Raw genomic sequence first — 57,115 nt, forward strand, 5'->3', positions numbered from 1 at the left:
CGGATACGTTGGAAACGATATGCATAACGTGTGAGTAGCGCTCAACATCCATGAACGTATCACACTTCACCGTTCCAAACTCCGATACGCGACCAATGTCATTACGGCCTAAATCAACTAACATCAAGTGCTCCGCACGCTCTTTCTCATCCGCTAGCAGTTCCTTTTCAAGGGCTAAATCTTCTTCCGGCGTCTTACCTCGAGGCCTTGTTCCAGCGATTGGGCGCGTTTCGACTTTTTCCTCCTCAACCCTTACAAGCAATTCCGGTGATGTGCCAACGACGACTTCATCATCCATTTTGAGCACATACATGTAGGGGGATGGATTCATTGTACGAAGAACCCGATACACCTGTAACGGTGAGACGGTTGTTTCCATCTCAAAGCGCTGTGAAAGCACAACCTGGAAAATATCTCCGGCACGAATGTATTCCTTCGCTTTATTCACGTTGGCAATGTACTTTTCCTTCGTGATATTCGAGCGAATGTCACCTAAATCCGGTTCCATGACAATCGGATTATGAGTCATCGTTTCCGTACCGAGCGGTCGCTTAATCTTCTCGATCGTTGCATCGATTTTCTCGCAGGTGGCTTGATACGCCTTAGCGATATCTGCATCGGTTGCAAAAGGCTGCACATGCACGTTAGCAATCACTTTAATCTGCTGTTTAAAATGGTCGAAAACGATAACTTGATCACAGAACATGAATTGAATGTCGTTCATTTGCAGATCATCAATTTGATGAGCAGGCAGCTTCTCATAGTATTGCAGAAGATCGTATCCAAAGAATCCGACAGCTCCACCCGTGAACCGCGGAAGATCCGCAAGCTGAGGACTGGAGTAGGATCTTAGGTAAGCCTTCAACACATCGATTGGTTTCTCATCTGTAACCTTGTGATCGGTTTGTGTTTCAACGGCCGTCTTCCCATGCTTCGCCTTAATCATCAGGAAAGGATCGCTTCCAATGAAGGAATATCGAGCCCATTTCACGCCGCCCTCCACGCTTTCTAACAGGAACGCACGCTTCTCTTGGTACAAGTGCTGAAAAACACGAATCGGGGTTTCTGTATCGGCTAATAGATGACGTACCACAGGAATGAGGTTATAGTCTTTGGATAGTCGAATCACTTCTTGAATTTCAGGTGTATACATGGTAACATCCCCTCTCAGCTTGTGAGCCTTCCGTCGTCATGCGAGGTGCTCCAAACTCTAATTGAATAACAAAAAAGCCTCTACCGAAGTAGAGGCTGGCTTTTAGTTAAATGTAGAAGATTAAGAAGAATATGAAAAATAAACGTTGAATGTATGACGAAACAGACGCCTCCGAATGAGTCGTGTCCATCTTCATACAATCCTAAGTTATCTCTCTCATCTCATCTGGGCTCTGCTCTACTCAACTAAACTCTGCTCTACTTACCTAATCTCATCTAACTACACTATACTACCGTGCAGCTTCATTTGTCAATTTAACAATATCAGGGCGAAGTGCTTTTGCTTCTTTCAAATAAATATGATTGATTTCCGATTGGCTCTTCGTTGTGTTCACTTGAACCATAAGTCGGATACATTTAGGCAATGAATTTTCAACCGGAACTTCTAATGAGCACATTAGCGGCACCAGTTCCCAACCAACCATTGTACGAATGGCCCTTGCAGGGAACGTAGCTGTAATGTCTTCTGTCACTGTAATAAAAACCGAACAAATATCCTCTGGGCGAAAATCATTCGCCTCTACGATGTCGCGAAGCAGCTCTCCAGTAGCGGTTAGAATTTCTTCCGCTTCATTGTGTTGAACTGTCGTTGCGCCACGAATTCCCCTACAGAACATCGGCTATCCTCTCCCCTTTTAGAAGCTCGACAATTTGTCTGACTTGTTCCACTGTAACATCCTTGCGGATTTCAACTTTACCAATCTCCATAGGAATAATGTAGACCATTGTGCCTTCTTTGAATTTCTTATCGTGCATCATCGCACTCATAATGCTATCCGTGTCCAAATGAGGCGGAATGTTGACAGGCAGTCCGTATTTCAGGAACAAGCCCTTGGTTACTTCATGGATCTCCTCGGAGTATCCAAACTGCTCTGCAAGCTTAGCTGCCCCTACCATGCCGATGGAGATCGCTTCCCCATGCAGCAGCTCGCCATAACCAGCCACAGCTTCCAAAGCATGACCAATCGTATGCCCCAAATTTAAAATTGCACGCAAATCGTTCTCACGTTCATCTTGAGAGACAACGATAGATTTCACTTTACAGCCAATATAGAGCGCATAACTGAGCGCTTCTGGATCAAGAGACAATAGCTTCTCCGCATTGTCGTCACACCACTGCGTGAACGCAGCATCCCAGATCAAGCCATGCTTGATCACTTCAGAGAGGCCCGCCTTCACCTGGCGCGGCGGCAAGGTCAGAAGCAAGTCGATGTCGAAGAGAACGAGCTCGGGCTGGTGGAACGCCCCGATGATGTTCTTCGCCATCGGATGGTTTACGGCTACCTTGCCGCCGACAGAGCTGTCGTGGGCAAGGATCGTCGTCGGGATCTGCACGAAGCGGATCCCGCGCATGAAGCTCGCCGCCGCGAAGCCGGCGAGATCGCCAACGACGCCTCCTCCAAGGGCAACGATCGCAGAACTGCGATCAAGGCCCGCCTGGAGGGCGGAGGTCACAATTCCCTCGAGCTGCGCGAGGGATTTGGATGTTTCGCCTGCGGGAACGACGCAGGCCGTTGCGGCGAAGCCGCCTTCGCGGAGCAGCGCCATGACGCGCTCCAGGTGCAGCGGAGCCACCTCGCTGTCTGTGACAACGAGCAGAGGTGACTTGTGGCTGAGTTTCGCGCGGTCGAACAAAGCTGTGATATCGTTCAGGACGCCTTGGCCAATGTAGATCGGATAAGAACGTTCGCCAAGCTCTACCGTGAGCTCTCTCATATCAGTAGCTCTCCACTTGCTTCAAGAAGTTGTTTAAATTCGCACGAATCTCCTCAATGGAGTCCCCGCCGAATTTATCCAAGAAGGCATTCGCAACTTCCCATGCAATGACATTCTCCATAATGACGCCTGCAGCTGGAACTGCGCAAGTATCGGAACGCTCAACCTGCGCTGTGAATACTTCCTTCGTATCAATATCAACGCTTTGCAGCGGTTTGTAGAGTGTCGAGATTGGTTTCATGACACCGCGAACGATGATTTGCTCGCCAGTCGTCATCCCGCCTTCGAAACCGCCTGCGCGATTCGTTTTCCGTCTAAACCCATCTTCTTCGGTATATAAAATTTCATCATGAACATTCGAACCTCTGCGCTCTGCAGCCTCAAACCCAATTCCGAACTCCACGCCTTTGAATGCTTGAATGGAAAGAACTGCTTGCGCAATTTTACCATCCAATTTGCGATCCCATTGTACGTGGCTGCCAAGTCCTACCGGCACGCCTTCAATAATAACTTCTACGATACCGCCGAGTGTGTCGCCATCCTCTTTGGCAGCGTCGATAGCCGCGATCATTTTGGCTTCTGCATCTTTATCAACTACACGTACAGGTGATTCCTCTGTAATTGCAATCAGTTCATCAAGAGGAAGCTCTTGACGCTGTGCTTCCACATCCCCGATTCGAATCACTTGTCCGGCAACCTTGATTCCGAACTCTGCCAACAATTGGCGTGCTACGGCCCCAGTCGCTACGCGCATGGTCGTTTCGCGAGCACTTGAGCGCTCCAAAATGTTACGCAAATCTTTTTGATTATATTTGAGACCGCCGTTAAGATCGGCATGTCCAGGACGAGGACGGTTCACGCGGCGTTTGCCTTCGTTATCCGTTTCGACCGGTTCGATCCCCATTACGGTTGTCCAATGTTTCCAATCATTGTTGACAACAACTAGGGCAATTGGAGCTCCAGTTGTTTTGCCATGACGTACACCGCCAGCAATCGTAGCGGTATCTTTCTCAATTTGCATCCGACGACCACGGCCATAACCTTTCTGACGTCTATGTAATTGAAAATTCAAATCCTCAAAGTTAAGGGTTACATTACTTGGGAACCCTTCAATAATCGCAGTAAGCTGCGGTCCATGTGTTTCGCCAGCCGATAAATATCTCACAATCCGTTACCCCCTATAATTTGGTAAAGCATTCGCTTTATAAGTGCTGTCAAGGTGAAGTTTCTTCCGTTTCAACTTGAAATTGTTTCAAACGCTTTAGCGCTTTGACGCGCGATTATCTTTTAGTCATTATAGTATAGGTACTCAGGTTTGGCAACAGCACAAACGCAAAAACACGCTTCGCATGTAAGGGCTATTCCCTTAAACGCAAGCGTGTTAACATCTGCTCAGGAGCAAAGGTTACCCGTGCATAGGCTGCTTCTGGACAACTCTTGGAAGTTCTGCCAATTGCGGGTCATTCATCAAACCCATGATTTGCGACGAATCTACTCCCAAAATTTGTGCACATTCCTGAATGGAGATCATTCCCCTGCGATAAGCGGTTATCACTTTGCGTTTGTCCATAAGAGCCCCCTAAGAGTTGCATCAGTTTTATGTACTGTACTCATTAACGTTCACTGAGTTTTGCTACATCTTAGTATTGGAATATATGGAAGATCTTATACGCCCTTTTTTCGATAAAAGAAAGTATCTGCCGGCTCTAAGTCATATTGCCCTGGAGAAAAAATCTGCTCTGTCGACCCTACGAACAGTAGTCCCCCTGGCTTCAATGCTTTTGAAAATTTCTGATATAACACATGCTTCGCCTCTTCGGTAAAGTAGATGATCACATTTCGGCATACAATCAAATCAAATCCAGTATCAAACGTATCGACAAGCAGGTTCTGCTTCTGAAACTTAATCGGCTTTTTCAGCGCATCTGACACATGATACATCAGTTGTTCTTGCCGAAAATATTTCCCGACATACTTCTCAGGGACATCTCGCAAGGAACGGTCGAGGTAGACCGCTTTACGCGCCTTATCCAGGGCGCCTTCATCGATATCCGTTGCAAGTAAATGAACCTCGCTCAATGCCCCTTGCTCCGCCAGGATCATTGCTAAGGTGTAAGGCTCCTCTCCAGTAGAACAGGCCGCGCTCCAAACCTTCAACCGACGATTCTTTTTGAGCATCTCAGGAATGAACCTTTTTTCCACCAGTTCCCACCGATTCGGGTTCCGCCAAAACTCCGAAACATTAATAGTCATCCGATCCAGAAATTCATAAAAGAGCTCTTTATTTTTCATCATGGCATCAAAAAAGGAGGTAAACGTTTGATAACCACGTTTCATTCGAAGTGTTGTCAGACGTCTTTTCATTTGTGCCTCTTTATAAAGTGCAAGATCAATGGACGTATGTTCTTTTACTTTTTTTATAAATAACAAGAAATCCTGATCTTCTTCCATGCTGCCCACCCACCTTGGTCATTGTCTAAATAACATACATTCTTTCATTCCTCGCCAAAATCCTTCAAAGCGCGACAAAAAAGAACCTGCATCCGGTAAGATGACAGGTTCTTAGAGTTTCGAAAAGCTAAATCCACTGCTGAATGACTTTCGTATATTCATGGAGCTCGTCCGCTTTAAAGAAATTGCCGATCTCACGTTCAGCGCTTTCTGGTGAATCAGAGCCATGAATGAGATTAAAATTCGTATGTACCGCATAATCGCCACGGATCGTACCTGGCGCCGCATCCAGTGAATTCGTTTTTCCAATCAACGTACGTGATAAAGGAATAACTTGATCCCCCTGCCACACCATCGCGAAGACAGGCCCGGACGTGATGAAATTAACGAGTCTTTCATAGAAATCTTTACCTTCGTGCTCGGCATAATGAAACGCGGCTTGTTCTCTCGATACCATCGTCAATTTGCAGCCAATTAATTGAAAGCCTTTCTGTTCGAAGCGCTTTACAATTTCACCGATTAGGCCGCGCTGTACGCCATCTGGTTTCACCATCAAGAATGTTTTGTCCATGTAACGATATCCTCCTTAGCGTTTTCTTTAGAAAACTTGCTTCGTAAGCATCTACTGAGTTTTCGTTAGAAAACTGACTTCCATCGTAGGCCTATACGCCCAAAAGGGTTAAATCTTATGTATTCCTTCTTAGTTTACACTTTCTGGCAGCTTTTCTCAAATTACAAAGTGACCTTAGTACGATCGATTGCCGATGAAATGCGCAACCTCAATCAAATCTTTCTTAGCTTGCCCGTTCGGCAGCTTATCCAAGGAAGCAATCGCCTTATCAATATATTTCTGTGACAGCGTATCTGCCATGGCTATGCCATCACTTTGACGGATTATTTCCAAGAACCGGCTAACGTCCGTTTGTCCATCTAATTTATGTATGCGATCTAATTCAGCCATGATTAGAGGTTTAAGTGCAGGGTCCTGCATGGCAAACAGGACAGGAATGGTAATATTGCCTTGCTTCACATCGGAGCCTGGCGGCTTCCCGATCTGCTTCTCGGTCCCGATTAGATCTAGGATATCATCCCTAATTTGGAAAGTCATACCCACGTTATAACCAAATCCATATAATTTATTGCTAATCCAATCTGGTGCTCCCGCAGCCATTGCCCCTAATTGACAGGAAATAGCGATAAGAAGAGCCGTTTTACGTCTAATTCTCAATAAATAGTCCCGAATCGTTTGCTCAGAGTGAAAAAAGAACCGAATTTGTTCCATCTCACCAATAGACATTTCCACAATCGCCTTAGACAAGATCTGATGCACAGCTGGCTTGTGGATTTGAGTGATAACACCTAACGCCTTAGCAAAAATATAATCTCCTGTATACATAGCAATCCGATTATCCCACTTGGATCGGACCGTTAATTGCCCACGTCTTGTATTCGCATCATCAATGACATCATCGTGAACGAGCGAAGCCATATGAATGAGCTCGAGTGGCACCGCCACGCGCTTCATCGTTTCTAATTGGTAGTGCCCAAATTCACCGGAAAGCAGTACAAAAACGGGACGAATTCGTTTCCCGCCGGCTTTCAATAAATGACTCGAAGTTTCTCTCAGCATAGCGTGATCGGAATATACGCTTTCCTCGAGTGCTTTTTCAATAGCAGCTATATCTTTTTTCTTTCTTGAATAAATATCCATTAAATTTTTCATTCTGTCACCCGTGCCACTTTATTCTCAGACCATAAAGCGATATTTACCGGCTTCGGCAGGAAACCAAGCTCATAACAATACTTGTAATAGGAAGCAAGTCCTTCCCACTGTTCCGGACCAAAATCATAACATAACGTATGAAAATAATGATGCCAATAGGAAGCCGTACCGCCAACGGAAGCCTGCGCCTCGGTAATCATTTCTTCCGGATTACTGTGTGCTTTCGCTTTGCTTGCCATAAATGCATTAAAAACTTCTGACACAAGCTTCGGATACCGTTCTGCCGTCTCCTTGCGTATCGCCCATACGGCAAACGAAATCCATTGTCCTGTCCATTTCGCCCATTCTTGCCCAAGATCCGTAATCATATACGTTTTATTGCGCCAACTCTCTTTGATCGCATCATCTCCGATGAGCAATGCTCCATCCCCAAGCGCCATCATCTGCTCGACATTCGGAGTTGCATATTCATAAGTGGGTTTCCCCTCGTAGAATTTCTCCAGTATGATCTTGAGCAAATTTACCGATGTCGCCGAGGTTGTAGGCAGCAAAATATGCCCGTTCGCAATCTCGCGGAGCGGCTTCTCATGGAACAGCAGGATGGAATTGACTTCACCATACGCACTAACAGAAAGATCAGGATACAACAAATAATTCTCAAAAGACTCTCCATAAGCAAAGGAGGAAATTGGCCCCATATCAATGTCACCGGCAGCCATAGCTTTATTCAGCGAGGTCGGAACCTGCTCAATAATATCAACCTCTGACGTGTTCATAAGTTCAGGAAAATAGTAATAAATCGGCCAAACGTTTGTATAATTGATACGGCCAATACGAATTTTTGGATCAGAGCTACTCATGGTTATCACCCCATCTTCGGTACAAGGAATGCTCAATGTCCATGCTATCCAGCACTTTGCCTACCAAAAAATCCACCATCTCCTCTATGGAGCTTGGACGATTATAAAAGGCTGGCATTGCCGGGAGCATGCGTACGCCCATTCTAGACAAGGTCAGCATGTTTTCCAAGTGTATGGCATGCAATGGCGTTTCCCTTGGAACCAGAATTAATTTTCTTCCTTCTTTCAGCATGACATCTGCTGTCCGCTCTAACAAATTATCGGATGAGCCATGCGCGATGCCGGATAACGTGCCCATCGAGCAAGGGATGACAACCATCCCTTTTGTTCGAAAGGATCCGCTGGCAACGGTTGCTCCAATATCAGCAATCGGATGGTGCTCGAACGAGCCAGCACGGCCGCCAAAATGATCTTGCAGCATTTCTTTGCGCCTGCTCACTTGCCAGTCTAGCTCATCATGGAGAACTCTCCAGCCAGCCTCAGTGATGATCAAATGCACATGCAAGCCTTGATCCAGCATGACCTGACACAGCCGAACGCCATATATAGCACCGCTGGCACCAGTAATTCCTACCACCCAATTGCCGCTACTCATAGGTACTCTCTCACAAGCACATCAAGCAGTGTAAAAGCAAACATCACAAGACTAAGCACACCGTTCATTGTAAAAAAGGCCGTATTCAGTTTGGATAAATCCTGTGGTGAAACAAGTCTGTGTTCTTTGTACAGAATAAAATACGCGATGACAAGACCTACTAAATAAAACCAGCTTAAATGTGTGATGAAAAATAAAGTAACTAGACCAACCGCTGTCAGTACATGCAGGATGCGGGCTGTGTTCAGTGCTGCCTTGATGCCAAAGCGGCTCGGCAACGAATAAAGTCCTTCGTTACGGTCAAATTCGGCATCCTGACAGGCATAGATGAGATCAAATCCAGCGCTCCAGCAGACTACCGTTAAATAAAACACGAGGGATGCCCATGTGAATTGACCCGTTACTGCAATCCAGCCGCCAAGCGGTGCCAAGCCTAAAGTCAAACCAAGCACAAAGTGACATGTCCAAGTAAATCTTTTGGTATAAGAGTAAAAGACAAGAAAAAATACTGCGATAGGCAGCAGTTTCATCGATAGCGAACTTAGATTGGAAGTTGCCCAGAAAAGCAATGCAAAAGAAATAATAATATAAATAATGACTTGCGGAATGGAAATTAAGCCAGCGGGTATTGCGCGATTCTCGGTGCGCGGATTTTTCTTATCAATCGCTTTATCAATCACACGATTTAATGCCATCGCAGCGGTTCTTGCTCCAACCATCGCTAGTGTAATCCAGCCAATTTGAGCCCAGCTTGGCAAATGTCCAGTTAATACTACGGAACCCAGAATTGCTCCCATGAATGCAAAAGGCAGTGCAAATACACTGTGTTCAAATTTAATCATTTCCAGAAAGATTTTTAGTTTAGTAAACATATGCGCATTACTCTCCTGATTTCGTATTCCCCTTGGTGCCAATATGCAAGGCCGCAACCCCGCCTGTTAACGGGTAAGCCTGTACACTCTTTAATCCTAGGTTTGTAAATATGGCTGCTAGTTGTTTGTGGTCGGGAAAATGAATTAATGATTCCGGCAGCCATTTGTACTGCTCATACTTCTGAGCAATCATCTTACCTAAGAAAGGCAGGACGCGTTGGAAATAAAAATAATAGATGGACTTAAACGGCTGCCATGTCGGTTTAGACAATTCTAGAGACACAACTAGCCCTCCTGGCTTAACGACACGCTGCATTTCACGAATGACTTGCTCCAAATCGGGTACATTACGGAGGGCAAATCCGATCGTTGCATAATCAAACGTGTTATCGTCAAATGGAAGACTCATCGCATTGCCTTGAATTAACTCAATCTGCTTGTCCAAGTGAAGCTGTTTAATTTTCTCAGCCCCATAATCCAGCATATTTTGGCTGAAATCAAGCCCCACCATCTTACCGGTGCCGCTTGCCTTAGCAAGTGAGATGGTCCAGTCACAAGTACCGCAGCATAAATCAATCGCTGTCTCACCAGGCTGAACATTCATCTTCTTCATCGTAAATTTACGCCATGCTTTGTGCCGGTTGAAGCTTAAAATATTGTTCATTAAATCATACTTTGGCGCAATGCTCTCGAAGACGGAGTGTACGAATTCTTCTTTGGTTTTCGAGTTTTTAACGGGGGTTTTTGATTTTGTCATATTCATCTGTCAGGTCACCTCAAATTTCTTCCAGCACTTTGGGCTGCTTGGCTAAAAATCGCAGGAACGGCTCTCCTATGTGAAACAGTTCACTTATTAGTTTGTCCGATTCAAGCTGCTTTACTTTGGCTTGTAGCAGCTTAGTCTGAGAATCCAGCATTTGATACAGTTGCGAAGTTATATGATATTTGTGCATGAGCGTACGGACTTTGGCTTGATCCGATTCCTCGGTTTGAAGCTGCTTCCGCTCATCCTTAGTACCATGCTGCAAAATGTGCCAGAATCCCCAGCTGCCCTTGAAATCCGCAACAGATTCAAGTCGGAAAATTTCTTCAAAAAGCACTTCACACTTCGTATAGCTTCTCAAAATCTCCGGCCATGTTTGGTCATACACCTCAGACATGAATTCCGAGAATGACAAAAAAAGCTGAGATTTAATCTCCACCGTTTGGTGAATGTAATCTTCTGCCGATAATTTCAATTGCTTCATTTTCATGTACGTATTCATCTTTAACCTGTTGACATCACAAATGGCATTCGACAATTGCTTAATCATGTCAATTTGGCCGGCACCGGCAAGGAGATGATAGAAGCGAGAACTGAAATAATCCCCAGCAAGAACCTTTAGCTGTCTGGATCTTGCGGCTTTTTTCTCTTTGATGTCATTCGAAGCCGCAACCAATTCATGGGTGTCGAGAGCAAGCTGCACAAGCGATGTTGCTAGCGTATACAACTCACTAGAGGAACTCAATTTACTATTTCCGTTCAAGAATGCAAACAACAGACGCGTGCGCAGCTCCGGGAAATCGGGCAAGTCTGTGTGAATTTGGATCATATCATACTCCGTGTACTGCTTGGCGATCTCTGGGATCCGATAAGAATTCATGCAAAAGCCTCCGTAACCGTGTGCCAAATCTCATTAATGTTGGTCAAGTTTCAATTCAAATCATTATATCATAACACGTTAACAGAAGCACAATTAATTATAAGGGATATCTTTGCTGCCATTTCGAAGTGTACGTAATCCGAAACCGATTCTGTAATTCCTGTTCAAGTTGGATGAGGCTCAGCTCATTTGCGCTCTTCTCCATATCCTTCCCAGATTCACGCTCGGCAACCATGGCGAGGACAAGCTGCGTTGATGCATTATCAGACACATTGGAATAATCAATGACCCGAACCCAGACTTGATTCACATTTTTTGTTTTCATTAACATCGTCTGAGCGATCGTGTATAAATCCCGGTAGACAGCTGCTGAATCTGCATTTTTAGGCAAACTCAAATCAAGTGACATACGGGCGTTCGTCAACTCGACTTTGCGAATCCGCATTTGCAGGGGCACTTGAACGAGTAAATCCGGTAAATTGTTGTCCGTGACCTGCCCAACTCGGTTGCTTGGCCAGCGGTAAGGTGAGCTTAAACCCATCGAACTGTCCATTTTGGGAAGTAAAGACAAACAAACGACTATGACAATAGATACCGCTAACGTCATAACGATGCGCATCGACCATCTCATATCATATTGCACCCCCTAGCTATTCAGCAAGAGCAAATCGGACTAGAAAAGTTGCTTCTGTTACAAGCTCTATACACCATTGTACAAAGAAAAAAAGCAGGCTATGCCTGCTTTATCAATAATAAATTATTCTTCGGTATCCACGGTGCCGTACTTCGTAATAATGAGCGCTTTACCTCTGACTTTGACAGCGGAGGTGTGCTCTGTAAATTGGGCAATCATAACCTCACCCTTGTCCAGTTTCTCCGTATGATGAAAGCGTGTATCCTGACCGCGTGTTAATCCAATTACATGAACACCGTTGTCTTTAGCTTTAATAACAAAATATTCATTGCCGTTTGTATTCGGTTGATTGTTTTTGTTCGTGTCGTCCATTCCCATCCTCCGTTCTTACCTTCCCTTCATGTCCTTACCTAATGATGCCAAAAAAAGCATCATGAAGTCAACTAGCCTTGATTGAAACTTCCTTCGAAGTCGTTTGCAAGTCATTGCGGTAAAATTTCTTGAATCTGGCTGGCAGCACACGAGTAGAACCTAATCGAATTAAGAAATCCGATAATTTGACTGTTCCATATGCAAATAACATACCTGCAAATACATCAATTAACCAATGAATTTGCAAATACAGGGTTGAGAAAATGATTGAAGCGCAGTAAGTCACCATCATCGTTTTGAAAATACGATCCTTTTCTCGTAAGGCCAGAAGAAGCATGGCAAATGAAATCGATGTGTGCATACTCGGAAAACAGTTCATCACGGCTACAAGCAATGAGTTTTGATCTGCAAATACCCGACCTAGTAAATCCGGCTGCTTATTCACATACCACACCTCGTGCAGCAAAATAAGGTTGTAGAAGGGTAAAATTAGCGGAAATTGCAGCATGTGACCGGATAAGGCATACGAAAGCATTTTCTTAATACTGCGTGTCCAAAAGCTTCTCACAATACAAATCCATAAGGATAAAACGAAGCCGTAATTATAAATCCAAACCATGGCTTTATCCAGAAAAGGAGTGGCAATCCATCTCGCCCATCCTCCAGTGTTCAGGGGAATCGCATTCATATAATCATCCCAGTGCCAGGGATGGCGGTTGTTTTCAAACATCCAATTGGCGATTTTCCACCAAAATCCGTTACCGGATCCATAAAAATAATAAAATACGCCTAGCAACGGTATGCCGAAAAGAAAAAATCGCCTCCAATCCATATCGATTTGATCTTTACGAACGCCTAACAAGCAAACTAACAGCAAGATCCAACATTCTTTACTCCAGTTCCCAACCACGCCAATTCGCCAAACCAAATAAATCGAAGCAATAATACCGAACATTGTCCAATCTTGAGACTTGACAAGTTCGCTGAGTTTCACCTTATTCAAGACTGTTCCCCCTAAATCATCTAAGAAGTCCTTATAACCCGGAACAAGCCTCTTCAAGAGAAAAAGACATCGGACTTTCGATGTCTTTTTCATAATCGGAGTAACACGATTCGAACGTGCGACCTCACCCACCCCAAGGGTGCGCGCTACCAGGCTGCGCCATACCCCGTCTGTAGCCCAAAGCTTACTTATTCACTTTGTAATTATAGTAGTAGATTTTCGAATTGTAAAGGCATTTTCTGCCTATAAAAGTATAAAACCGTGACAGCAAAATGCGGTCACGGCCTTGTTGTTATATAACGTTCAATAGTATGTAATACGCAATTATTGAATGCCATCCTTAAGTGCTTTACCAGGTTTGAAAGCTGGAATTTTGCTTGCTGGGATTTCGATTTCATCACCAGTCTGTGGATTACGTCCTTTACGAGCGGAACGTTCACGAACTTCAAAGTTACCAAACCCAACTAATTGTACTTTATCCCCGCCTTGCAGCGCTTCGGAAATTGCTTCAAAAACAGCATCAACTGCTTTCGTTGCATCTTTCTTGGAAAGCTCAGAGGTTTCAGCAACCTTGTTAATCAATTCAGATTTATTCATGCCATTCACCTCCCCCCAAGATTTCTTACTTCCGTTACTTCCTGTTTTCACCGTTTCGTCAGAAAATATACATGATTCCTTGAAAAAACGTTGATTTTCTTAGTAAAAATGAACATCGAAAGCAGACGAATAAATTCATAGTAATATACTACGACATCAATTTCAAGTATCGTTTTCCATTTTATGTGGGTAATTTTGCTATAAAACGACAAAAAACACTCTTGCGAGTGTTTTTTTGTCTACTTTCTTACAAAATTATGGCAATTAAGCCGCCAGATCCTTCATTAATAATACGTCCAAGTGTTTCTTGCAGTTTGTACCGCGCGTTGTCCGGCATTTGAGCAAGCTTCCCTTGGATGCCTTCACGCACAATGGAATGCAGGGATCTTCCAAAAATATCGGACTCCCAGATTTTGAGCGGGTTATCTTCAAAATCCTGCATCAAGTAGCGGACGAGCTCTTCACTTTGCTTCTCGGTTCCAATAATCGGCGAGAATTCAGACTCGACATCCACCCGAATCATATGAATCGACGGAGCCGTTGCCCGTAAACGAACACCGAATCTAGAGCCTTGACGGATCAATTCCGGCTCATCGAGAGCCATCTCTGCGAGCGTAGGTGGTGCGATGCCATAACCTGTTGTTTTGACCATCTCCAGCGCCTCTGCGAATTGATCGTACTCTCTTTTGGCATGCGTGAAGTCCTGCATCAATTGCAGAAGGTGATCTTTGCCGCGAATTTCAACACCGACCACTTCCACCAAGATACGATCATAGAGCTCATCTGGCGCAAAGAGATCAATCTCGGCTACACCTTGCCCCATATTGAGTCCAGCGAGAGCCGCTTTGTCAATAAATTCGTATTCAGCAAACTGGCTGACGACACGATCCACGTCGCGCAAGCGTCTAATATCTTGAACCGTATCACGTACGGAATTTTCGAATTGAGTACGCAGCCAATGATTCTCGTCTAGAACCATGACCCAGCTTGGCAAATTCACGTTCACTTCATGAACAGGGAACTCGTAGAGCACTTCACGCAGGACAGAGACCATTTCTTCTTCGCCTGCACTAGCTACGCTCATCGTTACGACAGGTACATCATAACGGCTTTGCAGCTCGCTGCGCAGCTCAAGCGCTGGTTCGCTGTTCGGCTTCTGAGAGTTAATGATGACGATGAAAGGTTTGCCCACTTCTTTCAGCTCATTAATCACTCTTTCTTCTGCCAGCACATAGGATGACCGTGGGATATCCGAGATTGTGCCATCGGTTGTCACCACAACACCTAATGTTGAGTGCTCCTGAATCACCTTGCGAGTTCCGATTTCTGCCGCTTCCTGGAATGGAATCGGTTCATCGAACCAAGGTGTGTTGATCATTCGCGGTCCGTTTTCGTCTTCATAGCCTTTGGCGCCATCAACTGCATAACCTACACAATCAACAAGGCGCACATTCACATTCAGGCCTTCGGCCACGGAAATTTGGACAGCCGTATTCGGCACGAACTTTGGCTCCGTTGTCATAATCGTGCGGCCAGCAGCGCTCTGCGGGAGTTCATCGGTAGCCCGGATCCTATCCGCTTCGCTTTGAATGTTCGGCAGCACTACAGATTCCACAAAACGCTTAATAAAGGTTGATTTTCCTGTACGGACTGCTCCAACAACCCCCAGGTAAATGTCCCCTCCCGTTCGTTCTGCAATGTCCTTAAAGATATCCACTTTCTCCAAGAGAATCCCTCCTACAGTTTGGTCGTCAACTGACTTTCGAGACGTTAACAATTGACTACTCGTACATTCATTTGGACTAGTAAGAAATATATGTACTTTCGATAGAAATATGATAGATGTGCCATATCTTTTTTTACCGCTCATATTTTATGAAGCACATATAGGACTTTCCTCACCACATTGAAAAAATATATGATTGCAACGACGGCGATATTCTGAAAAATGAAAAAAACCTCTTACAGATTACTGTAAGAGGTACCTCTATTTATGACGTCACTTGAGGAAGTGGCTGATTATTCTGCCAGCGATATTCAAAACTGCGAATAGGCACGAAGTAAGATTTGTTCACGAGAATCTCTCGCAAATCCTGATCCGGTTTTAGGGAGTTGGCTAATCCCTGATCTTGAATAAACTTCATAAGATCCATGGCATAATCGATAGCCACCTCACCCGTTTGCTTATTCACCAAGTAGGTTACGAGGTTCTGGCGGTTGTACACCGACTTGATTTCTGGGGCTTTCATCCCCAAGTTATTGAAATCCACGTATTCGAACGCTTCATTGATAGCAATTCCAGCAGGTAATTTCCCATCATGACTTGCTTTATAATCATTTATCTTCTTTTGGACATCTTCCACGCTTTGGTAAGCCGATAGATCCATCAATTTCACAGTCGGTTTCGTCTCCGCATCTACAAGCACATAGATGAAAATTCCCCCGCTTTCAAAAGCGTTCGCCGGTACGGTGCTTAAATAGTTTGACTTTTTCAATTTCGCAAAATCAATGACATACTTCTCATAGAGCGGCGTCGTCATATCACTATTTTTTATAGGCAGAACACCGCTTTTCTCGTGGAAATGATCAACGGCTTGCTGAACGACGGTAATAAATTCCGCAGGGTTAATTTGATTCTCCTTACGTAGTTCCTTTGGATAAGCGCATCCACTTAACAACAGAACCAAACTCAGGATAATACCTATCCATCTGCTATATACAACGCCTTGAGCTTTTTTCACGCATCCATCATCCTATCTTCGTTCTCTAAAATAAATCATCCTCTTCAGCTTGTCTAGCAAGCTGAGCACGTATAGCGGCCTTTAGAGGGTCCTCTGGAATTGTCACCTGCACAGGGCCAATCACACGAGCCTGGCAGGCAAGGCGGTAGCCTTCCTCCGCTTGTGATCCAAGCTTCAACCGTTCATTCACATTCATAGGGGCAAGCCCCTTGCTGCTAGCGTCATTCACCTTCACTTTGCACATCAGACAAGCGGCTTTGGCTCCGCAGCGCGTGCGAATATGAACCTTAGCCTTCCGTCCGGCATCCAGTAAAGTTGTGCCTGCCCGAACACTTATTTTCTTGTCGTCTGGCCAAAAATGCACGTCAAACCCACTCATCAGGTCCACCTACTTATCTGTCAACTTCCCAAGCTTTAGCGCGAGTCTAGCATTTCCCCAAGCCTTTTCTCAAATGCTAGTCCCCAACTATTTCTTTGCAATAACGCATTTAATGTCGGCATGTGCAGTTCTGGAGCAGCAACCATCTCTTTATAGATAGCCTCATAGCGATCAGGCCGATTTCGCAATAGATTGAAGAGAAGTTCATGAGCTAAAGGCATAACCTTCACTTCCTGATTGCCAATCACAGCCGTATGACAATGGTCCTCCCATAAGTATGCCACCTCTACTTGATAGAAGGAATCAAGTGCTTGAACCTTGAAATCCCCTACCACTTCAACCGCATCTTCATGAATCTGATAGTGGCTGAGTATCGAGGCATATATGCCTGTTTGACTATAGACTGGTGTATCAACCGAAAACTCTTGAAGAGAAGTATGAATGGCGGATACATCGTTCATATCCACATAGATATCCAGATCTCTTGGATTTCTTCCAATGTCTACGTTTTGCATAAGCAGTCCACAGCTGCCACCGATGAGCCATCGTACGCTAGGTGCTTGCAATAATTGTGTATGAATGGTCGTAATCGTTGGTACTAACGGTTCCAGCAGGACCAAGATGCCCACACCTTTCAGGCAGAAATTTTAGAAATATGGTTTATGTGTAACGGAAATAGCGCCTGCTTGCTTAATCATGCATTGACAAGCAAGTCGATACCCCTGTTCGATTTCCTCGGGCTCCAGTCGACTCTCTTCGGCATCGGAAGGCAGTGAAAGCAGTTCACGCCCAACAGCGACATAACAGCGGCATCTGGCGCACGTACCTCGTGTACACGAGAAGCCCCATTCCACATCATTTTTGAGCGCATGATCCAAAATGCTTAAACCAATTTCCGGCTCCATCGTTTTTTGCGTTTTGCGCGTTTTTAATTCCAGCATGTATGTATCGCCTCCAAGTTAGAACAATGATAGCAGCATATAGAGTAAAATCGGAATAAATAAAATAAAAGCAACCGTCGAAAGAACGACACGAATCCATCCTTGTGTACGCGTTCTTGCGTACGAAATTAATAATGACGCCACCACCATTAGACCAATGGCTACAAAAGACGCCCACATTTTGTCCAAACTTGACATATTTTTAACTCCTTATGTATAATCTTTAAAATTATCACCAGTAAGTATAGCATAGGATGAGAAAAAAAGCATAAAGGGCAGCAAGCTCCCCTTCATGCTTTTTATTTTTTACCCATCATCATGTTCATAAGCTGCTGCATGTTGTTGCTATCGAGCTTAGAGCTTTTCACTGCTTGAATGATATCATTGATCGTCTCTTCGGATACTTTAACATTTACAAGACCAGAGACTTGTTTGATCAACTGACGCAGCTGTGTCTCACTTTGAAGTGTTGAAGGTTTCACACCGCTTGCAATTCTCTCGATATCTTTAGGTGAAACGGATTTCCCCGTTTTCTTCTTCACCACGTTCAATACGTCCTTAGACATATCTTTATTTGCCAAATGTGCCGCCTCCCTATACCTGATAAGAACTAAATACTTATACGGTATAGTATGAGTGCGAGATGTATGTGGTGTAGGCTACTTCCATACATTTGTAATGACGTCCGTAGCCACTTCTTCGATTTCATGCGTTCTAACACGTCCCATAAGGTCCTGAGCGGCTAACTGTGGCGATTTCCCTTCGAAAAGTACCTTATACAGCTCATCGGTAATAGGCATTGTCACATCATATCTGCGAGATAACTCGTATGCAGCTTTCGTTGTCTTCACGCCCTCGACGACCATTCCCATCTCTTGAAGCACCTCATCCAGAGGAGTCCCCTTCGCGAGTTTATTTCCGGCGCGCCAATTTCGGCTGTGTTGACTCGTACAAGTCACGATCAAATCTCCGATTCCAGCTAATCCGGCAAACGTTAGCGGGTTAGCCCCCATCGTGGTGCCTAAGCGAGCAATTTCGGCTAATCCTCTAGTCATAAGTGCAGCTTTGGCATTATCACCAAAACCTAAGCCATCTGTCAGCCCTGCACCCAGAGCGATGATGTTCTTGAGCGCCCCGCCAACTTCTACACCTGCAACATCAGGATTCGTATAGACGCGGAAATAGGCGTTAATCATTAAATCCTGCGCGGCTTCAGCCGCCTCTAGATCCTGTGCTGCAACAACGACAGTCGTCGGGCATTTCCGAACGACTTCTTCTGCATGACTGGGACCGGAAAGCACAACAAGCCGATTCGGATTGGTTTCAGGTAGTTCATCTGCCAATACCTCGGTCATGCGTTTGAGGGATCCTGTTTCAAATCCTTTGGTCGCGTGGATTAGCAAAGCATCTCTTTTCAAAAAGGGACGCATGTTGGATGCAACCTCACGCATTCCGGATGAAGGGACGACCATAATGATCGCATCTGCCCCTTCGACCGCTTCCTGCAACGAATTTGTCGCTACGATAAGCGGTGATAATTCCACATCTTGAAGAAAACGGCTATTCCGGTTGTGTTCGTTGATCTCTTGGACTTGCTCCGAGTTACGAGACCATAACAGCACCTGATGTCCATTATCCGCCAGTACCGTGGCAAGCGCCGTTCCCCAGCTGCCTGCTACCAGAACCGATACTTTGTTTGACATGGTTACCCCTCCTAAACGTTATGCATTGGAATACTTAAGTGATATACGCCTAGACTATGCTCTTCTCTGGCCCAACTTATTCTCTTTACCCTGAACAAGCTTCACAATATTGGTACGATGGCGCAAAAAGGCAAAAGCGCACAGCAGTATACTAATCCATAAAACTGGCGTTGGTCGATCCATTCCCCAAATAAGAAAAGGTAAAAGTGCGGTTAGAATCAGGGAACCTAGCGATACGAATCGGGTTATGGCAATAATAACGATAGCCGTTAATCCTGCAATTAACGTAGGAATGAAGCAAAGCGTTGCCATTACGCCGATTGTAGTGGCGATACCTTTGCCGCCGCGGAACCCATAATACACAGGCCAGTTGTGTCCAACGATGGCAGCAAGTCCACACAATACGCGAACCCACATCTCATCGGGTCCGGGAGCTGCCCAAATGCCAAGGCAAACGGCAGCAACTCCCTTCAAACCGTCCAAGATCAGTACCATGATCGCTGGGCCCTTGCCCAATACGCGAAGTGTATTGGTTGCGCCCGCATTGCCGCTACCATGTTTGCGGATATCGATGCCTTTAAACCATTTTCCAAATAAATAACTAAAGCTTATAGCCCCTAATAGATAACCTGCTACGATTGTTATTATGGAAATTAAAAGCAAGCTGCAACATCTCCTTATTCTTTGTCCGAAGTCTTTCTACGGCTTAGGATACGAATCGGTGTTCCTTCAAAACCAAAGGCTGCACGGATTTTGTTATCCAAATACCGTTCATATGAAAAGTGCATGAGCTCAGGCTCATTCACAAAGAGCACAAAGACAGGAGGCTTAACGGCAACCTGTGTGACATAATTAATCCGCAGACGCTTGCCTTTATCCGTCGGAGGAGGGTTATACGCTACAGCATCGGAAACAACATCATTCAACAAATGCGTCTGAACACGTAGGGCATGATTCTCCGCCACTTGAATAACAACCGGCAACAGCTTATGCAAGCGTTGTGTTGTTTTGGCTGATACAAAGACAATCGGAGCATAGCTCAAGAACAAGAAATGGTCACGAATCGTTTGTGTAAAATGCTGCATAGTTTTATCGTCTTTCTCAACGATATCCCATTTATTTACGACAATGATAATCGCTTTTCCTGCTTCATGCGCATATCCAGCAATGTGCTTGTCTTGATCAATGATGCCTTCTTGACCATCAATAACAACGAGCACAACGTCTGCGCGTTCGATCGCTTTCATTGCTCTCATAACGCTATATTTCTCTGTGTTCTCATAGACCTTGCCTCTTTTGCGCATACCAGCTGTATCAATAATAACAAATTTCTGGTCATCCCGCTCAAAAGGTGTATCAATGGCATCCCGCGTCGTGCCGGCAACGTCGCTGACAATAACCCGTTCCTCGCCGAGAATCGCATTTGTCATGGACGATTTTCCGACGTTCGGACGACCAATTAGAGCAAATTTAATAACTTCTTCGCCATACTCATCGTCCTTTTTGTCAGGGAAAAGCCCGCAGACAACTTCAAGTAAGTCGCCGATACCGATACCGTGTGAACCCGAAATCCCAACTGGATCGCCAAATCCCAGAGAATAGAACTCATAGATATCATCTTGGCGAGCAAGGTTATCGACTTTGTTCACGGCAAGTACGACCGGTTTTTTGGAACGGAATAGCAGTTGGGCTACTTCTTCATCCGATGGGGTTACACCCGCTTTAGCATCTACCATGAACACAATGACATCCGCTTCTTCAATCGCAAGCTCCGCCTGCACACGAACAGATTTGAGGATCGCATCCTCGCCATCAATTTCAATACCGCCTGTATCAATCACGCTGAATGACGTATTCAGCCATTCGCCCACACCATAGAGTCGATCACGTGTTACACCCGGTTTATCTTCCACAATCGCAAGACGATCGCCTACGATCCGATTGAAAATGGTGGATTTTCCGACATTCGGTCGGCCGACAATTGCAAGTACTGGTCTAGCCAATTCTCATTCACTCCTTCGAATTCCATGATCAGCCATGGAAAAATACGCAACTTACATCATAACAAAAAAGACACGAATTGGCTAATCTCTTTTGAGACTTCGCCAAATTGATTATGGCACAGCAGCATCTCAAGTATGCTTAACCAAAATCATCGTGCCATTTTTCAAATCATGCGCGTTCGCATCCAATATTTTTTCCAGTGAGAAAGAGACTTTCTGCAGGTCATCCTCTTGCTCCACCACAAAGATTGGCGCACCTCCGCCAACCCGATCCTTTGTTAATGTCACAACTGCAAGAATTTGCGACATGACAATTCATGCCCCCTTATTTTTGTTTACACCGGCTTCAGACGGCATACGCACGGCGCTCTCTAACACGGGAACCCGATGCAGAGCAATAAATGTCTTGTTAGCATCTTTCTCCTGTGGCAGCAGCAGCACTCCGACAGTTCCTGTATTCATATCCAGCTTGGCCATTGGCCGTAAAGAAGGTTCCCCCTCATCCCGGTAAACGCCAAACAAGGTAGAAATATCATGGAGAATCGCCTGTCTTTGGCCCAGATTCGCCAAGGTCACGCGAGAATTGCGATTTTTGGGTTTGATCAGAAAACCTATCCCATGCTCTTGAATCTTATTTCGGCTATCCTCCAGCCCCACGTTCATAATATAAATGGAGCCGACGAACAAATCGGGCCCATCAATCCGGATAGGAACGGCTTCGATATCCGCTATTTCCCCTAACTTTTTACCTGATTTAAAATAGTGCGCAAGCCAGATGGACAAAATACCGGCTAGAACTCCCCAGTACCAAGCAAACAAAATACTGAAGAGGGACGCCAGAAAAGCTGAGAAAATGACCAGATAATTTCTTCCCTCGAAAACCATGGCGATGCCTTCGATGTAAGCAGCCCCTCTCGGAACTAGCTCCAGTTCATCAACCTTCGTTAAGCTTTGTCTTTCCATATTGCGAACATCTCGGAACTGCTGCGCGGCTAAGGAAAGAAACGTAACTGCTGTATAGTTTTTGTCCAGCAAAGCCGGCACTGCAACAGCTCCTAAACCTGCCGCAATTACGCCAAGGGAAATATGTATGATTTTTCCGTGTGGATATGTTGGATATTGCCTGTAATCGGTCCTAAGCATATTAAGCCTAGCTATAATCCCAAAAATAACACCTACGACGATGCCTATCGTATACCGATGTGCATAAAACCAGTCCATTACTTTCTCCAGCCTCCTTTTCGCTCCAACCAGCTTCTTATCATACTTCGACAGCCCGTGTAGGCCGCTTGCAGAATAATCGTCATCGTTCGCGCCGTAAAGACAGAAAGCCACCATTGATCTTGAAATGTCGAATGGCCGACATGATGGTAGCCCCCTACGGGATGAATGCCTGCCTGGTACATATCACCAAGCAAATAGCCCATCGAGAGAGCGGCAATTTGCTCCAGAGGATTGCGCTGTAAAACAACCGCTATCACAGCGAGCAATAAGGCAATATCCCAATCTGAATTTCGCACAATGAGGATAGGATCCATCTCCAGCAGCTGCTGCAGCAAGAAATGAAGCGAACCCAGCAGAAGCCCGATAGAAAGCACATGAAGCTTATGAATGAAGCCTTGAATCACGAAAAGAACACCTATGCTAATGACCAAAACCAAGATATAGACGAGTTGAATATGCACTTGTTTGATCGTCACAGAAAAGCATGAACCTGCAATCCACAGGGCAAAAAAAAGAAGCATGCCCTTATGCGATATACTTCTGACGTACAGCTCCTTCCAGCCGCTGGCAAACAAAATCAACGTGATACAAAGGAGAATGAGAGACAAATAACCGGAGTTCATAATCTGACCACCCTACAAGGCATTGGCGAACCGATGATAACTATCACCGCTTGCCTGCGGATCTACAGGCTTCCACTCTCCATAGGTAGAGGGAAGCACATCTTGATCCTTAGTATGGCAATCTTTCGATTATTTACTCCGATTGGTTTTATCTGCATATGAAGTTAAATCAATCCCACGGGTACGGCACCATTCTGCCGTTTCTCCCATAATGACGACGGGGCATTGCCCCAAATCCTTTATCGTAGGAGCGCCTAGCGCTGTCATAATTAATATAAGTCCTTGATGAAGCTCATCTGCAAAATGATGCAGGCTTTGGGTGCCTTGCTCGCGCAGCACCTTCAGAAATGCCCCCGCCATACCGACGGCAGAAGCGCCAAGAGCAAGCGCTTTGGCCGCTTCCAAAGCGTTCGTGATACCCCCTGAGGCAATTACATTGCCTCTTGTGTAAACAGACAGCGCCTCCAATAGCGAGATGCTTGTCGGGGTGCCCCAGTCGTTCAGCCACTCTATGGCTGCTGGACGTCTGGCATTCTCGATGGCTGCGAAATTCGTGCCGCCGGAACCGCCAACATCCAAGATACGAACACCAATCTCTTGTAATTGTTTGGCGTTATCTTTCAAGATGCCGAAGCCGACTTCCTTGACAATGACCGGCACCTGCACGTGCCGAACGATTGCTTCAATCCGCTTGAGCATGCCTACAAAGCTGCGATCCCCTTCAGGCATGATCAGCTCTTGCATGACGTTCAAATGAATTTGCAACGCATTGGCCTCAATCATTTCAATTGCTCTAACTGCTTGGTCAACGGTGGCCTCGCTGCCCAAATTCGCAAACACGACCCCCCTCGGGTTTTCGCGTCGCACAACTTGGTAGCTGGATGCTACCTCGCTGTTTTTAAGCGCTGACATCTGGGAGCCGACGGCCATCGCCATGCCCTTCTCCCTTGCCAGAATGGCTAGTTCGCGGTTGATGCTCTCTGTCTCCTGGGCGCCTCCGGTCATCGCATTAATTAAAATCGGCGAACTCATAATGAGATCGCCGATTTCAGTCGTTAATGCAATGTGATCCGTTGAAGTCTCAGGTAGACAGTTATGCACAAGCTTGATATCCGACAGCCCTTGCTGTCTGGATTGACCAAGCTCCAGCGCGTAATGGACATGCTCCATTTTGCGTGAGATGCGCATTCCTTTGGTCCTCCTAAAATCCAAGTATCACTTATTTTTTAAATTTGGAAAGCTTGTCGCCGAAACGCTCGCCAAGCGTCATGGACAGACCTTGGTTGCTTAAAGATACGTTCTCGTTGCCAGCGATTTCTTTTTGATGACTAGCGCTGTTACCGCGGTCACGGTCGCCTCTAGGCTGTCTTTCTCTTTCTGGTTTAGCAGCGGATGGAGCAGCTGCCCCAGCAGGAGCTTCTGGAGCTTCTTCTGTTTCTTTGATGCTTAGGCTAACGCGTTTCTCAGATGCATTGATTTCCAAGATTTTCACTTGAACTTCTTGGCCTTCTTTCAATACTTCATGAGGTGTTCCGATGTGACGGTGAGCGATTTGAGAAATATGCACAAGGCCTTCAACACCAGGAGCCACTTCAACGAATGCGCCAAAAGCAGCAAGACGTTTTACAGTACCTGTTACGATATCGCCAGCTTTGAAATCATTCTCCACATTGGACCATGGGCCTGCTTGTGTAGCTTTGATGCTAAGGCTGATTTTGTCATTGGACGGATCAAGTTTAAGGATTTGCACTTTAACTTTATCGCCTTCTTTTACAACATCAGAAGCTTGATCTACATGGTGCCAAGCTAGCTCGGAAATGTGCACCAAACCATCGATGCCACCGATATCGATAAATGCACCGAATTGTGTCAAGCGTTGAACAGTACCGTCTAGGACTTGTCCTACTTGCAATCCTTCGATGATTTTCTTTTTGTTTGCTTCGAATTCTTCATCCAATACATCTTTTTGAGAAAGGATGACTTTGTTTTTCTCGCGGTCGATTTCTTTCACACGTAGACGCAATGTGCGGCCTTTGTAGGAGGAGAAATCTTCAACGAATTGACGCTCAACCATGGAAGCAGGTACGAAACCACGTACGCCGATATCCACAACCAAACCGCCTTTTACAACTTCAGCTACAGAAGCTTCGATAATTTCTTTGCTTTCTAGCTGACCTTGCAATGTTTCCCAAGCTTTTTCGCTGTCCACAACGCGTTTGGAAAGAACCAAAGTTTCTTTCGCATCGTTGATAGAAACAACTTTCAATTCTACTTCTTGTCCAAGCTGTACTGCTTGACCAGCATCTTCCAAGCTAACGGAAGATAGTTCGCGAACCGGAATAACACCATCGTATTTGTAACCGATATCCACGAAGGCTTGATCTGCGTCTACCTTAACGATTTTGCCCTTCACGGTAGCGCCTTTCTTCAGCACAGCAACATTGTTCATGGCATGCTCCGCTTCTGCTTGCGATACGGCTGTTTCTTGAGCTTCTTGCGTTTGATCTTGAACTTTTACTTCATCTGACATGAGATTAGCCTCCTCTAATTACAACCAACAAAAAATAATTTATAAGTCACAAAGCAGTATGTAAGCTTCTACTCTGTTTCAAACAAAACAATCATCATCATTCGCTTTTGAAGATAGTATAATTCCAAGCTTTCATTTCCATACATGTGGCTTATGCCTTGCTATATGTACTGTGTAAGCGGCGAATTTCTTTCATAATGGCTTCAGTCGCGAGCTCCAAATCTTCTGAGCTAGCTCCCGCATAAGCACTCAAATCAAGGGGTTTGCCGTATACGATGGTCATGCGGCGGAATAAAGAATAAGTACCAATAATTGCCACAGGAACGACCGCAGCGCCAGATTTCAAAGCAAGAGAAGCAGCGCCCTTCTTGCCCATTCCCCCAGCGTTATTTCGTGAACCTTCCGGGAAAACGCCTAACATGTTGCCGTCACGGAGCAGTTGCACCGCGAGACGGATCGATTCTCTGCTTACGCCACCGCGTTTAACTGGAAAAGCGCCTACTTTTGAAATGACCGGGCCCAGAACAGGAATATCGAATAGTTCAGCTTTCGCCATAAAATGTACCATACGTTTCAACGGTGTTCCTAATAATGGAGGATCCAATAAACTTGTATGATTGCCGCAAAGCACTACTGCACCATGTTTAGGGACATTATCCGTACCGATGGCTCGCAACTGGAAAAACAAGGTGAAAAAGCAGCGAAACAAGGCCCTGCCGATGCGGTATAGCATCTTATTTGCCACCTCCGACTTTGTTTTTACAAAGCCCAAGGATCTCATCCACAACTTCTTCAATCGTCATTGAGGTACTGTCCATCAACACAGCATCATGAGCACGTCTGAGCGGAGAAATCTCTCGATCTTGGTCCAATTGGTCCCTACGAGCAATGTCCTGTTCAAGTTCGGAGAGCGTCAGTGTACAAGTACCGCTGTTTTGCATCTCTTTGAAGCGTCGCTCTGCGCGTTCCTTTACGCTGGCTGTTAGAAATACCTTGATTTCGGCGTCAGGCATGACATGAGTGCCGATATCCCGGCCATCCATGACAACGCCCCTGGAAATCGCCATTTGTTTCTGCAAGGCGACCAGCAATTCGCGTATCGCGCCATAACTGGCAATTCGGGAAACATGGTTTGTAATGTCCGTCGTACGGATTGCTTTCGTCACATCGACGCCATCGACAAAAACTTGTTGACCTTCTTCTCCAGGTATGAGCTCAATCTTCATGCGATTGGCCAAAGCAGCCACTTCTGTCTCTTGCTCAGGTAGCAGCCCTTCTTGCTGTACTTTCCATGTTACTGCCCGATACATGGCTCCTGTATCCACGTAAACGAATCCAAGTGCTCCGGCAACTAGCCGAGCAATGGTACTTTTACCGGCTCCAGCAGGTCCATCAATGGCAATATTGAACTTATCCAAGCTGCTGTTCCTCCCAACGATACTTCACAATACCTTACGAACAAAAAAGCAGGCACTGCCTGCTAATTGATTCAAATTATATCACACTACCTAGTCATATGCAAAACTTGGACGGATAATAGATTGCACCCTGACGTGCTTAAGAGCGCTCTCCCTTCCCATTTTGAGGCAGCATATAAGGCTTTCCTTCTAACGGTTCAACCCGTGTAAAATGCTTACGAATATAAGGGATTTGGAGCAATAACTGTACGCAAATAAGTACGATAAAACAAACGAGTGTTGTCCGAATAATCACCTTTTCTACTTTCGCAGAAAAGAGGATAAACAACTGCTCGTAGGACTTCGTTTCCCGATCATTGGACATGAGCTTCTCACCTGCTCGAATAGGCATATTGTCTGGTAGTATACCCAAGCGAGTGAACTCTCATGCTTACAAGCAGAGAGACTTTTGACTAAGTCAAAAGATCCCTATATTATCTTTTCCGGAAATCCATCTGGCGTTCAAAACAAAAACGAATTAGTTTCTGGCGCTCCCTATCCAAAATTTCAACAAATCTGACCATGGCGAGTTGCTTGCCGGTATCCAATTGTTTGACCCGTACAACTTCGCCGCTAAAAGGAATATGCTCAATGTTGCCATTCTTGTAAGGCACTAGCAGCCAACAGGAAATAAACATGTTGATGCCTAGCGGGATTTGGCCATCATAAACGACCGAAACGCCGCCTCCGCCAACATCGTCGGTCACGCCAATAAATTGAACTTGGTCTGACACTTTGATCGCTATTTCCAGTTCCGCCGGCACCCTTAGAAAGCTTCGACGTTGGACTTGCGTGATTGCATCCGGCTCTGGCTTGTGAAGCTCGACAAGCCGAATTACGTCTTCTCGAAAACCGGTAACCGACGTTGTGAAGTAATGTTTCACGCCGCCTTGACCAATATAAAAGGTGTTTAACTCATCGCCATAATACAGCTTTTTGAGTCGACCCGTATGCTCATTCATTGGAATTTCTATGACGATTGAGCTATCCGTTACATCGGCAATTCTAGATTTGTATTCGATTCTCGATTCTTCTTCATCAATGCTGTTGACTTGTATATGTAAAATTTGGTTGACCTTGGGCAGCAATCCCTGCACCTCCGAAACATATTATGACACAATTATACCACGCCTCTCTTATTTGAATAGCAAAAAAAAGAAGCCGGTCTCGAATCCGCTCCTTTTTTTTCAATATTATGTCGTTTTTTCTGCAGCTGCTTGTGCTTGATCCGGACGAATCGTCTCGATTTTTTCTTCCATGCCCAAATCACCATTGATATAGACTCGATAAAGATTATTGTTCATTTTCCCTATAAATTCATGACAGAGAACCTCTTCATCCAAATCATTTTTGATGACAGCGAGAGATTCCGCCGTCACTTTCATATTCGGACTTAGTTGTTTCCGCGCTTCGGCCGATGTAATTTTGGGTTGTCCGAAATTCCGCTGGACTTGGCCATAAATATAATCCGAAGCTTGAAGGCCAATTACTTCGAGCGTGTCTAACGCTACCTTAACGCTGATTTGCTGCGGATATATCGTAACATCTTTCTCACGTTTAGCAAAAATAATATTCGCGATGTTTTGATATTGATCATAACTGACTGCACTCATATCTTTATATTCATGTTGATCTAAGAACTCATTTGCGATATCGCGTGCCTGCCGCAGGTCAAACTTCGATTCTTTGACATCTCGCGGTTTCATAAAATAAATCAATTGACCGCCTTTTTTCGTATAATCCATCTGGACACTATCGGCGCCGCTAGTCCCGCTCGGGATCACAACGCTGTAGCTTTGATTCTCAGGCGAATTTCCACCGTTTTCTACGACTTGCATGTTCGCTGCATCGGCTTGACCAAGGAATTGCGATGCTTTTTGCTTAATCTGATCTGCCGTCATATCGTTGCCGGACAACATGCTAATCTTCTTCTGGGAAAGCATGCCCATACTGCCAGGTCCCCAATTCAGCTCCTCGTAGGCGCCTACTTTTTTATCCACGATGTTAAAGCCGTCAATAATCGCATTATCATGCACTTCATTTTCGGAAGCTAGCGCTAGTTCCACGTCCATCCAACGCAAATTGTTCGTCATTACTTTGTCTTGAACCCCGCGTATTTCCTTCGTAATCTCAGCGGAATGATCGTATAGCGAACTTAGCGTTTTTATTTCCGTTTCCGTTAATGGCTGCTTGGTCATATCGCGAACGGACATCCGGTATGAATAATTAGCCATATTGGCTAAGAAATCCTCTGTTTTGTTAAAAGGCAGCAGCGTTAACGGAAGCTGTGTTATATCACTTTGAGCTTGACTGGTCAACCGCCACACATTCACAAGCCCTTTCCGGTAAGAAGGTTCAGCTGTTGAGTTAACAGCCAGTGTGTTTCCTAGCTCCGTATGCAGTTTATCCATATGGAAAGAGAGATCATGGAACGCACGCTGATATTGGTTCTCTGCTTTAATCAAAATCGTATTTTTCTCCTGATGCTCCAAGTACCCCCAAACCGATGCACCGATTAAGGCAACCAAAAGGAATGGAAACATGACAATGCTCAATCTTTTATACACGCGAATACCCCTTTCATCCCCTAAACTTGCGCTTAGTTTTTGCGCAGATAGACAGGTTTATACAAGATTGACAACAAAAAGAGGCCTATTCCTAAAGAATGGCCCCTCGTTATTCATCCGTCTCTACTTCGAAATCATGCTCATTACTGCAGATACACTGTCTAAAGCCCGTTTCGATCTTACCTTTTTCTCTTTTACCTTTCAGCACGAACTTTTCCCCGCACTGCCTGCAGCGGATCTTTACTTTCACTCGTGTTATGGACATGTACACCCTCCCGGTAGTTCCAAACTCTTTGAGCCAGGAAACGCCTTCTATACAGTCCAGTATTGCCCAAATCAACTCATTTTAATCTTCTCATCTCTTGAAGCGACGCGCAGAGGCGAATGGGCATTCGCCCGGTCAACCCGCCAAATCGTACGAATCCACAGAAATGTCATAACCGGAATCATGACCCAGACCCAGTTGGATTTGAAAAAGAGCAAGATGTAGTCAAACAACCCATGCCAGAGTATCGGCAGAAGGAGTGAGAACCACAGATACCTTTGGGCTTTGTGAGGAACGAACTTGGCTTTCCCCAAGTAATAACCCATCATGACTCCGAAAAGAGCATGCGCTGAAACCGGCAGAAGCGCACGGATCATTAGCGCCGAGAAGGATGCTGCATTTAAGAATGCGTAGATGATATTTTCTAAAGTAGCGTAACCCAAGCTTACCGCAACCGCGTATACGATTCCGTCATAAGGTTCATCAAATGCTTCATGCCTGAAGATCAAATGATACAGAACGAACCATTTCATAAACTCCTCAATGCCCCCGGATAAGAGAAACGATGAAATAAAAGTTCCCTCGCCTACTTCTTGAATCAGAGCATTCTGAAGCACCATCGTCGGATATACGAGCAGCACGCCAAATAAGAACATGCGAATGACCAAATGGATGGGTTCCGTTTCGTAACGATCTTTTAAATAAAAGTATGCAAGCAGTGAGAGACCTGGGGCTACGGCTGCAAGAACAATCGGTAGTATTTGCAAATGCGGCTTCCCCCTTATGCTAGAAGTTATGAAGTACCCTCAGTACTGTCATGTCATATTACATTATAGTCATTTCGGTATGACTTTTCTATGATTTATTCGGTAAAGAGCGCACAATCATTATGGAAAACGAGAGGGATATTCCCTATTGTGCCATTTCGGTTCTTCGTTAATGCAAGCGATATCGCCTGTTGGCCATCTACATCCGATTTCAGCGGTTGCATAATCATCACGACATCAGCAGAAGCCTGAACGCGGTCTGGTACGTTATCTTGACCTAGCTCCAAGGCAGTAGCTGCGATAATCGGGCAATCCCATTCGCGGGACCACTGCTTAAGCGTAAACGCAATAGCTGCCTGCTGCTGCTGCCAAGTCAGTGCCGCAGAACCTTCTCCCATTGGAATTCGCTGCAAATGATCGATGAAAATCACGGGTTCTTTGCCCACGATGACTGCAATTCGTTCTATGTTAGCGGCGACTTGATCCAGCGTTGTACTCATCGTACACTCAAGCATCCACAGCATCTTGCTAATTTTTCCATACTGTTTGTTCGCCTCAGCCACTTGTTCGGGATCTATCTTTCCGCCAAGCACCTTCTGCGGCGCTACGCCAATGATCCGCGCTATGCTGCGTGACCACAATTCAAAATTCGTCATGTCCCAGGAAACAAATATGACCGGTGTTTCTTCAAACGCGATATGATCAGCCATTTGTTTCAGCAGCATACTTTTGCCTATAGCTCCTGACCCGGCAAGAAGGTACAAGCCATTCCCAAAGCCGCCGAACAAAAGCGTGTCCAGCTTATCAAATCCTGTTCGAATAGAGGCTACCTGCCCACGGAATCTTTTCATATATTCTTCCAAATAAACCGTGCTATTCTTGATATCCGGCGCTACAGGCGCTAACATTGCTTCTTCAACAGATTGATTAACCAGTGCAAGGAATGTCTCAACCGGATTTTTCGCTCTTACGAACAGATCATTAATATCCCGAATGGTCTCAGGCAGAGAAATAATGTACGTTTCATTACCTTGTTCTCGTAAAACAGATTCAATCCGTGTAGACTCTCTCCGTCCGTACTCGTCGTTCCCCATACAAATATAAACGCGTTTCCCTGTAAAAAGGGAAAGATGGTGCTCTTTAAATATGCCATAATCCGGCACGCAAACAGCCGGGACTTTGGCCTGTGTGAGAGACAGCACATCGAAAATGCCGCTGCACAAAATGACTTCATCGGAATCTTCCAAGGCAGCGTAATTAAAAAGGTATTGGTCAACCCCATGCAAGGCCTTATACTTCGGCTCTTTATTATCTATTGAGCGTCCGATTAAGTCGACAATCTCACCGTCGTAATTACGGATTGGCAAGATCACTCTGTGCTCAAAATAATCGCCTAGCTGATTCTGATCGACGTAGAACCCGATTTTTCCGATTTCAAAACCAATCCGAAATAATTGAGCGGTTTCCTCGGTAATTCCTCTTTTTTGCAAATACAAATAAGCTTCTTCTCTCATCTGTTTCTGGTAGTAGCTAAGTAAACTGTCCAAATCAACCGCTGCCAACGTTGGCGCCAGCCGTTTATGCTCTAAGTTCGTCATGATTTTCTCCCCAATCGTCTCTTCACAAGGATGCAAAACCACTTTCTATCCAATTAAAAAAAGCATCAACAAAAACGGTTGTTTTTGAAGATGCTTGTTTCATTCAACAACAAAAGAAAAGAGGATGGCCTTTATTTAAAGTGCTGACAAAGCACCTTCACGGCGTCATCGGCAATAATCGTCTTCCCATACTCTTCAAGCACCGCTTGTGTGACGGAAGCAGCTTCCCCGAATTCGGATAGGACCGCGATTAACGCTTGGTACTTCGTATCTTCAAGGTCAACAGGTTCTAGTTGTAAAATATATTTCCCTTTGTACGAATAAAGGGTGCCGCCTTCAATGAGTAGCGGATTGATTACTTTGGAGACACGCAGCAGATCTTCAAAGTCACGGAACGCATAGGAGACTAAATCGCTTTGTTCAAGCGTTACTTCCATCTCATACACTTCTTCAGCTTCATGATCCTCATACGAATCTGAATTCGCATACAAATCAAGCTTGCCTCTTGTTACAATGACAACCATTCCCTGGGCTGGCAGTGCAAACACCTCAACGGCTAGAGGTCCGGACGGGTCAAATCCGAGCTCTGAATAGGCTTGATCCATCATTTCACTGAATAATTCGTGTACTTTGGGGATTTCTCTCCACATGTCGTCCTTTTGAATTCCGCGTTCAGTTAAGTCATCGAATGTTAGGAAAATCCGTATCTTATCCTGACTTAAGCGTTCTATTTTCATGATAGGATCCTCCTTTGAGCCTCCCAATTGGAAAGCTTGCATCGAAAGCATGGTCATCTTATTAAAACAGAATATGATAAAAAAACAAAAATGTGAACCTTGAAGCAAGATTTGGACAAGTATTCTTTTATCGTTTTCACCTACCATGTTAACACTATTTGATTCCAATTGCACGTGCAAGTTATGTATAAAAAGAAAAAGCACAGCCGGCCCCGTGGGTTTGCCTGACTGTGCCTGTTGTGAGCATTTATTGAATTGTCGACGTATTTTCCTTGTTGGCTTTGAGAATTTCGTTGACGGTCACACTCAAATGAGGATCTTCCTTCACGATTTTTTCCACCTGGCCCAGTCCGCCGCTCGCATTTGAGCTTGTACTTGAGAAATTCCGAACTGGCGAATCACCAAAGGATTTGTTCGCAAAAGTATCTTTCGCTTTATCCACTACTTTCCCCATCGATTCACTTGATGAGCTGAACGCGGAGAACAACATTGATTTACTTTTGCGATTCAGATAGACGACCGCTGCAGCTCCGGCAATGCCACCTAACAAAAATGTTCCTATCTTCATTGGGTCTCCCTCCATGTTAATTTAGTATGAATCCTTCATAGGTTGCGCGAGTTGTAGAGAGGGCATACGTCCAAACAATAGGAAAACAAAGGAGATATGTTCTATGTGAAATGTGGTACTATAAGGAGAGACGAAAGAAGTTATATTGCCTGAGGAGAACGAGAAATGACTAACAAAGCCAGTGTCCTGTTGATCAGCATGATGATATTCCTATCGGCCTGCAGTGAAAGCCAACCAGCCAAAAGCCCAGTTTCCACAGCCAGTGCGACACCAACAACAGCAGCTACGACAGCTGCTAGCCCTACTCCTACGGCAGCACCTACCCAAACGCCGACTCCTACACCTACGCCAGAGCCAACAAAAACAGTACCGCAAGAAGTAAAGAAGGACTATCATATGAACAAAAATTATGATATCGTCCCCAATGACCCTAACGGAAACAAGAAAATTATCCTGTTAACTTTTGATGATGGACCCAAAGAGCAGGAGATGAATCAGTCGCTAATCGATACTCTCAAAAAACATAACGCGAAGGCGATTTTCTTTTTGAATGGCTACCGGATCAAACAAAAACCCGAGCTCGTTAAACTCATCCATGAAAGCGGCAATATCATTGGCAATCATGCATGGGATCATGACAATTTGAAAGACATGCCGAATGCCAAGATTGATCAACAAGTGGACGATGTTCAGAAAATAATAAAAGAATTAACCGGGCAGACCCCGCAATTTTTCCGTCCGCCATTTGGTTCGGGCAACGACTATTTGAAAGCTAAAATTAAAGAAAATAAAATGCTTTATATGACTTGGTCAAACGGATCATTGGATTGGGAAATGACTAATCAAAAGAATGACCCTAACAAAGTCATCGAGAATGTCATGAAGCAGCTGCATGGCGGCAGCAATATTCTGATGCATGAACTGCCATGGACAGTTAAAATTTTAGACACTCTTCTGACGCAGTTAGAGGAAAAAGGGTATTCGTTCGTAGATCCGAATGCTATTGAGCTTGAAATGAGATAACAAAAAGCTTTGCAGCTCCCTTTCACATCATCAGGGGCTTGCAAAGCTTTTTCTTTTAATAGCTGATATTGACCGTTTTCGTGCTCTCTACAAAGGTTACCTTCGCCCCAAGCGCTTCTGACAGCAAACGAACTGGGATCATCGTTGTATCATTAACTAACTTAGCCGCGGCCTCCGCCTGATGCTCCACACCATTCAAGCTATATGCATCCCTGTTTGTATAGAAGAGGATCGTTTTGTCTTTTTTCTTATATACCGCAGCCTTTTGTTTATCATCCCACTCCACTGTTGCACCTAGAGCCGCGGCGAGGTCTCGGATATAAAGATAGGAGGTTCCCTCTTGAATATATGGCTTCTGTTTCATTGGATACGGGATGAGATCGAGAACGTATTTGTCGCCAGTTAAAGCAAATGACACGAGATGATTTCGATTTAGTCCGAAATTGCCCATTTGTAGTGTGTAAGAAGCCGCATCACTGTGCAGTTTAAGCACGCCTAAGCCCTCGCGAGGCTCTGTGCGGAACGTCCATTCCTTGCTGTAAGACTTGGTGGTAGCATCCTCCATAGTTGCCGTTAATTTGACTTTCGCTTTATAGGTCGTATCCAAATCTAACGGTTTCGATGGCATGATAATCACTTCTGTATCCAGATGATCGTCCGTGCCAGGCTCGTTCTTCAACAGGCTGACAGCTTTCCCGGCTTCATCCTTTAATTCTGCCTCATCCAAACGAACTTTCTTTACGCCTGGTCCATAAATTGAAGCCATGATTGGATACCCGACTGGATATGCCGCTGCCGCATGATTACGAATCGGATCAGGTGTTTCATGGCCATCAAACATCGTCGGGACATAGACATCGTTGCTGCCTGGAGAAACAACAAGTTCAGGTGATACCCCATCCGAAAATCCAAATTCAATGACGTGATAAGGCCCATCTTTATAAACTCCAATTTCGACGAGTCCAGGTACCATAAATGGTGTTCGATGATAAGGAGCATCAAATAAACTATCAATTGCTTCAACAAGCGAGACACTGTTGTAAGCTACGTCCTCGCTGCTCGAGCGAGCGTATCCGATAAATTGTGCGCGTTCTTTCAAGGACTTTCCAATATATCCAGGCAGCGCCGGATCCTCATCATGCAAGGAAACGGCTGTTTTAATTGGATCGATTTTGTTTTGCGACAAATATTGCGCATGCTTCTGAGCCGCTACGTTCAAAGCATCGCTAAACTTCACTTTCGTTAATCCCATTTTGACCCGATAGTCGTTAATCGCCTGCAGACCAGCTTGCTGCTCCTGGCTTGTCTCAGAAGACAGTGTGACGGCTCCAGGTACTACCGTAAAATCCCAACTAATCTGAACAGGCTCATAACCGCTGAAGCTAAAAGATAAACGTGCCGAGTACTTACCAGGTGTCAGATCCGCTTGTGGCTTGGCTGATACACATATTTAACAGAAACAGGATCATAAGTAGCCTTCACTTCCTGATTATTCAGATAAAAATGATAACTTTCTGGCGTTATCCCTTCACTGAGTTCTAAATTCACCCCAATAGCCGGGCGTAAAAGGCCTACATCTCCCTGTGGATAGGTCAAGTAACCATATGACAACGCATAAGAGGGTTTTGACGACCAAATCAAACTTGATAACAAAACAAACAGAGCAGCTATTATTTTTACCGAAGCAGTCCATTTTCTTCTTACTAGAATGACATTCATTGCAGCTAAATCCTCCCATGACAAAGTGAGCTCATAAAAAAAGAAGCTATGAATCTATCATAGCTCCTCTATATGATTTACACAACTTTACTCAACTGGGAGATCTTATGAATAATACCTAATCCCCCATGCCGTTAAACTAATAACAAGAATGACAAATAACCAAAGTAATGTAACGTAAAAGATTCGGGTCCATTTTCCCCGTTCAGAGGGATGCACCGCTTGCCGCGGCGGTAAATAGGTGTCATCTTCCTCCATTTCAATTGGCCTTCGCTGAGAACGAGAAGGCATCTTTCCCTCTGCATTCATGTGCTCTGTTCTTCCTCCTCTTTACCATAACGAAGTATGCATCCCATGATGAAGTCGATGATAAAGTGGGCTATAATTGGTGCCCAGAGGCTCCCGGTTTGTATATAGATCCAGCCGAGGCCGTAGCTTATACTAAATACCATCCCTGTCATCAGCCAATGCTGTAAATAGCGAATATGGATCGCCGCGAACAAAATACTAGTCCAATAAGGTCCCCAGGCATGCTGAATGGCTCCGCGAAACAACACTTCTTCGCATACGGCAACAATAAATGAAATGAGCGCGATATGCCAGATCGGACGCTGTCCGAAAATCATCTCATTAATTCCGCCGTCATCCGACACTTCCTTAGGCACCCACCTTGAGATTAACATATCAATCCCAAGGACCGCTATTGCAAATAAACTCCCCCAAATCGGGATTTTCCAACCGCCTTGAATTGTGAACATAGAAATAAACTTATGATTGCTCTGAAAAAAAATGATAATAATTCCGATAATAAGCGTAAGTAGTTGGGTTATGTACAGATTGAGCAGTAAAGTTCGGTCATTGAGATCATTCACATCGACTTTTCCGAAACGGATACTCTTAAAATCGAATTTTTTCATAGATGCAGCCTCTTTCCTCACATATTCCCTTTTATACCTATTTCACCTATACTAAGTTAAAAGAAAAAGAGAGAATAAGGAGCTTGATTATGGATAAGCGTCTTACCCGCACTGATTATTTATTTGCACTTATGTTTATCTTTATGCTTGTTTGTATACTCGGCGCTTTCTTCTACGGATTGAAAATCGGACAGGAAAAATCGGATCAGAAATACGAGAAAATATTGCACGCTGATAAGGCGGTTGTACAAGAATATGGTGCCTACGACCAGCAAGTTCTCGTTTCTTATTACCATACCATCTTTTTGCCCTTTAGGGAATTTCAGAATAAATGGTTTGAATTGATGAGTCAAATCGAAGCTGGTAATTCAACCATTGACGCTTCAGCCGTGCTGAAAGAATTAAACAAGCTGGCTGATGAGAAATATGTCGCCCTCCAAAGTAAAAATATGCCGGCAACGTCACCGCTTCTCGTCCAATCGCATCAAGGGTATCTCAAAAGCTTGAAGCTTTTTGCAGATACGTTGAAAAGTTATCAAAGCAAAGCCAATGGACTAAGCGGACCACAGCTGCTCGATGCCATCCAAAAAGATGCTTATTTCATAGAAGCGAAAACTCAGGCGCTGACAGCTCAGAAGAATTACTTTGATTCTATTGTTGCTTGGAATGGAACAATCGATCCTGATATTGAAAATTTCAATCCGAATAAAAATGCTAATTTGGATCAGTGGCGTGCAATGAACTTAAATGTCAAAAATCTGTATATCACAGCAAAGCTGCTAAATAACAAATCCTTTGCTCCCTTTTACCCGCAAGATTTGACGATTCGTATTGATGAGTTTATCGCTTCCGGACAAGCCAAGAAACTGAACGTCAATGACGTCAATCAAACGATGGATCTTCTGCTTAGTACCAATGCCGTTCGATCCGGCGACTTTGTGAAGGGCAAGGCCAAATGGTATACGAACGAACAGCTACCACAGCTCCCTTTCTTCTCAGATGTCAATTGAAATAACCGATTATGATAGGCAAAAGGAGTTAAGCGGCCTCAAGGTGCTTAACTCCTTTGTGGTACCAAATGTTATACTCAGTCGTATTGAAAGCCACGAAGCATTGCTACTGCGGCCATTCCACCATCTACATTAATAACGCGGTCTATGCCGTTCTCTTGCAAATATTCGGCAACCCGGTAACTGCGCACACCATGAGCGCATACGAGATATATATCCTGATCTTCTGGCAGTTCTCCTAAACGATGGGGAATTTGCCCCATGGGGATCAGCTTAGCTTCCTCCAGATGATAGAATTCCCATTCATGTGGCTCCCTCACATCAATAATGATGCTATCCTTCAATGTCTGTTGATCCAATGCTTCAACGAATTTCTGCGGGTGAATACTCGTTATGTCCACTATGGCACTTCCTTCCTCGCCTGCTGCAAATGCAATTCCTATTTATCCAGTACAATAGCGAAAATCGTGATAAAATTCAAGCAAAAATAGCATTGCTTTCTAAGGGGCGTTGCTTTAAAATAAACAAAAATGCTTTCTCGTGTTTGTCAAATATGGCTTTCATGTGAATTTGATGAAAATGATTCGACATGTATTGACACGATTTCAACAGCATGGTAATCTAATGAAAATTCTATCACAGTAAAGCGTTGACGGAGCCAAGCAAGTAAAGTAGTTTTCAGAGAGCCGATGGTTGGTGCGAATCGGTAGCGAACATTTTGCGGAGCACTCCAGAGTTATTGCATTGAATATCAGTAGATGCAGTCGGAACAGGAACACGTTACAGTTCCAGGTCGTTAGACCGATTGAGGCTTCTCATGCGAATGGGCAGCGAACTAGGGTGGTACCACGAAAGCAATCTCTCGTCCCTTTGGATCTAGACATCCGTGTCTGTTCCGGAGGGTTGGGAGTTTTTTTTATGTTCATATTCTAAGGAGGTACGAATGATGTACAAAGTTCTAGTATCCGATCCAATTAGTGACATGGGAATTCAAATGCTTTATGATGCAGCTGATGTTGAAGTGGTAAAACAAACTGGTCTGTCCGAAGATGAGCTCGTCTCCATCATTGGCGAGTATGATGCGCTCCTGGTTCGCAGCCAAACGAAAGTAACAGAGAAAATTATGAATGCAGCAGCTAAGCTCAAAGTAATCGGCCGCGCTGGCGTAGGCGTCGACAACATTGATCTGGAAGCAGCAACGAAACGCGGTATTATTGTTATCAATGCGCCAGACGGCAATACAATTGCAACTTGCGAGCTTACTTTTGCGATGATGATGTCCACTGCTCGTATGATCCCGCAAGCCTATAAGAAAACAGTCGGCGGCGAATGGGACCGTAAATTCATCGGTGTTGAGCTTCGTAACAAAACACTCGGTATCCTCGGTATGGGACGTATCGGAAGCGAAGTAGCAAAACGCGCGAAAGTATTCGGCATGGAAGTTATCGGTTATGACCCATTCTTGACGGAAGAGCGTGCAGAGAAACTAGGGGTTAAGCTTGGGACTGTTAATGAAATCGTTGCGAAAGCCGACTTCATCACGGTTCACACACCACTTACACCAGAAACACGTCACTTGATTTCCAAGCCGCAATTCGAAATCATGAAGCCGGGCATGCGTCTAATCAACTGTGCTCGCGGCGGAATTATTGACGAAATGGCAATGGTTGAAGCGATCGATCAAGGTATCGTAGCTGGCGCTGCTTTTGACGTATTCGAAGTAGAGCCTCCACAAAAGGATCACCCATTCTTGAACAATCCAAAAGTAATCGTAACCCCTCACCTTGGTGCTTCTACCATTGAAGCGCAAGAAAATGTTGCGATTGACGTTTCAGAAGAAGTACTTCACATTCTGCGCAATGAGCCTTTCAAAAATGCGGTTAACTTGCCGCCAGTACCAGCAAATGTTTTGAACAAACTTCAACCCTATTTCGGGCTTGGCGAAAAGATCGGTTCCATTCTTGGTCAAATCGCACAAGGCGCTGTGTATGAAATTGTTGTCAATTATGCTGGCGATCTGATTGATGTAGATACTAGCCAATTAACTCGTTACATTGTTAAGGGTGTTTTCGAGAACCAACTGGAAGGCATCAACATCGTAAACGCGATGCACTTGGCTAAATCACGCGATGTGAACATTGTTGTTCAAACATCAAACACATCAAGCTCCTTCACAAACCTTGTGACAGTTACCCTAAAAACAAAACAAGAAGAAAAAACGCTAGCAGGAACTTTACTTTCTGGTTACGGCGAACGTATCGTACGTATCGATCAATATCCTGTTGACTTCTCTGCTGAAGGAAACCTGCTTCTTATTTCCCACAATGATAAACCAGGTATTATCGGTCGCGTAGGAACACTGCTAGGCAGCAACAACGTGAACATTGCAACGATGCAAGTAGGTCGTAAAGTGATCGGCGGATCCGCCATCATGGTTCTGACAATCGACAAATCAGCTCCTGCTGAAGTGTTAGCAGAACTGTCGACACAAGCCGAAATCGTGAATGTTCGTGCGCTTAAGGTATAAACCACTCAACTAAAGGTACAAAGTGTTTCACGAACAACAAGATTTTGTCTGAATATTCTACAAAATGAAAGGCGTTTGCTGTGAGTTTTCACAGCAAACGCCTCTTTTTGTGTCGAAATTGTGACATCATTGGGGTTCACAGGGCAACATTATCGTAAATGTTGTTCCTTGCCCCAGCACACTTTGCGCAGTAACAATCCCGTAATGCGATTCAATAATATTTCTCACGATTGATAGACCCAAACCGGTGCCTCCCGATGAACCGCGCGTACGCGCTTTATCAGCTTTGTAGAAGCGTTCAAAGATAAATGGCAGGTCGCTGGCAGGTATCCCCTGCCCCTCGTCAGTGACCTCAATGCGAATCGCCGGCTTACTCTTGAACGTAGCCGGCTCCGCCTTCATAGCAATACCGGCCCCTGAGGCTGTATGCCGGAAAGCATTATCAAGCAGGTTCGTCAGCACCTGCTCAAGCCTGTCCTCATCCCCTCGCTCAAGGATGAGCGGTTTATCCGGCAGCGACATGCTTAGCGCGATGCCTCGCTCTTTGGCCAGCACCGAAAACTTGCGGTGCATCCGGCGAATCAGTGAGTCGACATCGACCTCACTGATTGCCAGCTCGAGATGGCCGGCTTCCATCCGCGCCAGATCGAGCAGGTCACGGACGAGGCGCCCCATGCGGAGCGACTCGTCGTGGATGACCTGCACAAGCTCCACGCGCTCCTCCGGCGTGGAGGGAATGTCATCCAGCAGGGCTTCGCTATAGCCCTGCAGCATCGAGATCGGCGTACGAAGCTCATGCGACACGTTCGCCACGAAATCTTTGCGCAGCTTGTCGAGGAGCTCTTCTTCCGTAACATTACGGAGAACCGCTACCGCGCCGCGCACTTCATCGCTTTGTTCGCTCATGTATAAAGGAGTCATGGCGACAGACCATACGTAGTTCTGCACATGCAGCTTGGTTGCGGCTTCCGTTGATTCGTCTACGGCCGCTTCAAAAAGTGGTATCAGGGGGACGGGAATCGGAACCAAGAACGGATTGCTGTAGCTCGTTAATCCCCAATCACCAAGCGCTGTATCCGGCTTACGGTAGCGTTTGGTCTCCTCATCATCCTCCGACCATTCGATGGCGCTCCATTCCTGTACGATTTTCTCCCCTTGCGGATTGGTGAGCATGACAGACCCATTCGCATCCAATGTGATTACCGCATCGGTCATACTGTGCAAGATACTCGATAAATGCTCTTTCTCTTGGGAGAGTGCTCGGATGCTTTCCTGCATTTTCTCCCCCATATGGTTAAATGTCTTAGCCAACTCGCCGATTTCATCCTTAGATATAATAGGTACTCTAGTCCCGTATTCTCCCTTGGTAATGAAATCCGCAGCTTTTTTCAACTGCTGAAGCGGCCTTGTTATTTTCGCGAATAGGAAGAAGGCAAAGAAAGTTGTCATCAGAAAACCAACGATGGACACATAGATAAACAATCTAAGCATGTAGGACTGCGTCGCTTCGAGTGATTGCAGCGATTGATAAATAATTGTTGCGCCGGCAATGCTATCCTGCAAATTTTTCAGAGGAACGGCGACAACCAGATACTCTTCGCCAGCTTTTAAACGACCAAGTTTAGACTTATTAATCGATTTATCAATGGTTTCACCAGCAAATACACGTTGAAGTTCAGCCTCTGTATAAAGGTCCGTAACGTGGAAACCGCCTAATGTATTTCCTAGCGTGGATGGCATGACCATTTCCTTCATTTCCTTGGAAATAACCAACAGTTTCGCATCCTGAAAGCCTAAAAGTTCGTTGCTTAACTGATAAAACTGTTCATTATACATATGATGAGAGGCTTCATCTGAAAAATTCCGAGCCAGCTTCTCAATGTTAGCGGTTTGATCCTTGGCTTGGGAGAAATAATTTTCCATATAATTTACAAGAAAAAGACCTAGTATGAGCAGTACTACCCCAACTAGGCCAATGATTGTCAACCAAAGCTTACCTACGACGCTTCTGAAAATAAACACGTTATTTAGGCACCTCTAGCTTATAGCCTACTCCCCACACCGTTGTAATCATCGCAGCAGCATCCGGGGAAACTTTGTTTAATTTTTCACGGAGTCTTTTGACATGGGTATCGACTGTCCGCAAATCTCCAAAAAACTCATAGTTCCAAACATCCTTCAAAAGCTCTTCGCGCGAGAATACTTTATCCGGTGAAACAGCCAAGTAATGCAGCAGTTCATATTCTTTTGGCGTCAACGCCACTTCCTGGCCTCCTGCGGTTACGCGATGGGCATCATGTTCGATAATCAAATTTGGAAACACAATATTGTTACTTGAGCTTGCATCCTTAGCCAGATATGCTGTAGCTGAGGAGCGGCGCAAAATCGCTTTAACCCGATAAATAACTTCACGAGGAGAGAATGGCTTCACGACATAGTCATCCGCCCCAACTTCAAATCCGCTGACACGGTTCGTTTCCTCCCCTTTGGCTGTCAGCATGATAACCGGTGTAGACTTCACCTGGCGAAGTCGCGCACACACTTCAATCCCATCAATTCCAGGGAGCATAACATCGAGCAGCACGAGGTCATAGTCCGTTTCTGTCGCCATGCGCAGGGCAGTCTCGCCATCCTCTGCTTCTTCAATGATATAGCCCTCTTTTTCTAAATACATGCGGAGCAATCGGCGAATACGTTCTTCATCATCAACAACGAGTATGCTAGCTTTCATTTCCATGGAGCTTCACATCCTTATCTAAATTAAGTTCGAATTGTTTTATACACCTGCATAGGAGTGCAGCCCCGCGATAACAAGGTTTACCCCAACTAATGTAAACATAACCACAATAAAACCAATGACGGTTAGCCAAGCTGATTTCTTGCCTTGCCAGCCCTTGGATAAGCGAAGATGTAAAAATACGGCATAGAATAACCAAGTAATCAGTGCCCATACTTCTTTTGGATCCCAGCCCCAGAATCGTCCCCACGCTTCCTGAGCCCAAATCATCGCAAAAATCAATGCGCCTAATGTAAAAATCGGATAGCCGATTGCAATAGCGCGATAGCTGATTTCATCGAGATCCTCAGGATCCATGCCTTTAACTATAGGTCCAATAGCGGCCCCTAACGGTTTGCGGGCAACCAGTCGGGCAAGCCAGTAAAGTACAAGCCCTCCGAGAACGGACCAAATCACCGTGTTCAGCTTACGTCCCGCACTCGCGCCTTCCATCCAGGACGGTGCCGTAAATAGCGGTTCCTTCATGCCTAAGAATGGCTTCATTTCAACAACCTTCGTATTGTAAGGCTTCACGATTGGAGGCAGTACATAAGTCTCGTTCTGGATGTTCGTTTGCTGTTGGCCTTGCGCATCCATAACCGTAACCTCTTTGGAAAATACAGCTTTATAGCCTGAACCGTTAAATGTAAAAATAGAAGCAATAAAAGCGATTAGCATTATGATGAAAAAGAGTGTAAGCTCAACGCCTCTTTGTTCACGTTTATCTGTTTGGGTCGTACCTTTAAAATCCACTGCTCGCAACAGATACATGAGCCCGCCGGCGAAACCGACGCCGAAGAATGCTTCACCGGTTGCAGCTGTCGTTACATGGATCTTCAGCCAGTAACTTTGCAGTGCCGGAATCAGCGGCTGAACCTCGCTAGGAAATACAGAGGCATAAGCAATGATAATAAAGCCGATCGGCAATGCGAAAACACCAAGTACCGGTGTGCGATAAATGAGATAAACGATCAAGAAAGCAAACATGATCATCATCCCTAGGAAGGTCATGAATTCGTACATATTCGAAGTCGGAATGTGATTCCCTTCCGCCCATCTTGTAAAGAAGAACGTCACTTGGCAGGCAAATCCGACAACGGAAGTCAGGAAGGCTGCGAACCCCCATTGCTTCTGATGCTGCTCCGGATCACGATTACTCCATTTCTTACCGGTAATCGAGAGGACGAAAAGCAAAAATGCTGCCAGGTATACAAAAAACGCTATAAGTAAAAAGGTGCTGCTGACTGAATTGACATTCACCCCTGGTTCCCTCCATTGTCTAATGATTTCGGCAGTACTTCCATGTTATTTTTCTTTAAGGCTGCTGCAACCTCATTTCGTAAGCCGAACCAGTTCTTGTTCGTATGTCCGCCGAGCGTAAGTTTACCTTCGTCAATGCGAATCCAGATACGGCGGTGCTGCCAGTAGAAGCCCATAATGACCCCAATCATGAAAATCGCTGAGCCTACCCAAATATAAGGCATAGCTTTATCCACACGAATATTCAGGTAAGTGGTATAGTTCGCAAACTGTACACCTTCCATAGATCCGACGGCAAGCTTCAGCTTCTGGCTGATCGCTCCGTTAATCGTATCTTGGGAGAACGCTTCTTTGTCAACTTGTCTTGGAAAATACAAGTACGGTTCACCGTTTGCAGAAAGTCCAGGGCCCGTAATGCTAAAAATAAATGCCGGGGCCTTCGGCTCATTCGACTTGGAGATAGGTTGTCCTTTCTCTAAGCCAAACTCAGGAAAGAACCCTTTTAAAGTCAGCTTATAAGGACCAACTTGATATACATCCTTAGGGTTATTCATCGGTAAATCGAAACTTCCAAATGTCTCACCCGTTGTAGGATTGCTCAATGTTGGTTTTACCGAAATAAGAAGAGGTGTAGCTTTGTAGTCAAATTGATACGCTTGCAAACCTTTATAATCTAGAGGATGATTCACCAAAATATTCGCTTTATGCACTTCTTCCAAGACCGGCTCTTTCGTAGAATCATCGCAATTTGCGGTGCAATGATACAAAACAGCCTGTGTTTCATACGTTTTGGGTACGACTTGTCCCTTGGACTTTATGCTTTCAGGTAAATCCTTTTCGTCGTAAAGCGCTAAAGTGAATTTTTCGTTTTTAATAAAATAAGATGAATGGGGGATGGCTTTGGTTTCACCTTCCAAAATGCCCATATACTCATCCATGTGCCAACCCGGGATGCTTCTCATCAAGACACCGATCAGAAAAATAATAAGACCAATGTGGTTAATATAAGGACCCCAACGGCTGAAACGGTATTTCTCGGCCAACAGAGCCGTCCCATCCCTATGTATGCGGTAATTTTTTTTTCGTAAAATCACGCCAAGCTTATCGGTCCACGCTTCTTCATCTGTTCCTTGTGGTAAATCTGTCACCAGGGTTACCTTTTGCCGAGTCAAGAAATTAAGATGCTTGCGGATTTGCTGCTTGGATAAAGCGCGGTAGAGCGGCAATACCCGGTCTAAACTGCAGATAACAAGTGACGTTCCGATCATAAAGAGCAAGGTGATAAACCACCATGAGTTAAATGTGTGCGAGAGACCCAGAAAGTGATAAATCGTTCCCAATTTCCCGTACGTTTCCGAATAATACTGCGCTGGATCCATATCCAAAAACGTATTTTCTTGCGGATATATCGTGCCAACGGCAGAAGCCAGCAAGGTGACGAAAATAATCCATACCGCTATTTTAACCGAGGAGAAGAAATTCCAGACTTTATCTAAAATAGAGGGGTTTGATTTCTGCGAGCGGCGAGCCATACCGTCGTAGCGCATTTCGAGTATATCTCTGCCATCCGTATCGATCAGCGGATTTCCGCAGGATTCACAGAGCGTAGTTCCTGTGGGGTTCTGATGCCCACAATCGCATTTGGTGTTGTAGAACATGATGACCTCCTGAAAACTCTAAGCATTCAATCTTATTAAGACTTAACAGCAAGCTTCGCAAGCGTTTCATCAACAAAAGCTTCTGTCATTTGCCCAATTTTTTTGACGGCTACTTTGCCGTCTGCACCAATAAAGAAGGTCGTCGGATAGTCCATTACGCCATACTGCTTGCGCACAATTTCCTTCGCATCCAACAGCACAGGCAGATTCAAGTTATACTGATCCATGAAACCTTGAACGGTCACTTTGTTCTTGTCGACGTTTACTTCTAAGAAAATGACGCCTTCTTTGCTCCATTTATCATATTGCTTTTGAAGAGCAGGCATTTCTTCCTTACACGGCGGACAAAAAGTTCCCCAGAAATTAATTAAAACTGGCTTTCCCTTGTATTCCGATAACTCATGTGTCTTGCCATCTAAGCCGACTAATGAGAAGTTCGTCGCTTTGTCGCCAACTTGAGGATATTTTTTACTGTCAGAAGCCGACAAATTCGTAATAATGGTAAACACGCCAATAATAAGCACGATCGCAAAGATCCCGATCTGTACCCATTTCTTTCTTGCACCCACGATTAATCACCTTCGCTTTTTCTTGAGCTATGTTAGTTTTTTCACATAGGGTAATACCTTTATTATAACGAAAAGAAGGCCAATTCTTATTGGCCTTTTTGAACGTTATGTGTCTTGAGAGCCTCGTTCCTGAGCTCCTCAACCTCTTTGGGCGTCAAGTGGCGAAACTTCGCTCTTGGCAAGCCTGTAAGAAAGATTGGGCCGAATTTAATCCGTTTCAATCGAATGACCGGGAAGGAAATCGCCTCGAACATCCGTCTGACTTGTCGATTCCTGCCTTCGTAGATCGTTATCTGAATGACGGACTCATTCTTCTCTAGATTCACATCCGCATATTCAACCTCAGCCGGCGCTGTCATCCCGTCTTCTAATTGTATGCCCGTTTTTAGCTTGTCTAATAACGTTCCGTGCGGCACCCCTTTGACGGTTGCTTGATATGTCTTCGGCACATGATGCTTAGGATGCGTGAGTAGATGTGCAAATTCACCGTCATTTGTTAAAATGAGCAAGCCTTCCGTATCATAATCCAATCGACCGACTGGATACACGCGTTCTTTTATGCCAGGCAAGAAGTCTGTAACTACTTTACGTCCCTCAGGGTCTGTCGCGCTTGTAATAACACCCTTTGGTTTATGTAAAATCACATAAATCTTCTTTTGTTGGCCGATAGCTCGTCCATCGACTCTAATCTCATCCTCAGCCGGGTTCACCTTCACGCCAAGCGTCGTGACAACTTCACCGTTCACTTGTACACGTCCCGCAGTGATAATTTCTTCACATTTCCGGCGGGATGCGACCCCCGCTTCGGCTAATACCTTTTGCAGTCTTTCCATTATCCGCTTTCACCTCAAGCTAATGATAACGGAGTTGACTGCAAATCACAAGAGTGCCAGCTCATCCAAACACTAAATAACAGATGACAATCGATGCTACGAACCCGACAATATCTGAAATAAGCCCGACCTTCAAGGCATACCCTGCCTTACGAATGCCAATCGCTCCAAAATACACCGTAATCACATATAAGGTTGTATCTGTGCTTCCTTGAACGGTAGAAGCAATCCGGCCGATCATAGAGTCAGGACCAAATTGCTCGATTAAATCAGTCGTAAAAGCGAGGGAACCAGCTCCTGTAATCGGACGTAGAATCGCTAGCGGCAGCACCTCGGTAGGAACACCGATGCTCTCAAAGAAAGGCCGCGTCCAGCCAATTAACAAATCCATCGCACCTGACGCGCGGAATACGGAGATGGCTACCATCATGCCCACTAGATGCGGAATGATTTTGATCGCCGTGTCGAAGCCCTCCTTGGCACCATCAACGAACGATTCATAGACAGGCACCTTGCGATAAGCCGCATATAAAGGGATGAACACGATCATGATGGGGATTGCCCATGCAGAGATGAGCGAAACGAAGGCATACATGCGTAATCATCCTTTCAGCGGAGGGATGGGAGAGCGAGACCTTCGATACCATCGATCCACAAAAATAGCAACAGCCGTCGAGATTATCGTAGCAATGAGCGTCGTACCCACGATTTCCGCGGGGTTGACGGAATTATAATTCATTCGTATGGCAATTAACGTTGTAGGAATTAAGGTGATGCTTGAAGTATTCAACGCAAGCAGTGTGCACATCGCTGTGCTTGCCGTGTCTTTATCCGCATTGAGCTTTTGCAGCTCTTGCATGGCTTTAATCCCCATCGGTGTTGCGGCATTGCCAAGGCCAAGAATGTTCGCACTCATGTTCGACATGATATAACCGATAGCCGGATGGTTCTTGGGGACGCTTGGGAACAAAAAACGAACGGCAGGCTGCAGTAATCTGGCAAGCTTGCTCAAAAGCCCGGCATCCTCGGCAATCCGCATCATGCCCATCCAAAAAACAAGCACGCTAATCAGTCCAAAGCAGACCGTCACGCCGCTCTTCGCACCGTCGAAAGCAGCTTGCGTAACAGCTTCAACATTCCCATTCAATGCAGCAACAATGAAGCCGATGACGATAAAAAACAACCAAATCCAATTCACCATGTCGAATGGCCTCCTTGTGAGCTCTCTAGTCCGCCCACTCTGATCTAGAGATCGTAAACAACTCCTGAATTAACATCCGGCAAATTAAACTATAATGCGAGAACAGCGTTTCTCGATAAGGTTTGCTCTCTTGAAAAGAGAACGTGGACTGGCTCTGTGCTTGCAATAACGGACTCGCTTTATCGTATATCGGCACCGTTTGAATCAGCTTCTGTTGGAGTGAAAACTGTAGGGTCCCCCGCTCAGCCAATCGAAACGCTGTAGACGCAGGATCGATCAGCTTCACTTGATGCGTCAACTGCGCCGCTTCACCTTCCGCTAGCGGATAAGAGAATGTTCTCCCTGCTACCCATGGTGTCCCTTCGACAGCATCGCCTTTGCTCACGATCGTCTGCAGGGGGTAGTAAGTAAAGCCGTATTGCAGCAGTCTTGCATGATCAGCCCAGTCATCGCCATCATTGAGCGTGACGACGGCGAGCTGTTGGCCGTTCCTGGTCGCCGAGGAAACAAGACAACGTTTGGCCAGCTTCGTGTAACCCGTTTTCACACCGTCTGCTCCTTCGAAGAGGGAGAGCATCTTGTTTTTGTTCAACCACGAATAATCCCAAGCTTCATTCGGGTTTGGCACCTTTTTCAACTTGGTCGAGACAATTTCCTTGAACACAGGATTTTTGAGCGCATAAGCCGTAAGCTTGGCCATATCATTTGGACTGGAACGATGGCCTTCACCTTCATCGAGCCCGGAAGGATTCGTAAAATGCGAATGATCCATGCCAAGCGAACGCGCCTTCTCATTCATCAGGTAAACGAAGCCTTCCACGCTTCCGCCTACATATTCCGCAATCGCTGTGGCTGCGTCATTCCCAGAGCGCAGCATTAAGCCATACAGCATATCATGCAGTCTCATCTCTTCGCCGAGCTTCAGGTAGATGGATGAGCCTTCTTTGCCAAAGGCCGTTTTGGTGACCTTCACTTTATCGTTCAACTTCCCTTGTTCAATCGCGATAATGGCGGTCATAATTTTGGTCAAGGAGGCGATCCGCATAGGCGTGTCCCCTTTTTCACTATAAAGGATGCGTCCGGACTCCACGTCAATTAGCGAGGCGCCAACCGCATTGGTACGAATGCCTGGCGGCGCTGCTTCCACTTGCGCCCAAGGTGCGAGCAATAGACTGATCAATGCGCTGCACAAGATGATGAACCTGACTCTTTTCTTCATCGTTATCCCCCTACTTACCAAATAGACAAGACAAAAACTTTGTACAAGTATATGCTTTTGAAATGGGGATATGTCCAAGTCCTGTTATTTACAAAAGGAGAATCAATCGGTATAATGAGTTCAAATTGAATAACGTGATCACCGGAGGAGCCTGTCATTGCAGGCTCCTTTTTGCCATTTTTCGCTTACTCCCGAGAAATAAGGTTACTAAAACGGAAGAAGATGGAGGTCAACTATGCTAACTTGGGTTGCTTTAATTATTTTTTTAATCACTTATGCATTCATTATTTCGGAAAAAGTCAATCGTGCTGTGATCGCTTTATTGGGTGCTGTGATCATGGTTTTCGCGGGTATTCTGGATGTCCACAAAGTATTCGAACAATACATTGAATGGGAAACCATCGCCTTGCTAATTGGGATGATGATCCTAGTCGGTATCACAAACCAAACGGGTATATTTCAGTTTGTTGCCATACGCGCAGCCAAAGCTGTCAAAGGTGATCCTATGAGGATCTTACTCGTACTATCTACGTTAACAGCGCTTGGTTCTGCCCTTTTGGACAATGTAACTACGGTTCTACTTGTTGTCCCCGTTACCATCGCGATCACGCGCATATTAGAAATAAACCCTGTCCCTTTTTTAATGGCTGAAATCATTGCTTCCAATATTGGAGGAACGGCCACGCTAATAGGCGATCCACCTAACATCATGATTGGGTCCGCGAATCCACATTTAACGTTTAATGCTTTTCTGCTCCATCTCGGTCCAATTGCACTAATCATTATGCTTGTATCGCTTGTCATGCTATACCTCATGTTCCGGAAGCAAATGTATCCCAATCCAGAACTGCAAGCCAAACTGATGGAAATGAATGAGCGAGAGGTCATCCAAGATCAGCAGCTCATGGTGAAATCCCTTATCATCTTAGCGCTGACCCTCATCGGATTTATGCTGCATGCGGTCATCCATGTAGACGCGGCAGTTGTTGCGATAACAGGTGCGGTTATGCTAATGCTTTTCGGATTAAAAGAACACGATATCGAAAAAGCTTTGGCCTCGATTGAGTGGGTGACGATTTTCTTCTTCGCCGGATTATTCAGCCTAGTCGGGGGGTTGCAGGAGGTTGGATTGATAAAAAAGCTGGCCATGTTTGCGCTTGATATAACAGATGGCAACATTCAAAGCGCCTCCTTGCTCATACTTTGGGGCTCAGGACTCGCTTCGGCAACCATTGACAACATCCCATTTGTCGCCACTATGATTCCTCTCATCAAAGATATGGCTGAAGGACTTGGCATTCCCGTAGATTCAGCACCAATCAACACGCTGTGGTGGTCGCTTGCCTTAGGGGCTTGTTTAGGTGGAAATGGCACCATTATCGGTGCGTCAGCGAATGTCATCGTGGCTGGCTTAGCGGCCAAAGAGGGGAATGGTTTTAGTTACTTGGCGTTTTTAAAAGTAGGCATCCCTATTACGTTGGTCTCTTTGCTGCTTGCGCATGTATACGTGTATCTACGTTACTTGCTATGAGTATAAATAAAAAAAGCTGTCACAGAGGACAGCCCAGAAGATAACCGATCACTTATACGATGAAATTTTGATTCTCGATGTTCGTTACGTTGTTGGCCCCGTTTGTTCCGACTGTGCCTGTCTTGGTGTTGAAGCCCTTGATCATACTTTGAATACGGTCTACAACCTGCGGCGCAGAATCTATGAGGCGCTCAAGAATATGCGTCTGGTTATCGAGAGGAACAACCTTAACGCCATTTTTGCCAACGACGAGGAATGCAATAGGTGTAATGGAGACCCCGCCGCCGCTGCCTCCTCCGAATGGAAGGGAAACCTTCGCATTGAGCGCATCGCTTTTGCCCATCGAGCCGCCATCAATCTCAATTTCGGAATCGGTCACGAACTCGCTGCCGCCCGCTGCAAAACCGAATCCGACTTTGGAAATTGGCATAATGACACTGCCATCCGGGGTTTCAACCGGGTCGCCAACAATCGTGTTCACGTCGACCATTTCTTTGATATTTTCCATGGCGACTTTCATGAGTCCTTGAATCGGGTGTTCTGACATGATAATATTCCTCCTTAGCGTTTTTCGCCATTAAAAACTGGCATCGGAAGCTTAAGTGTCTAAGACCAATATTGGTTCTTTTTTAGAGTACCCTTAGAGGAATATCGTTATGTACATTCATGAAGCTGTTTTAAGTCTCGACCTTGCTTTGAGAGCTATTTGAATCCAGGTCCGTATGCCGCCTTTTACTTTAGATGCCCTTGCCATCAGCCTGATGCCTGCAAAAACCATATGCCAGACGCGGATTCGGGCTGCAACCCGTACTTCCGTTGAGAAGTGTTTCTCATTAAATTGCGGTATCACATCTACCCGCGGCGTTGTCTTTACCTGAACGTAGCGCATGGTAAAGCCTAGAAGCGATGATTTGATCCCCCAGATCGCACCCGTTGTAATAGCGGTTTCCGGGGCATCTCCCACGCCTACGCGTGTAATCCACTTTAGATCTGTACACTCCACCTTAGCTAAGGTCTGTTTCGTCCAATCATACAGATTTAGGGTATGAACAAGGACGTCTTTGGTCTCTTTATAAAATTGAATCACTTTGTCCTTCGTAATATGATCCTTGCTCTCATCCTTTAGCTTGGCGTATGTTTTACTAACAACCTCAGATTTGATAAGGATCCCTTTCGTGAATCCTTTAAATTGTATTATGGGGATGACGTAACGATAGCGGATTAACCCAAATAACGCACGCATCTCCAAAGAAAGTGTGTCATTATCTTTCACTCTAGAGAAATAAAACTCTCCCCGAATGAAACTGAGCAGCACAATGATAATGGCAAGGATGACGACTAGAAGCACGAATCCTACCCACAACAACCCCATTCTCCCCCTTAGCAAAAAAACTCTACAGCTAGAAGATATCTTCTGGCAAGTAGAGTTAGTATGAGCTAATTTAGGAAATGAAATGCATTTATCGTTATTCGGTTTCCTCCGAAACATCATCCAGTGTAATTTGTTTCTGGTCCCCGCCCATCCGATCAAACAACATGCGCGTTTCTTCCTCCAAATCAAAATTCCCTTGAAAGCTGCCTGAATCCGGCAGTTCTTGGATGGAGCTGAGCCCGAAATACTCAAGAAATTGCTTGGATGTACCATACAAGATCGGTTTCCCTACAGCATCTGCGCGTCCGACTTCTAATATTAGATCTTTTCCTACAAGGGTAGCCAAAGCACGATCACATTTCACGCCGCGTATTTCTTCGATTTCAACTCTTGTGATTGGCTGTTTATAAGCAACAATGGATAAGGTCTCAAGTGCAGCTTGGGATAACGATGAACGAGAGGGTGTATAAGCCAGACGCTCAAAATAGGGCGCATGCTCAGCCAAAGTGGTTAACTGGTAAGCACCTGCCACCTCGACGATTTGGACACCTCTTCCCTTGCGTTTAAATTCCGTTCGCATATCCTTGAGTAAATCACGAACCAAATACAAATCAAGCTCCATGACCTCAGCTAACTGCTTGGCATCCAGTCCTTCGTCACCAGAGGCAAAGAGCAGTCCTTCAATAATTGATTTCATCTGCGGAAAACTGAGTGTCAATGTCAGAAACCTCCTCTTTTGCTTGAATAACGATATCTTCAAATAATTGATATTGATAGCATACGACTTTTTTCATTTTCATCAATTCAAGAATGGCCAAAAATGTGACGACGATCTCTTCCCGAGTCATTTCGTAATCGAACAATTTCGAGAAAAGCAGCTTGCCGCCTTTCACTTTAAGCAAATCTATAACCTCTCTAATCCGTTCTTTGACGGAAATCTCGTCTCTTCGAATTCTAGTAACAACATGACGGTTCGCCAGCTTGCGCAGAGTCCGCTGAAACGCGAATAACAAATCAGCAACGTCCAGCCCTTCAACTGGGTTCTCCTGCACATGAGGCAGGAATGGCGTCAAGTCTTCTGGCTCACGCGTGTAAACCAAGCTCCGCTCTACTTCCTTATCTCTGAGCATATCAGCGATAGACTTGTACTTTCTGTACTCAATAAGTTTAGCGACCAACTCTGCGCGAGGATCAAGCTCGTCTTCCATATCATCAAAATATTCATCAAATTCAATAACAGGCGGCTTAGGCAGCAGCATTTTGCTTTTGATAGAGAGAAGTGTAGCAGCCATAACAAGAAACTCACTTGTAATCTCCAACTCCAGCTCTTGCATGGCTTGTACATAAGCTAAATACTGATCTGTAATTTCTTTGACTGGAATATTATAAATGTCAAGTTCATTTTTATCGATAAGATGAAGCAAAAGATCAAGGGGGCCTTCAAAAGCTTCTAACTTATAGGTAACTTTCATGTAATCTCCCCCTTGTCATAGTGAAAATATATTCATAACAAACTGCGCGGCAAACGGGTAAATATGTGCCAATGCCCATTGGCCTGTAGGTGTAATCATCAGAACGATGACAAGAATAAGTGCATATCGCTGATTGCGATCCATCCATCTTTGATTTTTCGGAGGAATAAGGCCCTTCAGTATATACCAACCATCTAGCGGATAAAGCGGTAACATATGTATGAAGCAAATCATGAGATTGACAATGACACCGTACTGCAAATAGACTCGCCATTGTTCCACAACGATCGACTCGGATGCTCCTCCAAAAAATGATGGAAGAAAGAAATAGAGCCACCAGAAGAACAAAGCGAGCAGCAAATTGGTAAAAGGACCTGCTGCATACACGATTGTATGATAAAATTTTGGCTTTTTAAACTGCAAAGCCTCAACAGGCATTTTCTTCGACCAGCCATACGGACCAAAAACAATCATCGCCAACCCCAAGGCATCTAAATGTACCAAGGGGTTAAGCGATAAGCGTTTGCTGTCCCGAGCTGTCCGATCACCGAACAGCCAAGCAACTCCTGCATGTGCAGCATCATGGAGCGTCATAGCAATCAGGAAGGCAAGCAGCCTGGGAAGCAGTGATTCCAGATGATAATAAGAAAGCATTAGGAAGTGAACTGTTTCGTCAAGTTGGCCATCTCAATTGCCGTTACTGCCGCTTCCCAGCCTTTGTTGCCGGCTTTCGTACCTGCACGCTCAACTGCTTGCTCGATTGAATCTGTTGTTAAAACGCCAAAGATCGTAGGAACGCCTGTTTTGAGGTTAATTGCGGATACACCTTTCGCAACTTCGCTGCAGACATAATCAAAGTGAGGCGTTGATCCACGAATGACAGCACCTAGGGTAATAACAGCATCGTATTTCCCGCTCTCTGCCATTTTTTGAGCAATGAGCGGAAGTTCGAACGCTCCCGGTACCCAAGCGATATCAACTTCACTTTCCTGCACGCCATGACGTTTCAAAGCATCTTGTGCGCCGCCAAGCAATTTGGATGTAATAAATTCATTGAAACGACCTACAACGATACCATATTTCAAATTCTGCGATATTAAATGTCCTTCATAAATTGTAGCCATGATTACATTCTCCTTTTCTATATAAAAACCGTTATTCGTAATGTGTAGGGTCAGATCCCGCTGCCGGAATCATGGAAACTCAGCAAATGGCCAAGCTTTTGTTTTTTCGTCCGCAGGTAATTCACATTGTCCTCTTTGCTTGCCATTTGAATCGGAACGCGTTCAACGACTTCAAGGCCGTAGCCTTCCAGCCCCTTAATTTTGCGTGGGTTATTCGTTAACAGACGCAATTGCGTAATGCCGAGATCTTTTAAAATTTGTGCGCCAATTCCATAATCACGAAGATCTGGAGCGAAGCCAAGCTTAATATTCGCTTCTACGGTGTCTAATCCCTGCTCTTGCAAGGCATAAGCTTTTAATTTGTTGATTAGACCGATGCCGCGACCTTCCTGTCGCATATATAATAATACACCATTGCCCTCTTCATCAATCTGTTTTAATGCAGCATCGAGTTGAGGACCGCAATCACAGCGGTGAGAATGGAAAACATCTCCAGTTAAACATTCGGAGTGCACACGTACCAACGTTGGTTTGGATGGGTCAATTGTCCCTTTGACAAGAGCAACATGCTCTTTGTTATCCAGTTGGTTCGTATAGGCGATCGCTTTAAAGGTACCGAAATCCGTAGGAAGCTTAATTTCGACCTCACGCTCAACCAATTTCTCCTGTTGATTGCGGTAGTGGATCAAATCTTGAATCGTAATGATGTGCAAATCATGTTTCTTGGCAATTTCCATAAGATCCGGAACCCGAGCCATCGTCCCGTCTTCCTTGATGACTTCACAAATGACCGCTGCCGGATAGGACCCGCATAGAACAGCCAGATCAACTGCTGCTTCTGTATGTCCGGCTCTGCGGAGTACGCCGCCTTTTTTGGCGATTAGCGGGAAAATATGACCTGGTCTGCGGAAATCCTGCGGTCTTGTATCTGGATTGATCAAGCCCATAACCGTTCTTGAACGCTCATGTGCAGAAATCCCCGTGCTTGTATCTACATGGTCTACAGAAACCGTAAAGGCGGTGCCATGATAATCCGTATTTCTTGCAACCATCGGCGGCAAGTCAAGCTCTTGAGCCCGCTCTTCTGTAATCGGCGTGCAGACAAGCCCGCGGCCTTCTTTGA

67 protein-coding genes, 1 tRNA gene and 1 other annotated feature (2 of these 69 cut by a window edge) are annotated in these 57,115 nt (G+C 45.1%); of the genes, 4 read left to right on the top strand and 64 right to left on the bottom strand.

What is annotated here, in order from left to right:
• The 43 genes from trpE to AC58UW_RS12760 form a co-directional block, all read right to left on the bottom strand.
• Positions 1-1,153, bottom strand: partial view of an anthranilate synthase component I gene (gene trpE, locus AC58UW_RS12550; protein ID WP_497420986.1) — the 5' portion only. The gene continues 395 nt to the left of window position 1, outside the view; only the first 1,153 of its 1,548 coding nucleotides appear in the window; it begins with the start codon at positions 1,151-1,153; its stop codon lies off the left edge, out of view.
• Between the two features lie 289 nt (positions 1,154-1,442).
• Positions 1,443-1,829: a chorismate mutase gene (gene aroH / locus AC58UW_RS12555; protein WP_497420987.1), complete on the bottom strand. Its 387-nt coding sequence runs from the start codon at positions 1,827-1,829 to the stop codon at positions 1,443-1,445.
• Complete coding sequence (aroB, locus tag AC58UW_RS12560) at positions 1,819-2,928, bottom strand: 3-dehydroquinate synthase (RefSeq protein WP_497420988.1); 1,110 nt, start codon at positions 2,926-2,928, stop codon at positions 1,819-1,821. Before aroB ends, aroH begins: the two co-directional genes overlap by 11 nt.
• A 1-nt stretch (position 2,929) precedes the next feature.
• Entirely contained in the window at positions 2,930-4,093 is a 1,164-nt protein-coding gene (aroC, locus tag AC58UW_RS12565; RefSeq protein WP_497420989.1) for a chorismate synthase, read from the bottom strand.
• Positions 4,094-4,333: 240 nt separating this feature from the next.
• A complete protein-coding gene (locus tag AC58UW_RS12570; RefSeq protein WP_202556524.1) occupies positions 4,334-4,498 on the bottom strand; it encodes a hypothetical protein in 165 nt (54 codons plus the stop codon).
• 95 nt (positions 4,499-4,593) lie between these two features.
• Complete coding sequence (locus AC58UW_RS12575; RefSeq protein WP_497420990.1) at positions 4,594-5,379, bottom strand: CheR family methyltransferase; 786 nt, start codon at positions 5,377-5,379, stop codon at positions 4,594-4,596.
• 127 nt (positions 5,380-5,506) lie between these two features.
• On the bottom strand, positions 5,507-5,950 hold the full coding sequence (ndk, locus tag AC58UW_RS12580; RefSeq protein WP_497420991.1) for a nucleoside-diphosphate kinase: 444 nt from the start codon (positions 5,948-5,950) through the stop codon (positions 5,507-5,509).
• A gap of 174 nt (positions 5,951-6,124) precedes the next feature.
• Positions 6,125-7,102 (bottom strand): polyprenyl synthetase family protein, encoded by a 978-nt coding sequence (locus AC58UW_RS12585; RefSeq protein ID WP_497420992.1) that lies wholly within the window; start codon positions 7,100-7,102, stop codon positions 6,125-6,127.
• On the bottom strand, positions 7,099-7,962 hold the full coding sequence (locus AC58UW_RS12590) for a menaquinone biosynthesis protein (protein WP_497420993.1): 864 nt from the start codon (positions 7,960-7,962) through the stop codon (positions 7,099-7,101). The genes AC58UW_RS12585 and AC58UW_RS12590 overlap by 4 nt, the downstream gene beginning before the upstream one ends.
• Positions 7,955-8,557, bottom strand: coding sequence for a UbiX family flavin prenyltransferase (locus AC58UW_RS12595; protein ID WP_497420994.1), 603 nt, complete (start codon positions 8,555-8,557; stop codon positions 7,955-7,957). Before AC58UW_RS12595 ends, AC58UW_RS12590 begins: the two co-directional genes overlap by 8 nt.
• A complete protein-coding gene (locus AC58UW_RS12600; RefSeq protein WP_497420995.1) occupies positions 8,554-9,429 on the bottom strand; it encodes a UbiA-like polyprenyltransferase in 876 nt (291 codons plus the stop codon). Before AC58UW_RS12600 ends, AC58UW_RS12595 begins: the two co-directional genes overlap by 4 nt.
• Before the next feature lie 7 nt (positions 9,430-9,436).
• Complete coding sequence (locus AC58UW_RS12605) at positions 9,437-10,186, bottom strand: demethylmenaquinone methyltransferase (protein WP_497421198.1); 750 nt, start codon at positions 10,184-10,186, stop codon at positions 9,437-9,439.
• Positions 10,187-10,205: 19 nt separating this feature from the next.
• The gene (locus tag AC58UW_RS12610) at positions 10,206-11,072 is read right to left on the bottom strand and encodes a heptaprenyl diphosphate synthase component 1 (RefSeq protein WP_497420996.1); all 867 of its coding nucleotides are present in this window, start codon (positions 11,070-11,072) and stop codon (positions 10,206-10,208) included.
• Positions 11,073-11,169: 97 nt separating this feature from the next.
• Positions 11,170-11,703: a hypothetical protein gene (locus tag AC58UW_RS12615; RefSeq protein ID WP_497420997.1), complete on the bottom strand. Its 534-nt coding sequence runs from the start codon at positions 11,701-11,703 to the stop codon at positions 11,170-11,172.
• A 126-nt stretch (positions 11,704-11,829) separates the two neighbouring features.
• A complete protein-coding gene (mtrB, locus tag AC58UW_RS12620) occupies positions 11,830-12,078 on the bottom strand; it encodes a trp RNA-binding attenuation protein MtrB (RefSeq protein WP_497420998.1) in 249 nt (82 codons plus the stop codon).
• 67 nt (positions 12,079-12,145) lie between these two features.
• Entirely contained in the window at positions 12,146-13,072 is a 927-nt protein-coding gene (locus AC58UW_RS12625; protein ID WP_497421199.1) for a phosphatase PAP2 family protein, read from the bottom strand.
• Between the two features lie 104 nt (positions 13,073-13,176).
• Positions 13,177-13,250, bottom strand: a tRNA-Pro gene (locus AC58UW_RS12630).
• A gap of 155 nt (positions 13,251-13,405) precedes the next feature.
• Complete coding sequence (locus AC58UW_RS12635) at positions 13,406-13,678, bottom strand: HU family DNA-binding protein (RefSeq protein WP_145655310.1); 273 nt, start codon at positions 13,676-13,678, stop codon at positions 13,406-13,408.
• Between the two features lie 247 nt (positions 13,679-13,925).
• Positions 13,926-15,404: a stage IV sporulation protein A gene (gene spoIVA, locus AC58UW_RS12640; RefSeq protein WP_090821662.1), complete on the bottom strand. Its 1,479-nt coding sequence runs from the start codon at positions 15,402-15,404 to the stop codon at positions 13,926-13,928.
• A 265-nt stretch (positions 15,405-15,669) separates the two neighbouring features.
• The gene (locus AC58UW_RS12645) at positions 15,670-16,419 is read right to left on the bottom strand and encodes a YphF family lipoprotein (RefSeq protein ID WP_497420999.1); all 750 of its coding nucleotides are present in this window, start codon (positions 16,417-16,419) and stop codon (positions 15,670-15,672) included.
• A 25-nt stretch (positions 16,420-16,444) separates the two neighbouring features.
• On the bottom strand, positions 16,445-16,798 hold the full coding sequence (locus tag AC58UW_RS12650; RefSeq protein ID WP_497421000.1) for a 2Fe-2S iron-sulfur cluster-binding protein: 354 nt from the start codon (positions 16,796-16,798) through the stop codon (positions 16,445-16,447).
• Between the two features lie 35 nt (positions 16,799-16,833).
• Positions 16,834-17,427, bottom strand: a complete 594-nt coding sequence (locus tag AC58UW_RS12655; RefSeq protein ID WP_497421001.1) for a nucleotidyltransferase family protein — start codon at positions 17,425-17,427, stop codon at positions 16,834-16,836.
• A gap of 18 nt (positions 17,428-17,445) precedes the next feature.
• The gene (locus AC58UW_RS12660) at positions 17,446-17,739 is read right to left on the bottom strand and encodes a 2Fe-2S iron-sulfur cluster-binding protein (RefSeq protein ID WP_497421002.1); all 294 of its coding nucleotides are present in this window, start codon (positions 17,737-17,739) and stop codon (positions 17,446-17,448) included.
• A gap of 18 nt (positions 17,740-17,757) precedes the next feature.
• Positions 17,758-17,937, bottom strand: coding sequence for a DUF2768 family protein (locus AC58UW_RS12665; RefSeq protein WP_497367305.1), 180 nt, complete (start codon positions 17,935-17,937; stop codon positions 17,758-17,760).
• A gap of 101 nt (positions 17,938-18,038) precedes the next feature.
• Positions 18,039-18,305 carry a stage VI sporulation protein F gene (locus AC58UW_RS12670; RefSeq protein ID WP_127451790.1) on the bottom strand — a complete coding sequence of 89 codons (267 nt, stop codon included), beginning with the start codon at positions 18,303-18,305 and terminating at the stop codon, positions 18,039-18,041.
• Positions 18,306-18,398: 93 nt separating this feature from the next.
• Positions 18,399-19,442, bottom strand: a complete 1,044-nt coding sequence (locus AC58UW_RS12675; RefSeq protein ID WP_497421003.1) for an NAD(P)H-dependent glycerol-3-phosphate dehydrogenase — start codon at positions 19,440-19,442, stop codon at positions 18,399-18,401.
• A gap of 54 nt (positions 19,443-19,496) precedes the next feature.
• Positions 19,497-20,105, bottom strand: coding sequence for a glycerol-3-phosphate 1-O-acyltransferase PlsY (gene plsY / locus AC58UW_RS12680; RefSeq protein ID WP_497421004.1), 609 nt, complete (start codon positions 20,103-20,105; stop codon positions 19,497-19,499).
• 14 nt (positions 20,106-20,119) lie between these two features.
• A complete protein-coding gene (gene der / locus AC58UW_RS12685) occupies positions 20,120-21,445 on the bottom strand; it encodes a ribosome biogenesis GTPase Der (RefSeq protein WP_497421005.1) in 1,326 nt (441 codons plus the stop codon).
• A gap of 129 nt (positions 21,446-21,574) precedes the next feature.
• Positions 21,575-21,754: a capping complex subunit for YIEGIA gene (locus AC58UW_RS12690; protein ID WP_127451228.1), complete on the bottom strand. Its 180-nt coding sequence runs from the start codon at positions 21,752-21,754 to the stop codon at positions 21,575-21,577.
• A 6-nt stretch (positions 21,755-21,760) separates the two neighbouring features.
• A complete protein-coding gene (locus tag AC58UW_RS12695) occupies positions 21,761-22,666 on the bottom strand; it encodes a YIEGIA family protein (RefSeq protein WP_497421006.1) in 906 nt (301 codons plus the stop codon).
• On the bottom strand, positions 22,666-23,292 hold the full coding sequence (locus AC58UW_RS12700; protein ID WP_497421007.1) for a YphA family membrane protein: 627 nt from the start codon (positions 23,290-23,292) through the stop codon (positions 22,666-22,668). Before AC58UW_RS12700 ends, AC58UW_RS12695 begins: the two co-directional genes overlap by 1 nt.
• A 129-nt stretch (positions 23,293-23,421) precedes the next feature.
• Entirely contained in the window at positions 23,422-24,480 is a 1,059-nt protein-coding gene (fni, locus tag AC58UW_RS12705; protein ID WP_497421008.1) for a type 2 isopentenyl-diphosphate Delta-isomerase, read from the bottom strand.
• A 31-nt stretch (positions 24,481-24,511) separates the two neighbouring features.
• Positions 24,512-25,822: a 30S ribosomal protein S1 gene (gene rpsA, locus AC58UW_RS12710; RefSeq protein WP_497421009.1), complete on the bottom strand. Its 1,311-nt coding sequence runs from the start codon at positions 25,820-25,822 to the stop codon at positions 24,512-24,514.
• Positions 25,823-25,973: 151 nt separating this feature from the next.
• Positions 25,974-26,555: a lysophospholipid acyltransferase family protein gene (locus tag AC58UW_RS12715; RefSeq protein ID WP_497421200.1), complete on the bottom strand. Its 582-nt coding sequence runs from the start codon at positions 26,553-26,555 to the stop codon at positions 25,974-25,976.
• Position 26,556: 1 nt separating this feature from the next.
• Entirely contained in the window at positions 26,557-27,240 is a 684-nt protein-coding gene (gene cmk, locus AC58UW_RS12720; protein ID WP_497421010.1) for a (d)CMP kinase, read from the bottom strand.
• A 139-nt stretch (positions 27,241-27,379) separates the two neighbouring features.
• Positions 27,380-27,604, bottom strand: coding sequence for a hypothetical protein (locus AC58UW_RS12725; RefSeq protein ID WP_497421011.1), 225 nt, complete (start codon positions 27,602-27,604; stop codon positions 27,380-27,382).
• Positions 27,605-27,713: 109 nt separating this feature from the next.
• Complete coding sequence (locus AC58UW_RS12730; protein ID WP_497421012.1) at positions 27,714-28,367, bottom strand: flagellar brake protein; 654 nt, start codon at positions 28,365-28,367, stop codon at positions 27,714-27,716.
• A 105-nt stretch (positions 28,368-28,472) separates the two neighbouring features.
• Positions 28,473-29,846, bottom strand: coding sequence for a germination protein YpeB (gene ypeB / locus AC58UW_RS12735; RefSeq protein WP_497421013.1), 1,374 nt, complete (start codon positions 29,844-29,846; stop codon positions 28,473-28,475).
• 109 nt (positions 29,847-29,955) lie between these two features.
• Entirely contained in the window at positions 29,956-30,111 is a 156-nt protein-coding gene (locus AC58UW_RS12740; protein WP_186456150.1) for a hypothetical protein, read from the bottom strand.
• A 71-nt stretch (positions 30,112-30,182) separates the two neighbouring features.
• Positions 30,183-30,878: a glutamic-type intramembrane protease PrsW gene (gene prsW, locus AC58UW_RS12745; protein WP_497421014.1), complete on the bottom strand. Its 696-nt coding sequence runs from the start codon at positions 30,876-30,878 to the stop codon at positions 30,183-30,185.
• Positions 30,879-30,973: 95 nt separating this feature from the next.
• Entirely contained in the window at positions 30,974-32,476 is a 1,503-nt protein-coding gene (locus AC58UW_RS12750; protein ID WP_497421015.1) for a DnaB-like helicase C-terminal domain-containing protein, read from the bottom strand.
• A gap of 131 nt (positions 32,477-32,607) precedes the next feature.
• Positions 32,608-33,213: a genetic competence negative regulator gene (locus AC58UW_RS12755; RefSeq protein WP_497421016.1), complete on the bottom strand. Its 606-nt coding sequence runs from the start codon at positions 33,211-33,213 to the stop codon at positions 32,608-32,610.
• Between the two features lie 247 nt (positions 33,214-33,460).
• Positions 33,461-33,781 carry a hypothetical protein gene (locus AC58UW_RS12760; RefSeq protein WP_497421017.1) on the bottom strand — a complete coding sequence of 107 codons (321 nt, stop codon included), beginning with the start codon at positions 33,779-33,781 and terminating at the stop codon, positions 33,461-33,463.
• 165 nt (positions 33,782-33,946) lie between these two features.
• Here AC58UW_RS12760 and AC58UW_RS12765 point away from each other — a divergent pair, with 165 nt between their 5' ends.
• Complete coding sequence (locus AC58UW_RS12765) at positions 33,947-34,804, top strand: polysaccharide deacetylase family protein (protein WP_497421018.1); 858 nt, start codon at positions 33,947-33,949, stop codon at positions 34,802-34,804.
• A 55-nt stretch (positions 34,805-34,859) separates the two neighbouring features.
• Here the strand turns inward: AC58UW_RS12765 and AC58UW_RS12770 are convergent, their stop codons facing one another.
• The 4 genes from AC58UW_RS12770 to AC58UW_RS12785 form a co-directional block, all read right to left on the bottom strand.
• A complete protein-coding gene (locus AC58UW_RS12770) occupies positions 34,860-36,254 on the bottom strand; it encodes a stalk domain-containing protein (protein ID WP_497421201.1) in 1,395 nt (464 codons plus the stop codon).
• Positions 36,221-36,523: a hypothetical protein gene (locus AC58UW_RS12775; RefSeq protein WP_497421019.1), complete on the bottom strand. Its 303-nt coding sequence runs from the start codon at positions 36,521-36,523 to the stop codon at positions 36,221-36,223. The genes AC58UW_RS12770 and AC58UW_RS12775 overlap by 34 nt, the downstream gene beginning before the upstream one ends.
• Before the next feature lie 105 nt (positions 36,524-36,628).
• Positions 36,629-36,832, bottom strand: coding sequence for a hypothetical protein (locus AC58UW_RS12780; RefSeq protein WP_497421020.1), 204 nt, complete (start codon positions 36,830-36,832; stop codon positions 36,629-36,631).
• Entirely contained in the window at positions 36,829-37,440 is a 612-nt protein-coding gene (locus tag AC58UW_RS12785) for a CPBP family intramembrane glutamic endopeptidase (protein ID WP_497421021.1), read from the bottom strand. Before AC58UW_RS12785 ends, AC58UW_RS12780 begins: the two co-directional genes overlap by 4 nt.
• Before the next feature lie 89 nt (positions 37,441-37,529).
• On the opposite strand from AC58UW_RS12785, the gene AC58UW_RS12790 reads away from it, so the two are divergent.
• A complete protein-coding gene (locus AC58UW_RS12790) occupies positions 37,530-38,450 on the top strand; it encodes a hypothetical protein (protein ID WP_497421022.1) in 921 nt (306 codons plus the stop codon).
• A gap of 77 nt (positions 38,451-38,527) precedes the next feature.
• On the opposite strand, the gene AC58UW_RS12795 is transcribed toward AC58UW_RS12790, so the two are convergent.
• Complete coding sequence (locus tag AC58UW_RS12795) at positions 38,528-38,851, bottom strand: rhodanese-like domain-containing protein (protein ID WP_497421023.1); 324 nt, start codon at positions 38,849-38,851, stop codon at positions 38,528-38,530.
• 239 nt (positions 38,852-39,090) lie between these two features.
• Positions 39,091-39,323: a binding site (T-box leader), on the top strand.
• A 73-nt stretch (positions 39,324-39,396) separates the two neighbouring features.
• Here AC58UW_RS12795 and serA point away from each other — a divergent pair.
• Positions 39,397-40,977, top strand: a complete 1,581-nt coding sequence (gene serA, locus AC58UW_RS12800) for a phosphoglycerate dehydrogenase (protein ID WP_497421024.1) — start codon at positions 39,397-39,399, stop codon at positions 40,975-40,977.
• A gap of 126 nt (positions 40,978-41,103) precedes the next feature.
• On the opposite strand, the gene AC58UW_RS12805 is transcribed toward serA, so the two are convergent.
• From AC58UW_RS12805 to AC58UW_RS12845, 9 genes are all read right to left on the bottom strand, one after another.
• On the bottom strand, positions 41,104-42,999 hold the full coding sequence (locus AC58UW_RS12805; protein WP_497421025.1) for a HAMP domain-containing sensor histidine kinase: 1,896 nt from the start codon (positions 42,997-42,999) through the stop codon (positions 41,104-41,106).
• A 1-nt stretch (position 43,000) separates the two neighbouring features.
• Complete coding sequence (locus tag AC58UW_RS12810) at positions 43,001-43,714, bottom strand: response regulator transcription factor (protein WP_497421026.1); 714 nt, start codon at positions 43,712-43,714, stop codon at positions 43,001-43,003.
• A 39-nt stretch (positions 43,715-43,753) separates the two neighbouring features.
• A complete protein-coding gene (ccsA, locus tag AC58UW_RS12815; RefSeq protein WP_497421027.1) occupies positions 43,754-45,013 on the bottom strand; it encodes a cytochrome c biogenesis protein CcsA in 1,260 nt (419 codons plus the stop codon).
• Positions 45,010-46,671, bottom strand: coding sequence for a cytochrome c biogenesis protein ResB (gene resB / locus AC58UW_RS12820; protein WP_497421028.1), 1,662 nt, complete (start codon positions 46,669-46,671; stop codon positions 45,010-45,012). Before resB ends, ccsA begins: the two co-directional genes overlap by 4 nt.
• 35 nt (positions 46,672-46,706) lie before the next feature.
• Positions 46,707-47,240 (bottom strand): redoxin domain-containing protein, encoded by a 534-nt coding sequence (locus AC58UW_RS12825; RefSeq protein ID WP_497421029.1) that lies wholly within the window; start codon positions 47,238-47,240, stop codon positions 46,707-46,709.
• A gap of 86 nt (positions 47,241-47,326) precedes the next feature.
• Entirely contained in the window at positions 47,327-48,073 is a 747-nt protein-coding gene (locus AC58UW_RS12830; protein WP_127451187.1) for a pseudouridine synthase, read from the bottom strand.
• Between the two features lie 61 nt (positions 48,074-48,134).
• Positions 48,135-48,668, bottom strand: a complete 534-nt coding sequence (locus tag AC58UW_RS12835) for a spore maturation protein (protein WP_497421030.1) — start codon at positions 48,666-48,668, stop codon at positions 48,135-48,137.
• A gap of 6 nt (positions 48,669-48,674) precedes the next feature.
• The gene (locus AC58UW_RS12840; RefSeq protein WP_497421031.1) at positions 48,675-49,274 is read right to left on the bottom strand and encodes a nucleoside recognition domain-containing protein; all 600 of its coding nucleotides are present in this window, start codon (positions 49,272-49,274) and stop codon (positions 48,675-48,677) included.
• A gap of 25 nt (positions 49,275-49,299) precedes the next feature.
• Positions 49,300-50,493: a D-alanyl-D-alanine carboxypeptidase family protein gene (locus tag AC58UW_RS12845; RefSeq protein WP_497421032.1), complete on the bottom strand. Its 1,194-nt coding sequence runs from the start codon at positions 50,491-50,493 to the stop codon at positions 49,300-49,302.
• A 235-nt stretch (positions 50,494-50,728) separates the two neighbouring features.
• On the opposite strand from AC58UW_RS12845, the gene AC58UW_RS12850 reads away from it, so the two are divergent.
• On the top strand, positions 50,729-52,024 hold the full coding sequence (locus tag AC58UW_RS12850; RefSeq protein WP_497421033.1) for an ArsB/NhaD family transporter: 1,296 nt from the start codon (positions 50,729-50,731) through the stop codon (positions 52,022-52,024).
• A gap of 52 nt (positions 52,025-52,076) precedes the next feature.
• On the opposite strand, the gene ytfJ is transcribed toward AC58UW_RS12850, so the two are convergent.
• From ytfJ to AC58UW_RS12885, 7 genes are all read right to left on the bottom strand, one after another.
• A complete protein-coding gene (gene ytfJ / locus AC58UW_RS12855; RefSeq protein WP_497421034.1) occupies positions 52,077-52,571 on the bottom strand; it encodes a GerW family sporulation protein in 495 nt (164 codons plus the stop codon).
• 117 nt (positions 52,572-52,688) lie between these two features.
• Positions 52,689-53,390, bottom strand: coding sequence for a DUF2953 domain-containing protein (locus AC58UW_RS12860; protein ID WP_497421035.1), 702 nt, complete (start codon positions 53,388-53,390; stop codon positions 52,689-52,691).
• A 100-nt stretch (positions 53,391-53,490) separates the two neighbouring features.
• Positions 53,491-54,093: an SMC-Scp complex subunit ScpB gene (gene scpB / locus AC58UW_RS12865; protein ID WP_497421036.1), complete on the bottom strand. Its 603-nt coding sequence runs from the start codon at positions 54,091-54,093 to the stop codon at positions 53,491-53,493.
• Entirely contained in the window at positions 54,077-54,868 is a 792-nt protein-coding gene (locus AC58UW_RS12870; protein ID WP_497421037.1) for a segregation and condensation protein A, read from the bottom strand. Before AC58UW_RS12870 ends, scpB begins: the two co-directional genes overlap by 17 nt.
• 15 nt (positions 54,869-54,883) lie before the next feature.
• Positions 54,884-55,522 carry a site-2 protease family protein gene (locus tag AC58UW_RS12875; protein ID WP_497421038.1) on the bottom strand — a complete coding sequence of 213 codons (639 nt, stop codon included), beginning with the start codon at positions 55,520-55,522 and terminating at the stop codon, positions 54,884-54,886.
• On the bottom strand, positions 55,522-55,992 hold the full coding sequence (ribH, locus tag AC58UW_RS12880) for a 6,7-dimethyl-8-ribityllumazine synthase (RefSeq protein WP_497421039.1): 471 nt from the start codon (positions 55,990-55,992) through the stop codon (positions 55,522-55,524). Before ribH ends, AC58UW_RS12875 begins: the two co-directional genes overlap by 1 nt.
• 50 nt (positions 55,993-56,042) lie before the next feature.
• A protein-coding gene (locus tag AC58UW_RS12885) for a bifunctional 3,4-dihydroxy-2-butanone-4-phosphate synthase/GTP cyclohydrolase II (RefSeq protein ID WP_497421040.1) crosses the window boundary here: on the bottom strand, positions 56,043-57,115 show its 3' portion. It continues 154 nt past the right edge of the window; only the last 1,073 of its 1,227 coding nucleotides appear in the window; the start codon falls outside the window, past its right edge — the gene reads right to left on this strand; its stop codon occupies positions 56,043-56,045.

The sequence above is a fragment of the Paenibacillus sp. J22R160 genome, from assembly GCF_059692135.1.

Excerpts from the sequence above, each read along its gene's own strand:
- AC58UW_RS12690 (WP_127451228.1), bottom strand. The coding sequence starts at position 21,754 with ATGTCGCAAATTCTTGCAGTTGTGACATTAACAAAGGATCGGGTTGGC.
- AC58UW_RS12615 (WP_497420997.1), bottom strand. The coding sequence starts at position 11,703 with ATGAGATGGTCGATGCGCATCGTTATGACGTTAGCGGTATCTATTGTC.
- mtrB (WP_497420998.1), bottom strand. The coding sequence starts at position 12,078 with ATGGACGACACGAACAAAAACAATCAACCGAATACAAACGGCAATGAA.
- AC58UW_RS12785 (WP_497421021.1), bottom strand. The coding sequence starts at position 37,440 with ATGAAAAAATTCGATTTTAAGAGTATCCGTTTCGGAAAAGTCGATGTG.
- AC58UW_RS12830 (WP_127451187.1), bottom strand. The coding sequence starts at position 48,073 with ATGGAAAGACTGCAAAAGGTATTAGCCGAAGCGGGGGTCGCATCCCGC.
- AC58UW_RS12870 (WP_497421037.1), bottom strand. The coding sequence starts at position 54,868 with ATGAAAGTTACCTATAAGTTAGAAGCTTTTGAAGGCCCCCTTGATCTT.
- AC58UW_RS12570 (WP_202556524.1), bottom strand. The coding sequence starts at position 4,498 with ATGGACAAACGCAAAGTGATAACCGCTTATCGCAGGGGAATGATCTCC.
- AC58UW_RS12725 (WP_497421011.1), bottom strand. The coding sequence starts at position 27,604 with ATGTCCAATGATCGGGAAACGAAGTCCTACGAGCAGTTGTTTATCCTC.
- resB (WP_497421028.1), bottom strand. The coding sequence starts at position 46,671 with ATGTTCTACAACACCAAATGCGATTGTGGGCATCAGAACCCCACAGGA.
- AC58UW_RS12590 (WP_497420993.1), bottom strand. The coding sequence starts at position 7,962 with ATGAGTAGCTCTGATCCAAAAATTCGTATTGGCCGTATCAATTATACA.
- AC58UW_RS12700 (WP_497421007.1), bottom strand. The coding sequence starts at position 23,292 with ATGAACTCCGGTTATTTGTCTCTCATTCTCCTTTGTATCACGTTGATT.
- AC58UW_RS12765 (WP_497421018.1), top strand. The coding sequence starts at position 33,947 with ATGACTAACAAAGCCAGTGTCCTGTTGATCAGCATGATGATATTCCTA.
- AC58UW_RS12610 (WP_497420996.1), bottom strand. The coding sequence starts at position 11,072 with ATGAATTCTTATCGGATCCCAGAGATCGCCAAGCAGTACACGGAGTAT.
- aroH (WP_497420987.1), bottom strand. The coding sequence starts at position 1,829 with ATGTTCTGTAGGGGAATTCGTGGCGCAACGACAGTTCAACACAATGAA.
- AC58UW_RS12875 (WP_497421038.1), bottom strand. The coding sequence starts at position 55,522 with ATGCTTTCTTATTATCATCTGGAATCACTGCTTCCCAGGCTGCTTGCC.
- AC58UW_RS12675 (WP_497421003.1), bottom strand. The coding sequence starts at position 19,442 with ATGTCAAACAAAGTATCGGTTCTGGTAGCAGGCAGCTGGGGAACGGCG.
- ndk (WP_497420991.1), bottom strand. The coding sequence starts at position 5,950 with ATGGACAAAACATTCTTGATGGTGAAACCAGATGGCGTACAGCGCGGC.
- AC58UW_RS12600 (WP_497420995.1), bottom strand. The coding sequence starts at position 9,429 with ATGTTTACTAAACTAAAAATCTTTCTGGAAATGATTAAATTTGAACAC.
- fni (WP_497421008.1), bottom strand. The coding sequence starts at position 24,480 with ATGCGCATCTCACGCAAAATGGAGCATGTCCATTACGCGCTGGAGCTT.
- AC58UW_RS12660 (WP_497421002.1), bottom strand. The coding sequence starts at position 17,739 with ATGCTGGAATTAAAAACGCGCAAAACGCAAAAAACGATGGAGCCGGAA.
- AC58UW_RS12670 (WP_127451790.1), bottom strand. The coding sequence starts at position 18,305 with ATGTCTAAGGACGTATTGAACGTGGTGAAGAAGAAAACGGGGAAATCC.
- AC58UW_RS12635 (WP_145655310.1), bottom strand. The coding sequence starts at position 13,678 with ATGAATAAATCTGAATTGATTAACAAGGTTGCTGAAACCTCTGAGCTT.
- AC58UW_RS12650 (WP_497421000.1), bottom strand. The coding sequence starts at position 16,798 with ATGAGTGGGTTTGACGTGCATTTTTGGCCAGACGACAAGAAAATAAGT.
- AC58UW_RS12840 (WP_497421031.1), bottom strand. The coding sequence starts at position 49,274 with ATGGTGAATTGGATTTGGTTGTTTTTTATCGTCATCGGCTTCATTGTT.
- AC58UW_RS12595 (WP_497420994.1), bottom strand. The coding sequence starts at position 8,557 with ATGAGTAGCGGCAATTGGGTGGTAGGAATTACTGGTGCCAGCGGTGCT.
- AC58UW_RS12715 (WP_497421200.1), bottom strand. The coding sequence starts at position 26,555 with ATGCTATACCGCATCGGCAGGGCCTTGTTTCGCTGCTTTTTCACCTTG.
- AC58UW_RS12810 (WP_497421026.1), bottom strand. The coding sequence starts at position 43,714 with ATGGAAATGAAAGCTAGCATACTCGTTGTTGATGATGAAGAACGTATT.
- AC58UW_RS12845 (WP_497421032.1), bottom strand. The coding sequence starts at position 50,493 with ATGAAGAAAAGAGTCAGGTTCATCATCTTGTGCAGCGCATTGATCAGT.
- aroB (WP_497420988.1), bottom strand. The coding sequence starts at position 2,928 with ATGAGAGAGCTCACGGTAGAGCTTGGCGAACGTTCTTATCCGATCTAC.
- AC58UW_RS12775 (WP_497421019.1), bottom strand. The coding sequence starts at position 36,523 with ATGAATGTCATTCTAGTAAGAAGAAAATGGACTGCTTCGGTAAAAATA.
- rpsA (WP_497421009.1), bottom strand. The coding sequence starts at position 25,822 with ATGTCAGATGAAGTAAAAGTTCAAGATCAAACGCAAGAAGCTCAAGAA.
- AC58UW_RS12585 (WP_497420992.1), bottom strand. The coding sequence starts at position 7,102 with ATGAAAAATTTAATGGATATTTATTCAAGAAAGAAAAAAGATATAGCT.
- AC58UW_RS12740 (WP_186456150.1), bottom strand. The coding sequence starts at position 30,111 with ATGTCCATAACACGAGTGAAAGTAAAGATCCGCTGCAGGCAGTGCGGG.
- scpB (WP_497421036.1), bottom strand. The coding sequence starts at position 54,093 with ATGAAATCAATTATTGAAGGACTGCTCTTTGCCTCTGGTGACGAAGGA.
- AC58UW_RS12835 (WP_497421030.1), bottom strand. The coding sequence starts at position 48,668 with ATGTATGCCTTCGTTTCGCTCATCTCTGCATGGGCAATCCCCATCATG.
- ytfJ (WP_497421034.1), bottom strand. The coding sequence starts at position 52,571 with ATGTCAGAACACCCGATTCAAGGACTCATGAAAGTCGCCATGGAAAAT.
- AC58UW_RS12780 (WP_497421020.1), bottom strand. The coding sequence starts at position 36,832 with ATGAATGCAGAGGGAAAGATGCCTTCTCGTTCTCAGCGAAGGCCAATT.
- AC58UW_RS12760 (WP_497421017.1), bottom strand. The coding sequence starts at position 33,781 with ATGAAGATAGGAACATTTTTGTTAGGTGGCATTGCCGGAGCTGCAGCG.
- AC58UW_RS12665 (WP_497367305.1), bottom strand. The coding sequence starts at position 17,937 with ATGTCAAGTTTGGACAAAATGTGGGCGTCTTTTGTAGCCATTGGTCTA.
- AC58UW_RS12790 (WP_497421022.1), top strand. The coding sequence starts at position 37,530 with ATGGATAAGCGTCTTACCCGCACTGATTATTTATTTGCACTTATGTTT.
- AC58UW_RS12695 (WP_497421006.1), bottom strand. The coding sequence starts at position 22,666 with ATGGACTGGTTTTATGCACATCGGTATACGATAGGCATCGTCGTAGGT.
- AC58UW_RS12850 (WP_497421033.1), top strand. The coding sequence starts at position 50,729 with ATGCTAACTTGGGTTGCTTTAATTATTTTTTTAATCACTTATGCATTC.
- AC58UW_RS12750 (WP_497421015.1), bottom strand. The coding sequence starts at position 32,476 with ATGACGAACTTAGAGCATAAACGGCTGGCGCCAACGTTGGCAGCGGTT.
- AC58UW_RS12755 (WP_497421016.1), bottom strand. The coding sequence starts at position 33,213 with ATGAAAATAGAACGCTTAAGTCAGGATAAGATACGGATTTTCCTAACA.
- AC58UW_RS12575 (WP_497420990.1), bottom strand. The coding sequence starts at position 5,379 with ATGGAAGAAGATCAGGATTTCTTGTTATTTATAAAAAAAGTAAAAGAA.
- AC58UW_RS12605 (WP_497421198.1), bottom strand. The coding sequence starts at position 10,186 with ATGACAAAATCAAAAACCCCCGTTAAAAACTCGAAAACCAAAGAAGAA.
- ribH (WP_497421039.1), bottom strand. The coding sequence starts at position 55,992 with ATGGCTACAATTTATGAAGGACATTTAATATCGCAGAATTTGAAATAT.
- serA (WP_497421024.1), top strand. The coding sequence starts at position 39,397 with ATGTACAAAGTTCTAGTATCCGATCCAATTAGTGACATGGGAATTCAA.